The following is a 57,671-nucleotide window of genomic DNA, read 5'->3' on the forward strand; positions in this document are numbered from 1 at the left end:
TCGACCGGGCGTAGAAGGGCGGGCACTCGGCGTCGGGCATGTGCCGGGAGACGCGGACCACCCCTGCCTCCTGGTCGACCTCGGTGGTGATGGGGGTCTCGGCGACCTCGGGCGTGCCGATGTAGCCGCCGTGCAGATAGGTCTCGTGGGAGAGGTCCATCAGGTTGTCGACCAACAGGCCGTAGTCCCCGTCGATGGGCTCCATGCCGCTGACGGTGGTCCAGCCCTCCTCGACCAGGTGCGGGGCGCGCGGAATCGTGCCGGGGTCGGCCTGCCCGGGGTCGCCGATCCAGACCCAGACGAAGGAGTCGAGCTCGGCCACCGGGTAGGAACTCACCCGCGCGGTACGGGGGATGCGCTTCTGGCCGGGGACGTAGACGCAGGTGCCCGTGGTGTCGTAGGTGAAGCCGTGGTAGCCGCAGACCACCTTGTCGCCGTCGAGGCGGCTCTCGGAGAGCGGGAAGCGGCGGTGCACGCAGCGGTCGGCGAGGGCGACGGCCTCGCCCTCCTCGGTGCGGTACAGCGCGATCGGCTCGCCCAGGACGGTGCGGCCCAGCAGGTCGCGGCCGACCTCGGAGGACCAGGCGGCGACGTACCACTGGTTGCGGACGAAGGCGGTGTGCGTGGGCATGGCAGGAATCCCGTCCCTGTACGGCGGAGCGCCGGTGCTCCGCGTGGGGACAGGTTCCTGACTGGCTGCGACCCCGGACAACGGGACTTCCGTCAGGCGGAAGTCCCGGCTCGGCCGGGTACGGGTTGCCAGCCCAGGGCCCGGGAGATGCCCAGGCCGGCCACCCGGACGGCAGGGACCAGCGCAGGTGTCTGCGCGCCCGCGACCGGGACCACGACCGAGACGGCCGCGACCACCTCCCCGCGCGGACCGCGCACCGGCGCGGCCACCGAAAGGGCGTCGTCCGTGACCTGACGGTCACTCACCACGCTGCCGCTGTGGCGTACTTCGGCCAGCACGCGGCGCAACTGGGCGGGGGCCGTGACGGTGAAGGGAGTGAATGCGGCAAGTCTCCCGGCGCAGTAGCGGTCCTGGAGCGCGGCATCTCCGTAGGCGAGCAGGACCAGTCCGACGCCAGTGGCGTGCAGCGGCCAGCGGGCGCCGACCCGGCTGCGGACGCCGACGGCGGAACGGCCGGAGATGCGCTCGGTGTAGACGACCTCCAGGCCGTCGCGCACGGCGAGTTGCACGTTCTCGTGGGTGGTCTCGTACAGGTCCTCCAGGAACGGCATCGCCGCCTGCCGCAGTCCCACTCCGCGCGGGGCCAGCGCGGCGACCTCCCACAGCCGCAGGCCCACGTGGTAGCGGCCGTCCTCGGTGCGTTCGAGCGCGCCCCAGTCGGCGAGCGCCCCGACCAGCCGGTGTGCGGTGGGCAGGGGAAGGTCGGCGCGCCGGGCGATCTGAGTCAGCGTCAGCGCGGGATGCGCCTGCTCGAACGCGCCGAGCACGTCGAGCAGGCGGTCGGCCGCCGAACGGGCGGGGGGAGAGCCGGACATGGGACCAGGATGCCCGGTCCGGGCCGGGGCGTTTCCGCCGCAGGTGCCGCGGGGTCGCGGACAGGACGGATCACGGCAGGTCCCGGCCGTGTCCCGGGGCCCCGGGCCCCTCTGCGACGAGGCGCCGCGGAGCTTATGTCAACACCGTTGACATCAATTCGGCGGCTGGAGTCTGATGGCCGAAGCCATAGGCCAGCCGCACTTCGCACCATCCGAGGAGTCCTCATGGATCCCGTCCACGCGCTCCGGGACGTCAGCCCCACCCCGTTCTGGCTGGACGACCCGGGCCGGGCACAGGCCACACCCGCACTGGTCGCCGACGTCCGCTGCGATCTGCTCGTGGTGGGGGGCGGCTACAGCGGCCTGTGGACCGCGCTGATCGCCAAGGAGCGCGATCCCTCCTGTGACGTCGTTCTCATCGAGGGCGAGGAGATCGGCTGGGCCGCATCCGGGCGCAACGGCGGATTCTGCGAATCCAGCCTCACCCACGGTCTGGGCAACGGCTTCGACCGCTGGCCCGGTGAGCTCGCCGAGCTGGAACGGCTCGGTATCGAGAACCTCCGGGCGATGGAGGACACGATCAAGAAGTACGGCATCGACTGCGACTGGGAACGCACCGGTTCCCTCACCGTGGCGACCGAGCCGTACCAGATCGACGACCTGAACGAACTCGCCGCGCTCGCCGCCCGCTACGGCTCCGGGTACACGGTGCTCGACGCCGACCAGGTCCGGGCCGAGATCAACTCACCGACCTTCCTGGGCGGGATCTGGGACGAGGACGGCACGGCGATGCTGAACCCCGCACGTCTCGCATGGGGTCTCAAGCAGGCCTGTCTGGACCTCGGCGTGCGCATCCACGAGCACACCCGGGCAACGGCCATCGCGGAGGACGGCCCGAGGATCGCGGTACGGACGCCGTACGGACGCATCCTGGCCAACCGGGTCGCCCTCGCGACCAACGTCTTCCCCTCGCTGATCAAGCGGCACCGCCCCTACACCGTCCCCGTGTACGACTACGCGCTGATGACGGAGCCGCTGACCGAGGAACAACTCGCCTCGGTCGGCTGGCACCACCGGCAGGGGCTCTCCGACTCCGCCAATCAGTTCCACTACGTGCGGCTCTCCACCGACAACCGCATCCTGTGGGGCGGTTACGACACCGTGTACCACTACCGGGGGCAGGTGCGTGCCGAGCACGACCAGCGGCCGGAGACCTTCGCCACCCTGGCCCGGCACTTCTTCCGGACCTTCCCCCAGCTGGAAGGGGTGCGCTTCAGCCACGCCTGGGGCGGCGCGATCGACACGTGCAGCCGGTTCTGTGCGTTCTTCGACACCAGCTTCCGGGGCCGGGTCGCCTATGCGGCCGGATTCACCGGCCTCGGCGTGGGCGCGACCCGCTTCGGTGCCGAGGTGATGCTCGACCTCCTGGACGGTGGGAGCACCGAGCGGACCCGGCTGGAAATGGTGCGGCGCAAGCCCCTCCCCTTCCCGCCGGAGCCGGTCCGATGGGCGGGGATCCAGGCCACGAGGTGGTCGCTCGCCCGCGCGGACGAGAACCGCGGGCGCCGCAACCTCTGGCTCAAGAGCCTCGACAGGCTCGGCCTCGGGTTCGGAAGCTGATACCCGGCCGGCCGGCGAGTTCTTCGCCGGCCGGCCGGGCACGGGGCCCGGACCGGCCGGGGTCAGCCGAGGGCGCGGCGGGCGTCCGCGGCGTCGGCGGGGTTCCAGCCGCGTCGCGGGACGGAGTCGAGCAGCAGGCGGGTGTACGGGTGGCGAGGCGTGCCGAGGATCTCGGCCGTACGGCCCGCCTCCACCACCTGCCCCTCCCTGAGGACCATCAGTTCGTCGGTGATGTGCCGGACGACGGCGAGGTCGTGCGTGACGAAGAGGAAGCCGATGCCGACCTCGCGCCGGATGGTGCCCAGCAGTTCGAGGACCTGCGCCTGAATGGACACGTCCAGGGCCGCCACGGCCTCGTCGAGGACGAGGACGCGCGGTTCGGCGGCCAGCGCGCGGGCGATGGCCACGCGCTGGCGCTGCCCGCCGGACAGCTTGCCGGGCAGGGCGGCTGCCTCCCGTTCCCCGAGCCCCACCTGGTCGAGGAGTTCGGCGACGCGCTCCCCCCGGGCCGTCGCCTCCATCGGGAAGTGGAGGCGCAGCACCTCCTCGACGCACCGGCCGACGGGCACCCGGGGGTCGAGGGACAGGTACGGATCCTGGAAGACCATCTGTATCTCGCGTGCGCGGGCGAGCCGTTCGGCCCTGCCCCGGGCGGGTGCCGAGCGGTCGCGTCCGCCGATGTGGACGGTGCCGCCGTCGGGGCGCTCCAGACCGACGAGCATCCGTACCGTCGTGGTCTTTCCGCTGCCGGATTCACCGACGATGCCGAGCGAGGACCCGGGCGGCAGCGTGAAGGACACGTCGTCCACCGCTGTGTGGTCCCCGTACCGTTTGCGCAGCCCCCGCACGACGAGTTCCTCGGTCGCCCCGCTCACAGTCTGATCCCTTCGTCGGCGCGGTGGCACGCGGCGAGTCCGTCGCCGTGGTGCGCAAGTTCGGGTGTCTCCTCGGAACAGCGCGGCTGCGCATGGGCGCAGCGCGCCGCGAAGGCGCACCCCGGTGGGGCCTCGGCGAGGGAGACGGGCCTGCCCGGGATGGGGCGTGGGGCGCCGGCTCCGGCCTCGATGCGGGGTGTGCAGGCGAGGAGCCCCGCGGTGTACGGGTGGCGTGGACGGTCGAACAGCGCGTCGGTGCCGCTGGTCTCGACGATCCGGCCCGCGTACATGACGTACACGCGGTCGCAGATCGCCGAGGCCAGTTCGAGGTCGTGCGTGACGAAGAGCATCCCGGTGCCGCGTGCGGCCTGGAGGCGCGTGAGGATCGCGATGATCTCCGCCTGGGTGGTGACATCGAGGGCCGTGGTCGGCTCGTCGGCGACCAGCAGCGCCGGCTCGCCCGCGAGAGCCGCCGCGATGACCACGCGCTGGAGCATCCCACCGGAGAACTGGTGCGGGTAGCGGCGCAGCGCGCCCCGTGGATCGCGGATGCCCACCGCGTCGAGGAGCTCCTCGGCCCGGCTCTCGGCCACGGCGGCGGGCGTGCCCGCACCGCGCAGCCCCTCGGTGAGGAAGTCGCCCACGCGGCGCAGCGGGTTCACCGACGCCCGGGGGTCCTGGAAGATCATCGAGACCTGCCCGGAGCGCAGTTCGGCCAGTTCGGCGCGCTTCATGGTCAGCACGTCGCGGCCCGCCACCCTCACCTCCCCACTCGTGCGCGCCCCGGCCGGCAGCAGCCCGAGCACACTCCGGCACGCGACCGACTTGCCCGAACCGGACTCGCCGACCAGGCCGACCGTCTCGCCTGCGCCGACCCGCAGGGAGACGCCGTCGAGGATGGGACGGGCCGCCTGCCCACCGGACAGGCGGACGCCGAGCCCGTCGATCTCCAGCGCGGGGGTTTCGTACTCGGTCATGGCGCTCACCGTTCCCGCTTCGCGATTCGGTCGGCGATACCTTCGCCGACGATGCCGAAGGCGACCACGGCGAGCACGATGCACGCGGACGGCGCGAGCGCGGGGAGCATCGCCCCCTGCAGGATCGCCGACTGGCCTTCGTTGATCATGGCTCCCCAGTCGGACTTGGGCGGCTGCACCCCGAACCCGAGGAAGGACAGCGCGGCCAGGTCCATCAGTACGTAGCCGAAGTTCATCGCGGACTGCGCGAGCACGGTCGGCGCGATGTTCGGCAGCAGATGACGCAGGCAGATCGTCCAGCCCGACCAGCCCTGCACGCGGTACGACTCGATGTAGGCGCGGGCCTTCTCCTGGCGGGCGATACCCCGGACGAGGCGCCCGACGTACGGGGTGTACGCCACGGCCATGGCGATCACGGGTGCGGTCATGCCCGCACCGAGGACGGCCACCAGGAGGATGGCCAGCAGCAGTCCGGGGATCGCGAAGGCCAGATCCATCGACCGGGACAGCAGGGAGTCGACCCAGCCCCCGCGCCAGGCGGCGACCAGACCGATGAGCATGCCCAGGACGGTCGAGACGGCGACCACGAGGAGCGGTCCGAGCAGACCGGTCCGCGCGCCGTGGATGAGCCTCGACAGGATGTCCCGGCCCGACTGGTCGGTACCGAGGAGATGGGCACCGCTGGTGCCCGTCAGGCTCGCCGACAGGTCGAGCGCGTCCGGGTCGTACGGCGCCAGCACAGGGGCGAGCAGGGCGATCAGGACGAGCACCACGAGTACGGCGACACCCGCGGTGAACAAGGGGCCCTGGCTGAGAACCCGCAGGCCGCGCAGACCCCGGCGGCGCCGCAGCGCATCGGGGGAGGGCGGCGCGGGAGATACGGCGGTGGTCATCGGGAAGCCTCCCCGTCGAGGGACAGCCGGGGATCGATGACCGGCACGAGCAGGTCGACGATCAGGTTGACAATGACGAACGCCGCCACGCTGAGCAGGGTGATCGCCTGCACGACGGCGAAGTCCTTGGCGGTCACCGCCTGCACCAGCAGGGAGCCGATACCGGAGACGTTGAACGCGGTTTCGACGATCGACGTGCTGATCAGCAGGCCGGCGACCATGGTGCCGCCGACGGTGACGATGGGACCCAGTGCGTTGCGCAGCACGTGCCGGCGGACCACGGCGCCTCCCGCGACACCTCGGGCGCGCGCCACTTCGACGTGCTCACGCCCGAGTTCGTCGAGCATGGCCGACCGGGTGACCCGGGCCAGCAGCCCGGCGAAGGTGATCGCCAGGGCGAAGGCGGGCAGCGTCAGATGGTAGAGGCGGTCACCGATGCCCTCGGGTGTGCCACCGGGCCCGGGAAACCAGCCCAGTTGGACGGAGAAGAGTGACACGAGCGCGATGGCGCTGACGAACGAGGGCGTGGCCGTGGCGACGCCGGTACCGAGCAGCACGGTGCGGTCCACCGCCCCGGGGCGCAGGGCGGCCATGATGCCGCCCGCCACCCCGAGGACGGCGACCAGCAGCGCCGAGTACCCGACGAGCAGCGCGGTGCCCGGCAGACGGGAGACGATGAGGGAGCCGACGTCCTGGTGGAACTGGGTGGAGCGGCCGAAGTCGCCCTGCAGGACGCCGCCGAGCCACTTCGCGTACTGGACGGGCAGCGGGTCGTCCAGGTGGTACTGCGTGCGCAGCGCCGCCACCGCCTCCGGGGTCGCGGGGCGGCCGTGGAGCAGGAAGGACACCGGGTCGCCCGGCGCGAGATGCACCGTGCCGAACACGATGAACGAGGTGACGAGCAGCACCGCCACCAGGCCGAGCAGGCGGCTCATCAGATAACGCGTCATTACTGCGCGGCCCCGATCGTTGCGGCCCACGGGTAGTACAGCTGGGCGATCCCGGTTGCCGCCCCCGATATCCGGTTGCCGAGGAAGACCGAGTAAGGCGCTTCGTACAGCGGGATGATCGGCAGCTCGCGCACGGTGATGCGCTGGAGTTCGGCGGTCAGCTCCGCGCGGCGCGCCGGGTCGGGCTCGGCGTTCGCCTTGTCGAAGAGGGCGTCGAACTCGGCGTTGGACCAGTTGCCGTAGTTGCCGAAGTCGCCGGTGCGCAGGTACTGGTAGAACTCCAGCGGGTCGGGCGTGTTGTCGTACCCGTTGGTGATGACGAGGTCCAGTCCCTTACGGGCGCCGGGGTCGACGAAGATGCTGGTGTACGCGTCCGGGGCAACGGCCTTCAGCCGGACGTCGAGGCCGATCTGCTTGCCCGCCGCCTGGACGGCATTGGCCACGACACTGATCTCCGGGGTCATCGAGCTGGTGACGACGGTGACCTTGTGACCGGTGGCACCGGCCTCGGTGATCAGCTTCTTCGCGGCGGCCACGTCGTACACGGGCTCGGGAAGTTGCTTGAAGTACTCGTCGGCCTTCTTCTTGGGCGTCAGCGCCCAGGCGCCGCGCGCGGCGGGTGCCTTCGAGGGAACGCCGATGCCGCCGGCGGCAGCTTTGATGATGTTCTTGCGGTCGATGGCCATGGAGAGCGCCTGGCGGACCTTGAGGTTGCCGAGCGTGCCCTTGAGGTTGAGCACGGCGAGATCGGAGGCCCCCGTGTTGGGCCCGAAGTACAACTTGCCCTTCGAGCTGGTGCGCAGCTGGTTGAAGGCGGAGGAGGGCACCAGGTAGCCGCCGTCGGCCGTGCCGGACAGGAAGGCGTTGGTGCGGGCGGACGGGTCCTCGGTGAAGGTGAACTTCACGGTGCCGGTCTTGGGAGTCAGCGACCGGTCCCAGTAGGCGTTGTTCTTCTTCAGGGTGATGCTGTCGCCCTGCGCCCAGTGGTCGAGCTTGTAGGGGCCGGTGCAGTCGACGCCTCCCTTGGGACCGCCGTACTCCTTCCCGGCCTTGGCCAGGTAGGCGGCGCTCTCGATGGTGCCGGGGGACGCGGCCATGAGTTCGTTGAGGAGCACGTCGGGCTTGCTGAGCCGGATCGTCACCTCCAGCGGGCCGCTCTTCCTGATGGAGGAGACGTTCTTGAAGGTGGAGCCCCACGGGGAGCCGGTGGCCGGATTCATCTGGCGTTTGAGGGAGGCGACCACGTCGTCCGCCGTCATGGTCGAACCGTCGTGGAACTTCACACCCGGCCGCAGGGTGTACACCCAGGTCTTCGGGTCCGGGTTCGTGTACTTCACGGCCAGCCCGGGTGCGATCTTCATGTCGGGGGTGACCCGGAGCAACTGCTCACACACGTTGGCGAGCACGGTGTTCGGCGGGTAGTCGTAGGCGAGGGCGTAGTCGAGCGTGTACGGCTCGGCGTACAGCGACCAGGTGAAGGAGTCGAGAGACCCCTTCGCCGCCGGGGAGTTCGGCGTGACGGTGTAGGCGGGGGCGGCACTGCCGCCGTTCCGCGACGTCGTCGCGCCGGAGCAGCCGGCGGCGGCCGCGATGACGGCGGAACAGGCGAGCAGCGCGGTGGTTCTGGACATGCGCAAGAAGACCCACCCCTTTACGGGTGTAGTGACGGGCGCTGAGGGATGGGGTGAGTATTGATGCGGGAACGTTCCCGCGCAAGGCTTTGCGGGAACGGTTTTGCTGAGGTCGCGGGGGTGGCAGCATCAGCGCATGACTTCAACTCCCCAACGCGGCGCCAGCACTTCACGGACCGCCCCGCCCCGTGTCCGTCTCGTTGATGTGGCCCGCGAGGCGGGCCTCTCCAAAACCACCGTCTCGGCGGCCCTCAACGGCACCGGACGGCTCTCGCCGGCCGTCCGGGAGAAGGCCAGGGAGACCGCGCGCAGGATGGGGTACCGGCCCAACGCGACCGCCCGGCAACTGCGTGCGGGGCGGGCCCGGTTGATCGGTTACGTCGTGGGGGAGTTCGCCTGGCGCCCGTGGACGTATCTGGAATCGCCGTACTTCGCCCAGCTGACCAGCGCCACGGCGGCTTCCGCACTCAGACACGGATACGCCCTGGTGATGCTGCCCGCGGGATCGCTGCACAGCGAGTGGGCCGACCTGCCTCTCGAAGCGGTGGTGGTTGCCGATCCGGTCGACCACCGGGTGGTGGACGATCTGCTTGCCGCCCGTATCCCCGTCGTCAGCGACGGCTCGGTGGACGGCAGACCGGGAGCCCACTGGGTGGACGTCGACGCCGAGGAGGCGGTCCACGGCACCCTGGAGCATCTGGCGGCGCAGGGCGCGCGGCGGACAGCGCTCGTGATGTCCGGCAGTACCACCCGCTTCCACCGGGAGGTGCTGACCGCCTACCGGGACTGGTGTGCCGCGCGTGGCTGCACGCCCCGGGTGACCGTCACCGACGACGCCGGAAACGGCCCGGCGGTCCGGGCGGTGGAGAGTGCGCTGACGGCCGCCGAGCGGCCCGACGCCCTCTTCGTGGTGGAGGAGGTGAGCCCGCCGCTCGTCCTGGACGCGGCGCGCCGCCACGGCTACGACGTACCCGGTGACCTTCTCGTGGTGTGTGTGAGCGAGGACGACACGGCCGAGCACACGGAACCTCCGATCTCGACGCTGAGCCTTCAGCCCCGGGAGATCGCCGAGGCCGGGATCGAACTCCTCGTCGCCGCCCTGGAGAACGGCGATGAAGCGCCTTCAGGCCGGCTCGTGGCGACCCGCCTGCTGGTCCGGGAGTCCTCGCGGCGGCCGTCCCGGACGGTCGCCGCGTCTCCTCAGGCGGAGTGCACCAGCGTGCCGCCGACGTAGGTGCGCAGGACCTGGGCCTCGGCGATCTCCTCCGGGGGCCGGGTGAAGATGTCGCGGTCCAGCACCACCAGGTCGGCCAGGTGGCCGGGGAGCAGGCTTCCGGTGTCGTCGAGCCCGTTCACGTGCGCCGAGCCGGCGGTGTAGGCGGCGACCGCGGTGGCGAGGTCGAGGCGCTGCTCCGGCAGGAAGACCCGCCCGTCGGTGGCCTCGGGCTCCATCCGGTTCACCGCCACGTGGATTCCGGCGATCGGATCGGGGCTGCTGACGGGCCAGTCGCTGCCCGCTGCCAGGGTGGCTCCGGCGCGCAGGAGGGACCCGAACGGGTACTGCCAGGAGGCTCGTTCGGGGCCGAGGAACGGGATCGTGAGCTCGTCCATCTGAGGTTCGTGCGCGGCCCAGAGCGGCTGGATGTTCGCGATGGCGCCGAGGCGTGCGAAGCGGTCCAGGTCGTCGGGGTGGACCACCTGGAGGTGGGCGAGATGGTGACGGTTGCCTCGTCGCCCATGGGCCTCGACGGCCGCCTGGACCGCGTCCAGGGCCTCGCGCACCGCACGGTCGCCGAGGGCGTGGAAGTGGACCTGGAAGTCGTGGGCGTCGAGTTCGGTGACGTACGAGCGCAGGGCGACGGGGTCGACGAAGCTCAGACCCGAGTTGGCGGTGGCGCACCCGCAGCCGTCGAGGTAGGGGGTGTTCATGGCCGCCGTGAAGTTCTCGGCGATGCCGTCCTGCATGATCTTCACCGCACGGGCCCGGAACCGCCCGTGGCTCAACTGCTCACGCCGGGAAAGAAGTTCGGGGATCTGCTCGGCTCCCCGCTCACGGTCCCACCACAGAGCCCCGGACACCCGGGCGGTGAGCGTGCCCGCACGGGCGGCCGTCAGATAGGCGTCGGACGGGTCGGAGTTGCCGTTGAACGAGCCCAGTAGGGCGTCCTGCCAGCCGGTGATGCCGAGGGAGTGCAGCATTTCCTGGGACCGCAGCAGGCCGGCGAGCCGGTCCTGCGGTGTGCTCGGCGGCACGATCCGGGAGACCAGGGCGGTGGCGCCCTCCTGCAGCATCCCGCTCGGGGTACCGTCCGGCTCCCGTTCGATCCGACCGTCCGCGGGATCGGCGGACTCCCGTGTGAGACCGGCCAGTTCGAGCGCCCGGGTGTTCGCCCAGGCGCCGTGGTGATCGCGGTTGCTCAGCAGGACGGGGCGGTCCGGGACCACGGAGTCGAGGAGCTGCCGAGTGGGCAGTCCGCCGTCGAAGCTCTCCATGGACCAGCCGCCACCCGTGATCCACGGGCGGTCGGGGTGTGCGTCGCCGTAGGCGCGTATGCGGGTGAGGTAGTCCTCGACGCCCACGGTGCCGGTCAGGTCGCACTCGGCCATTTCCATCCCGCCGGACACGGCGTGGATGTGCGAGTCCTGGAACCCCGGAAGCAGCAACTTGCCCTGGAGGTCGACGACTTCGGTGCCCGGTCCGATCAGATCGCGCACCTCGTCATGGCCGACGGCGGTGATGCGCTCGCCGGTGACGGCCAGGCTGCCGGCCCGGGTGCGCGCGGCATCGCCGGTGTGGACGGGGCCATGCGTGAAGATCAGATCGGGCTCGGCCATGAAGCGCTCCGGGGCGAGAGGGAGGGATGTTTCGAACGGTCATGCAACCGAGTTGCCCGCTTACATGTCAATGGCGTTGTCGTAAGGAGTGTCCGGCGTGGAACGTGCGGGACCTGTACGCCGTCGGTGGCACGGCCGCCGGAGCGCGACGGCGGGAGAACGTGTCCGGGAGGGGGCCGTGGTGGGTCCCCCTCCCGGACCCGCCCTTCGGCTCAGGCGTAGAACCTGTACACCGCCTGGGCGACGCAGGCGGGCTTCGCCGAGCCCTCGATCTCCACGGTCAGGTCGACGACGACCTCGACCCCGCCCTTGACCTCGTCCACGGACACGATCCTGCCGTGTGCGCGGACCTTCGAGCCGACCCGCACGGGAGAGGGGAAACGGACCTTGTTCAGGCCGTAGTTGACGGCCATCGAGACGCCCTCGACCTGTAGCAGTTCGCTCCACAGAGGGATCAGGAGCGAGAGCGTGAGGTAGCCGTGGGCGATGGTCCCGCCGAACGGGCCGTCCTTGGCGCGCTCGACGTCGGTGTGGATCCACTGGTGGTCGCCGGTGGCGTCCGCGAAGGTGTCCACGCGCGGCTGGAGGATCTCCAGCCATCCGCTGTGGCCGAGATCGGCTCCGGCCTGGGCCTTGATCTCGTCTGTTCCGTTGACGGTGAGGGACATGCGGTACTCCTGGTGCTGAGGGGGATTCTGCCGATGGCGGGGCGGTGGGATTCTGTCGATGAGGGCGGGGCGGGGCAGGCAGGCTGGGCGGGGCGGGCTGCGCGAGGCAGGCAGGCTGGGCGTGGGGCGGTCAGCCGCCGAATTCGGACCGGATGACGCCCTTGAGCAGCTTTCCGGTGGCGTTGCGCGGCAACGGCGTGCCGTGCAGGAGGTGAAAGGTCCGGGGGATCTTGTAGCGGGCCAGCCGGCCGTTCAGATGGGCGAGGAGTTCGGCCTCCGTCGCGGTGGAGCCCGGCGCGAGGACGACGACGGCCCGGCCCACCTCGCCCCACTTGGGGTCGGGCACACCGAAGACCGCGCATTCGACGATGTCCGGATGTTCGAGAAGCGCGTCCTCGGTCTCGGCGGGGTAGATGTTCTCCCCACCCGAGATGATCATGTCCTTGAGACGGTCGACCAGATGCACATAGCCATGAGCGTCGACGAGTGCCACGTCGCCGGACCGGAACCAGCCGTCCTCGGTGAGGACCGCGCTGCTCTCCGCCGGAAGATTCCAGTAGCCGGGCGTGACGTTCGGACCCGACACGACGACCTCGCCCTTCTCGCCCGGCGCCGTGTCCTCGCCCGCCGCGTTCCGGACGCGGACATCGGTGAAGAAGTGCGGAACTCCGGCCGAGCCGGCATGGTCGACGGAATCGGCGCGGTCCAGGACGAGTACCCCGGGTGAGGCCTCCGTCATTCCGTACCCCTGGACGAACGCCAGTCCGCGCTCCAGGTAGGCGCGCGCGGTGCGGGCGGGGACGGGCGCCCCTCCGCAGAGCAGGGTCCGCAGGCTCGACAGGTCGGCGGTGTCCCAGCCCGGTGCCGCGGCCATCGCGTCGTACATGGTCGGAACCCCGAACAGGCAGCTGACGCGGTGCTGTTCCACCAGCTCCAGGGTGCGGCCCGGGTCGAAGGAGGATTCCAGCAGGACCGTGCCGCCCTTGAGCAGGGTGGGCAGGGCCGTCATGTTGAGGGCCGCCGTGTGGAAGAGGGGCGCGCTGACGAGCGCGACCTCCGCACCGGACAGATCGGTGTCGACGAGGACGTTGACGCTGTTCCAGGTGATGTTCCCATGGGTCAGGACGGCGCCCTTCGCCCTGCCCGTGGTGCCCGAGGTGTACATGATCAGGCAGGGTTCCTCGTGTCCCACCTCCTCATCGATCTCCTCCGCGGGGGCGGCGGTGATCGTCTCCTCGTACACGAGTCCCGGTCCGGCCGTGACCGCGATCAGCGTGGTGACACCGGTCCGGTCCGCGAGCTCCACCACGTCGGCGGCCGACCGGTGGGCGTGGACCAGGACGCGGCTGCCGGAGTCGGCTGTCTGGTGCGCCAGTTCGGGCACGGCGAGACGGGAGTTCAGCGGTACGAAGACCGCCCCGAGTTGCCCCACCGCGAACAGGGTTTCCAGGAAGGCCGGATGGTTCGGGCCGAGGAAGGCCACCCGGTCCCCGCGCCCGACTCCGGCGCCACGCAGGACGTGGGCCAGCCGTGTGCAGCGGTCGTGCAGCTCCCCGTACGTGAGGGCGCGGCCCTCGTGGACGACGGCTGTGCGGCGCGGGGTCTTGCGGCTGCGCCGGGCGGTCCAGGAGCCGATCCCCTGGTTGCGCATGGCTCACTCCTCCGTCAGGCCGAGCAGCCGGACTGCGTTCTCCTTGAGGATCTTCGGACGTACCTCGTCCTTGACCGGCAGCTTCGCGAAGTCGGCGAGCCAGCGGTCGGGGGAGAGCAGCGGGTAGTCCGACCCGAACAGCACCTTGTCCCGCAGCAGGCTGTTGGCGTACTGCACGAGCTGCGGCGGGAAGTACTTGGGTGACCAGCCCGACAGATCGATGTACACCTCCGGCTTGTGTGTGGCCACGGCGAGAGCCTCGTCCTGCCAGGGGAAGGACGGATGGGCCAGGATGATCCGCATTCCGGGGAAGTCGGCGGCGACGTCGTCGACGGCCAGCGGGTTCGAGTATTTCAGCCGGATGCCGCCGCCTCCGGGCGCCCCCGCGCCGATGCCGGTCTGCCCGGTGTGGAAGACGGCGATCGCGCCGGCCTCCTCTATCGCCTCGTACAGCGGGTACGCCATGCGGTCGTTGGGGTGGAACGCCTGGATGCTGGGGTGGAACTTGAATCCCCGTACCCCGTGATCGGCGACCAGCCGCCGGATCTGGCGCACGGCGGCCCTGCCCTTGTACGGATCGACCCCGGCGAACGGAATGATCACGTCCGGGTGTTCCAGGGCCGCTTCGGCGATCTCCTCGTTCGGTACCGGTGCGGTGCCGGTGGCCGACTCGGCGTCGACCGTGAAGACCACACAGGCCATCTTCCGTTCGCGGTAGTACGCGGCGATCTCCGGCAGGGTGGGATGACGGTGCTCGGCCTTGAAGTACGCACCGGCGGCGCTGTCCAGTTCGGCGGAGAGCGAGGTGGTGCCCCGCGTGGACACCTCGGCGTGGACATGCATGTCGATGGCGACGAGCCCGGCCGGGTCCGGCCCGCCGGCGGTGCTCGTGGCCGCGGTGCCGGTCACAGCTGCGGCGCCGGGATGCCGTAGGTCTGCTCGGACCGGGCGAACACGCTCGGCCAGGCCGCCGCGACCGCGTCCGCGCTCCAACCACCTTCCGTGTAGGCCACGGTGACCTCCTGCGGGTGCGACCAGAGGGCGAGTCTGTCCCCGCCGACGCCGATGCACTGTCCGGTGATGCCGGCCGAGGTGTCCGAGGCGAGAAAGGCGACGAGACCGGCCACGTCCTCCGGGGTGCCGAACCCCTCGCCCTTGCGCAGACTGTCGGGGAACGCGGTGCCCTCCTGCTCCAGCGCCTCGATGTACGGGGCGAAGGCCGGGATGGTCTTCGTCATCGCGGTGGCGGCGACCGGTATGACCGCGTTGGCGGTGATCCCGGCGCGCGCCAGTTCCAGTGCCCAGGTACGCACCATGGCGGCGATTCCCGCTTTGGCTGCCGCGTAGTTGGTCTGCCCGAAGTTGCCGCGCTGGCCCGCGGGGGAGCCTGCGACGATCACCCGCCCGCCCTCGCCCTGCTCCCGCATCCGTTCGACAGCGGCACGGACGCAGGTGAACGTGCCCCGCAGATGTACCTGGACGACCGTGTCGAAGTCGTCGTCCGACATCTTCCACAGCACCTTGTCGCGCAGGACGCCCGCGTTGGTGACGATCGTGTCCAGGCGGCCCCAGGTGTCGACGGCCCGGGACACCAGGGCTTCGGCAGCCTCGGTGGAACCGACGGGGACCACCTCCGCCACCGCGCGCCCGCCATCGGCGGTGATCTGTTCCACGGCCGCTGTGGCGGCCTCCTCGTCCACGTCGTTGACGACGACGGCTGCGCCCGAGGCGGCGAGCGAGCGGGCGTACGCCAGGCCCAGACCACGGCCGCTGCCGGTGACTACGGCGACCTTGCCGGAGAGATCCATGCTGCTTCCTTTCGTGAAGGCCGGTGCGTGGGTGCGGGAAGAGGCGACCACAGCGGCGACCGGCGGTCACAAAGCTAGGCAGAATTTCGACTGTGGTCAACAGAGTGCCGAATATCTGGCACGGGCGAACGGTGCGGCGCCTACGCTGTCCCCGTGACCCGACCCCACTCGCCCCAGGAATCGACGGACGCGGCCGAGGGCGTCGCACCCGCCAGGCCGCAGTCGCTGATGATGAGCTTCTTCGGCATCCATGTGCTCGGCCGCGACATCGCGCTCTCCTCGGCGTGCGTCATCGACGCGTTCGCCCGGGTACGGGTGGGCGAGGACGCCGTCCGCTCGACACTGACGCGCATGGTCGGCCGCGGCCTGCTGGAGCGGCACCGGCGAGGACGCCGCATGTACTTCTCGCTCACGGAGCGCGCGGCCACCGTCCTGTCCGACGGGCAGGAGCGCATCTGGCGTGACGGAGCCGTCAACCGGGAGTGGGACGGCACGTGGACCCTGGTCGGTTTCTCGTTGCCGGAGTCCAGGCGCCGTGAACGGCACGACCTGCGCTCACGCCTGGTGTGGGCCGGATTCGGGCCGGTGCAGAGCGGCCTGTGGGTCGCTCCGCGCCGGGTCGACGTCGCCCCGCTGGCGGCGGAACTCGGGCTGGCGGGGCACATCAGGGCCTTCCACGGCGAGGCCGCGCCGCCTACCGAGGCCGGGTCGCTGCTGCACGCCGCCTTCGACGTGGACGCCATCGCCGCCGGCTACCGGTCCTTCGTCGAACGCTGGGACGGCCCCGTTCCGCCGGGCGGCGCGGCGGACGACATGGCGCGTCAGCTCCTGCTGCACACCGACTGGCTGGAACTGGTGCGCGACGCCCCGTATCTGCCCGCGGAACATCTGCCCGAGGGCTGGCCGGCCGCGCGCGCCGAGGAACTCTTCCGCGAGCTGGCACGGCGGTACGAGCCCGGTGCGTCGCGGCTGGCGGACGAGATGCTGGAGCGGATCGACCTGGTCGGCGAATCCGCGGCCGGCGAGGCCGGGACGGAGGAAGCGGCAACCGGCGGGTCCGGCAGCGACTGACCCGGCGGGTGGGCGGGTGTCCGGACTGCGACGACGTGGTTCTCCGGCGACGATTGTTCCGGCGCCGCACGGGCCTTGTCCCTGGCGTGTAACGCCTACTGACCCCGGCCCCCGCAGGATGCACGATGGCTGTAGGCACCGTGCCGCGCACTCCGTACGAAAGTGGGAAGCCATGCTCAGCAGGACAGCCCGTCGCAGCCTCCCGGCCGTCGCGCTCGTTACCGCCGGACTCGCACTGACGGCGTGCGGCGCCACGGACGCGTCGTCATCGTCCTCGCCCGCGAGCTCGCCCTCCGCGGTGAGCGGGAGCGACTCGACGCACACCACGGACCCCACGAACAATGCGAACACCACGGACAGCCAGGGCACTTCGCCCTCGTCCTCGACCAAGGCGTCCGGCACCAGGAACACGTCCGCCGCCGCGTCGGGGAAGTCGCCCGGGGCCTGCGCCACCAGCCGGCTGAGGACCACCGTGGTGAACACCAGCAGCGGCGCCGGACAGACCGGCTTCCAGCTGGACTTCCGGAACACCGGCACGACCCCCTGCACCCTGAGCGGATACCCCGGAGTCTCCTTCGTCAAGATCCACAACACCCAGCTGGGCAAGGCGGCCAGCCGCACGGGCGGCGCGACCCCGATCGTCACGCTGATTCCGAACGCTCACGCCTATGCCGACGTCCGGACGGCCAACGGCCAGAGCGGCTACACCACCGAGGAGTGCGACCTCACCACGGTGCCGACCCTGCGCGTCTACCCGCCGAACCAGACGGAGTCGACGAACATCCCCTGGAACAGGCAGGAGTGCGTCGGCCCCACCATCCAGAACCTGCAGGTCGGCCCGGTACACGGCAACAAGTAGTCCCCACCGGCGCCCTTCGATGTGACCGTGCTCCGGGTGATCAGACCCCCGCTCGACGCGGGGGCCCGATACGTCTGCCGACCGGGGAAGCGCGGGTCAGCGGAGGGGCTCCTCCCAGACCGGCAGCCAGACGTCGTTCGGCGCGCCGCCGACCACACAGGTGTACTGGATCAGGCTGTTGCCCTGTCCGGTGCCGCCCCGGACGTTGAGGCACTTGCCGCTGTCCTTGACCACGATCTGGTAGCCGATGCCCTTGGGTACCAGCTTCCACAGCTCGTTGGCCGCGCTGCCGCAGGTGTACTGGATGACCCTGGCACCGTCCGCGCTGCCGCCGCCCTCCACGTTGAGGCACTTGCCGCTGCTCACGGACTTGAACCGGTAGTAGCCGCCGCCCGCGGCTTCGGGTTCCCACCGCTCGTTGGCCGCTCCCGACCACGGCCACTGGATCACCGGCGCGAGATTCTCCTTGGACGCACCTCTGACATTGGCGACCTGACCCGGCTCACTGGCGAGGCGCAGGGTGACCTGCTGGACGACGACCGAGGCCACGCGCGACTGCGTCGGCGTACCGGCCGACGCCGGGGACGCGGCTCCCGATGCCAGCGAACCGGCGAGTACGGCTGCGGCTGCCGCCGCGCCGATGGCGTAGCGCTTGCTCATGGCCTTCATGTCTTCTCCCACGTTCCGGGCAGCCACGGACGGGCTACCGGCCGAACCGATTTCCGTGATCAACCCAACACCGGTCGGGGCCACAGCGGAATGGCCGCAGACCGGCAGGCGGGAGCATCCGCCGCCCCGCGACGACCTCCCGTACGCCCCGCCTGCTGCGCCGTGGTCACTCCTGCGTGAGGTTTCGATCCGCTCGCGTTGACCTCGGACACCCACGACTTCGGCACGCTCAGCACTGCCGCCGACAGGCGATCGCCGGTCCTGATGTCCGACGAGCGGTCGCGTCGGATGTGAACCACCATGGGAACCGCGCTTCCGGTACGAGCGAGCCTCACCTCACCACATGCGACGCGGCGGAAAGGCGATCTCCCCTGATGACCGAGCACCCGCAAGGCAGAGCCCCTTCGCAGGCCCTCGCACCGGCAGGCCGTGACCCGTCGCTGGCGCCACCCCGGGCCGTCCGCGCCGGATGGTCGGCGCTCGACGTGCGGGCCGTCGACACCGTACGGGTGCTCGCCGCGGACGCGGTGCAGAAGACCGGGAACGGCCACCCCGGCACCGCGATGAGCCTGGCGCCGCTCGCCTATCTGCTCTTCCAGAACGTGATGCGCCACGACCCCTCCGACGACCGCTGGCCGGGCCGCGACCGCTTCGTGCTGTCCTGCGGGCACACCAGCCTCACGCTGTACATCCAGCTCTACCTCGCCGGGTACGGGCTGGAACTCGGTGACCTGGAGAAGCTGCGTACGTGGGGATCGCTCACCCCCGGCCACCCGGAGTTCGGGCACACCCGCGGGGTGGAGGTCACCACCGGACCGCTGGGCCAGGGAGTGGGCAACGCGGTCGGCATGGCCATGGACGCCCGCCGCGAGCGGGGCCTGTTCGACCCCCACGCCGAGCCCGGCACCAGCCCGTTCGACCACCACATCTACGTTCTCGCCTCCGACGGCGACCTGATGGAAGGCGTCTCCTCCGAGGCCAGTTCGCTCGCCGGTCATCAGGAACTCGGCAACCTGGTCATGTTCTACGACCAGAACCACATCTCCATCGAGGACGACACCGACGTCTCCTTCAGCGAGGACGTCGGCACCCGCTACGCCGCCTACGGCTGGCACGTCCAGCACGTCGACTTCACCGCGACCGGCCGTTACGTCGAGGACGTCGACGCACTGCTGACCGCCACCGAGGCCGCTCGGGCGGAGACCTCACGGCCGTCCCTGATCGTCCTGCGCACCATCATCGGCTGGCCCGCGCCCAAGAAGCAGAACACCGGAAAGGCACACGGCGCCGCACTGGGCGACGAGGAAGTCGCCGCCGTCAAAAGGCTGCTGGGCTTCGACCCCGCCGACAGTTTCAGCGTCGAGGACGAGGTCGTCGCCCATACCCGACGGGCCCGGGAACGCGGCCGGACAGCCCACGAGCAATGGCAGCAGGTCTATGCCGCGTGGCGCGCCGAACAACCGGAGCGGGCCGCGCTGTTCGACCGGCTGCAGCGCCGGGAACTCCCCGCGAACTGGACCGCGGCCCTGCCGCGATTCCCGGCCGACGCCAAGGGCATGGCCACCCGCAAGGCATCCGGTGAGGTCCTCACCGCGCTCGCGCCGGTCCTCCCCGAACTGTGGGGCGGCTCCGCCGACCTGGCCGGGAGCAACAACAGTACGATGGAGGGCGAACCGTCGTTCCTGCCGACGGAGCGCCAGACCGCACTGTGGAAGGGCGGCCCCTACGGCCGCACCCTGCACTTCGGTATCCGTGAGCACGCCATGGGCGCCGTCCTCAACGGCATCGCGCTGCAGGGAGTGACCCGCCCGTACGGCGCCACGTTCCTGACCTTCAGCGACTACATGCGCCCGGCCGTGCGGCTGGCCGCGCTGATGAAGCTGCCGGTCGTCTACGTCTGGACCCATGACTCCATCGGCCTGGGCGAGGACGGACCCACCCACCAGCCCGTCGAACACCTCGCGGCGCTGCGGGCCGTCCCCGGTCTGGACGTGGTCCGGCCGGGAGACGCGAACGAGACCGTCGTGTGCTGGCGCACGATCCTGGAGCACGGCGACCGGCCCACCGGACTGGTACTGACCCGCCAGGGCCTGCCGGTCCTCGACCGCGGGCCGGACGCCCACGCCGGTGCCGAAGGCGCGGCCCGTGGCGGCTACGTACTGCGCGAGCCGCGCGCGCCGCACAGCCTCGACGTCATCCTGATCGCCACCGGCTCCGAGGTGCAGATCGCGCTCGACGCGCAGGCGCTGCTCGCCGGTCAGGGCATCGGCGCCCGGGTGGTGTCGATGCCCTGCCAGGAGTGGTTCGCCGCCGAGCCCGAGGCGTACCGGAACGAGGTCCTGCCGCCGGACGTGCGGGCCCGGGTCAGCGTCGAGGCAGCGGTCGGCATGGGCTGGCGGGACTTCGTCGGCGACGCCGGACGCATCGTCGGCCTGGAGCACTTCGGCGCCTCGGCGGACTACCAGCGGCTGTACGAGGAGTTCGGCATCACCCCGCAGGCGGTGTCCGCGGCGGCGCGCGAGAGCATCACCGCCGCGGACACCGCCCGGAGCTGAACGTGTACGACGCGTCCGTGGACGCCGCGCCGAACCCCGGCGGGTACCTCACCGGGCCTGCGGGGTCCGGTCGTCGAGCGGCGCGCCGGGTGCGGTGCCGACGGCGGACGCCGGTGCGGGAACAACCGGCGGCGGGACGGCGGGCCGCTCCCGCCGGAACCGGGACGGCAGCCACCAGTTGACCGGGCCCGCCAGGGCCATCACCGCGGGCACCAGCAGCGGGCGGATGAGCAGCGTGTCGATCAGCAGCGACAGCGCGACGGTGACACCGATCAGCTTGATCACCGTGATCTGGGCCGAGGCCAGGGCCAGCAGCACCGCGATGACGACGGCGGCGGAGGCGGTGAACAGCGGTGCGGCGGCCTGAAGTCCGGCAGCGGTGGCCCGAGCGGTGTCACGGGTCCGGGTGTGTGCCTCGCCGATGCGGGAGAGCAGCAGCACCTCGTAGTCCATGGACAGCCCGAAAGCCAGACAGATCGCCACCATCGGAGTGAGCAGGTCGATGGTGCCGGTGACCGTGAAGTCGCCCACCAGGAACCTGAGATGACCGTCCTGGAAGATCCAGACCATGCCTCCCGCGGTCGCCGTGAGACTGAGCAGATTCATCACCAGCGCCTTCACGGGGAGGAAGAGGCTGCGGGTGAACAGGGCCAGCAGGACCAGTGTGCAGAGGGCGACCAGCCCCGCCGCGTACGGCAGCCGGCCGGCGATGGCGGACTTGATGTCGGCCAGTTCCGCGGCGGGCCCGGCGAGACGTACCGCCGTGGGGGCGCCGGTGGAGCGGATGTCCCGGGTCAGCCGGGTGCTCGCCGGGCCGTACGCCGACGCGGGACCGCTCACCGCGACCCAGGTCCCGGCCGCCGCGCGGTGCCGGGCGGCGAGGTCGGTGCAGGTGACCCGTACCGCCGCCGGGTCGGTGGCGTGGGCCGGACAGCTCAGGACCGGGCGCCCGGCCGCGTAGACCCCGGTGACGGTGCGCACCCCGGTGGCGCCGGGCAGCGCGGACAACTGGCGTGCGTAGGCGTCGAGTTCGCTCAGCCGCCGGGGCGATTCGGGCTGCCAGCGCGGTAGTACGACATCGGTGGAGGAGCCCGTGACCGAGGGCAGCTGCGCGTGCAGGACCCGCGCCGTACCGGCCACGGAGGCGGTGGGAGGGAGCACGCGTTCGTCGCTGAGCCCGAAGACCGCGCGGTGGAACGGCAACGCGAGCGCGGCCAGCACCAGAAGCCCCCCGACACCGACGGCGACCGGGCGGCGCATCGACAGCACGGCCAGCCGGTACCAGCGCCCCTGCTCGGTCGCCCCCCGGAACCGCCGCCGGGCGAACCAGTCGGTGCCGGCCCGGTCCTCACCGAGACAGGACAGCGCGGCGGGAACCAGCAGCAGCGCCGTGACGGCCGCCAGCGCCACGACAGCCAGCCCGGCCCAGGCGAGAGACCGCAGAAAGTACAGCGGGAAGACCAACAGCCCCGCCAGGGCGGCCCCGACGACAGCGGCGGACACCACGACGGTGCGGCCACCGGTCGTCATCATCTGCCGCAGCGCGGCGTCATGGGACGCCCCGGCGGCGCGTTCCTCCCGGTAGCGGGCCACCAGGAAGAGGCTGTAGTCGACGGCCATCGCCAGGCCCACGGCGGTCGTGAGATTCAACGCGAACACCGATACCTCGGTGACCGTGGTCAGCGCGCGCAGCACAGCCAGCGCCCCGGCCACCGCCACCGCGCCGACGGCCAGGGGCAGCAGCGCCGCCCACAGACTGCCGAAGGCCCAGAGCAGCAGGAGCAACACGGCCGGTGCGGCGATGAGTTCGGCCGTACGCAGATCCTTCTCGCTCTGGTCCTCCAGGTCCTTGAGGGCTGCGGCCTGGCCGGTCGCGTCGACCCGGAGCGGACCCCGGACCCCGGTGACCTCCGGCAGCAGCCGGTCCACCGCGGCGCGTGTCCCGCCCGCGCTGCCGCGTAGCCGCACCAGCACGACCGCGGTGTGCCCGTCCGCCGTGCGCAGCGCCCGCACCAGGGCGTCCGCGGCCCGATCCGTCCCGGCCGGCGCCGCCCGGCGGGGACGCACCGAGCCGGTCCAGTAGGAGTCCACCCCGACGACCTGCGGGTCGGTGAGGAGCCGGGAGACGAGGTGTACGCCGTCACGCCGGGCCTCCGGCGCGTCGACCGTGCCCCTGGTGCGCGCCAGCAGGACGAAGCCGGGGGCGCCGCCGCCGAAGGACTCCATGGTTCTCTGTGCGCGGGCGGAAGGTGCGGAATCGGGTACGAACCCGCCGTTGACCAGGCGCCCGCTGACGTCGTGGCCCGCCAGTGCGCACAGCAGTGTCAGGGCCGCCGCGAGCAGCAGCACCACGCTCCGCCGCCGTACGGCGAGGCGCCCCGCCAGGGCGAGCAGGCCGTTCAGACCGCCGGGGGCCGGAGCGGGTGGATGCGGGGCCGATGTGTCGCGCACGCCGATGTCCCTCTCGTTCGTCTACGGAAATTTCCCCCGGATCCGCTGTGAATTCCGCGAAGACCCCGAAGAGGGAAGACACCGGAGGGGAAGGAATTTCACGGGAGGGGATGCACAGAGGGAACGAGGGGGCACCGGATTCCGGCACGGCCGATTTCGGCGGAACCTCTCACGGGTGGGCCGACATGAGGCATCAGAGCCAGGTGCAGTGGCTGAACCTCCCCTCGCGTGAAGGAAATCCGTAAAACGGAGAAGTCCCTCGTTGGTGTGGATGTTCCCTGTTCCGGCGGGTCGGGGGCCGCGGGCCGGGATACGTTTCTGTTCTCCCGTGAACTGAGCCGGTTGCCGGGCGAGTTGAAGTCAGCTTTGAAGTCAGCTTTGAAGTCAGCGAAGAAAAGTGAATGTGCTTCATGTCCGATGTGGTAGGCCCGGCCGAACAGGCAACGGCGTTTCCGTACGGGAGCTCTGGAGGATCCACGGTCGCCATGACCGGCGCCACCGGATTCCTCGCCTCGCATCTTCTGCTGCACATGCTGCCGCGGGGCATCCAGGTGGTGGCGCTGGTCCGCAGACCACCGGAACGGGCACTGGCCTCCCTCGCGCTGGCACTGCGCTCGGCCGGTGCCCCGGACGAGACCGTGCGACGGGTACCCCGCCAGGTACGGGCCGTCCAGGTCACCCTGGACCAGCCCCGACTCGGCCTGTCCCGGGCCGAGTTCCGTACGGTCGCCGACAGCGTGGACGCCGTCTGGCACTGTGCCGCCCTGACCAAACTGCGCGGGGCTGCCGACGACCTCCACCGGACCAATGTGGAGGGCACCCGCCAGATCCTCGCGCTGGCCACCGCGGGTACGCGCCGCCCGTATCTCTTCCACGTCAGCACCGCCTTCGTGGCCGGAGCCCGCCTCGAAGGCCTGGTGCCCGAGAGTGAACTGACGGCGCACAGAGGGTTCCTGACGCCGTACGAGGAGTCCAAGCACCGCGCCGAGACCCTGGTGCACGCCTGGGCGCGCGGCACCGGCCGGGGCGTCCGGATCTTCCGTCCCAGCGTCCTGCTGAGCGACCGCACCGCCCTGCCGCTGGCGCCGCAGCACACCTACGCGGTCCTGGCCGCCAAACTCGCCCTGTTCCTCCGGACCGGCTCCCGGGCGGCGGCCGAGCTGTCCACCGCCGCGGGGGACGCCACCAGCCGCCTGACGGTCCGGCTGCTGGGGGAATCCGACGCCCGCATCAATCTGCTGCAGGTCGACGACGCGGCCCGGGGCATGCTGCGGCTGGCCGAGCAGCCGTCCGGGCCGGGCGTGCACGTCCATCACATCGTGCATCCCACCGAGACCCCGGTCGCCCGGGTGAACGACGCGCTGCAGCGGTCCGTACCGCGCCTGCGCCTCACGCTGGTCCCCGACCGGCCGGAGCCCACCGGTCTGGAGCGGGCCCTGGACCGGTACGGCGCCGAGGCCACCGCCTACCTCGGGCTGCGCCGCAGCTATGAACGCACCAGTCTCCAGGACCTGGAACGGCGTCAACTGGCCGTGCCACCGGCCCCGGTCGACAGTTCCTATCTGGATGCCGCTCTCGCCCCACCCGTCATGGCTCGCTGACGCGGCCACCAATCAGAGGAGGAATCATCAGCGTTTCGATGGAAACCCGGATCACCGCCGTCATCTCCCGGCACTTCGGACTGGATCCGGCAGAGATCACTCCGGCCACCACCTTCGAGGACCTCGACATGGACTCCCTCGCCCTCGCGGAGACCGTCGTCGTCCTGGAGGAGGAACTGGGCTTCGAATTCCCGGACATCGAAGGGGCCTTCTCGCCGAAGGCCACCCTGGCCCAGGCCGCCGAGGCACTGGCCCTGCTGGTACCGACCGCGCCCGCCGGGTCATGACCCGGCGCTCCGTCTCGGTCACCGGCATCGGGATGACGACCCCCGCGGGTGTGGGCGTGTCCGCCGGGTGGTCCGGCCTCTGCCAGGGCCTCTCCACCGCCGCCCCCGACCCGAGGCTGACCGGCATGCCGGTCAGCTTCTCCTGCCGGATCCCCGGATTCGACGCGACCGAAGCGATCGGCCGCCGCATCGTCTGGCGCACCGACCGGTTCGTGCACCTCGCGCTGGTCACCGCGCGGGAAGCTCTCGCGGACTCCGGCATCGACACCGGGACCTGGGACGGCAGCCGGGTCGGTGTCGTCATCGGGGTCGGCTCCAGCAGCCAGGACACGGCCACCCGCGAGTACGAACATCTGGCCCGCGGCGCCTACCGGGCGCTCTCACCGACCGATGTGCCCCGCAGCATGCCCAACATGGCCCCCGCGGAGATCGCCATCGACTGCCGGGCCACCGGGCCCAACTTCGCGGTCAGCACGGCCTGCGCGTCAGGTGCCACCGCCATCGGACTCGCCCACGACCTGATCGTCTCGGGGACCTGCGACATCGTCATCGCCGGGGGCGCGGAGTCGGCCGGATCCTCCCGGCTGGCCGCCGGCGCCTTCTGGCGGATGGGCGCCCTGTCCACCAGGTCCGACGACCCCGCCGGTGCCTCCCGGCCCTTCGACGCCGACCGCGACGGCTTCGTCCTGGGCGAGGGCGCGGGCATCCTCGTCCTGGAAGAGACCCGGCACGCCAGGGCCCGCCGGGCGACCGTCCACGCCCAGCTCGCCGGATACGGCACCACCTGCGACGCCCACCACTGGACCACCCCGCACCCGCAGGGACGCGGCACGGTGCAGGCGCTGGGCACGGCCCTCGCCGGAGCCGGACTCGAACCCTGCGACATCGGCCACGTCAACGCGCACGCCACCTCCACCCCGGCCAACGACATCAGCGAGGCGGAAGCCCTGCGTACGTTCTTCGGCACGCCCCCGCCCGTGACCGCCACCAAGAGCGTCATCGGGCACGCCATCGCGGGCGCCGGAGCGATCGAAGCCGTGGTGAGCGTCCTGAGCCTCACCCGGCAGACCATCCACCCCACCGCCAACCTCGACCGGCTCGACCCCGCGGTGGACCTCGACGTGGTCACCAAAGTGCCGCGCAGCCACCGGATGGACGCCGTGGCGAGTACATCCATCGGCTTCGGCGGCCAGAACACCGCCCTGGTCTTCACCTCCGCATGAACGCTTCGTCGCGTGCCGCCGGCGCGGTGCCCGAGCCGGTACCGCTGGGGTGCCCGGCCCTGTACGAGCGGGGATTCGACGCGGCGGCCGGACGACTGGCGGCACCGGGCGGTCCGGCGCTGCGCCCGGTCACGCTCAACGGGGGACTGCGCGCCTGGGCCGCCACGGAGCCCGCGCTGGCGCGCGGCATCCTCACCGACCCCCGGCTGACCAACGACATCGCCGAGGTGGGCACGCCCGTGCAGGGCTTCCCCGACCGCCGGTACCCGGAGGACTTCTTCGCCCACGCGCCACAGTTGCTGTCCGCCTCCGGGGAGCGCCACCGCAGACTCCGCAGGATCGTCGCGCCCTACTTCAGCGCCGCCGCGGTGGCGTCGATGGCCGCGCGGCTGCGGTGCGGCACGGCCCGGATCATCGAGGACCTCGCCGACCGCGACCGGATCGACATCGTCACCGACTTCGCCCTGCCGCTGGCCGGCGCCGCGGTCGGCGAGATCCTCGACATCCCGGCCGACCGGCGGCTTCCGGCGGTGACCGCCGCTCTCGCCGCCAGCGCGGTGGACCCGGCGGCCGAGGACGCGGGGGCGGCGCACCGCGCCTTCTCCCGTACCGTCCTGAACGTCATCGGTGTCGCCCGGCGTTCCACGGCCGCCACCCCGGCCACCGCCCTGCTCCGGGCCCAGCGGGCCGGAGAGATCTCCAGCGCCGAGTTGGCCGGGATGATCGGGATGCTGCTGATCGGCACGGTCGACTCGCTCACCACCGTCGTCCCGGCCGGCACTCTGATGGCCGTGCGGCGCCCGGACGTCCGCCACGGCCTCAGCCACGACACCGGTCCCACGACGGCACTGACCGAGGAGATCCTGCGGCTCAACCCGCCGTTCCAGCACACCGGATGGAGATTCACCCGTGAGCCGTGCCGTATCGCGGACGTCCCGCTACCGCACGGCGCCGTGGTGGTCACCTCGCTGCTCGCGGCGAATCTCGACCCAGGACTCTGGCCGGACCCGCTGCGCGCCGATCCGCACCGTGCCGCGCCGGGCAGCCATCTCTCCTTCGGGCACGGACCGCACTACTGCCTGGGCGCGGCGCTCGGACGTCAGCTCGTCCACTCCGCACTGACCGGGCTGTTCGGCAGGCTGCCCGGACTGGGGCTCGCGGACACCGCGGGCGAACTCACCTGGCACGGCACGTGTCTGCGCCGGCTGGACAGCCTTCCCACGGACCCCGGCGGCGGACACCGGATGCCACCGGGACGGGTCCCTCACTCCTCGAAGTAGGCGTCCAGGACCGCGTCGAGCTGCGCCGCCCACGTCTTGAGACCGTCCCGGCTGTCCGCCGCGACATCGGCCTGGTAGGTGTGACGGTTGGGCATGTGGACGTAGACGGTGAGCCGCCGCCCGTACTTGGACGTCTCGAACTCGACGGCGCCGATCTCGCTCCACTCGAACTCGGCCTCCTGGTCGTCCAGCCGGAGCAGCACGCCGGTGTGGTTCGCGATGATCGCCGAACGGCGGTCGGAGACCTCGAACGAGGGTCCGTCGACCACGGCGGCCCCGTCGCCGCCCGGCCCGTCGGCGTCGCGTCCATCGGCGTCCGGTCCATCGGCCTCGGGTTCGGAGCCTTCGGACCCGGCGGCCTCCTGTTCCGGTGACGCCTCTTCGGGCGGTGTGTCCCGCGGCACGGAGTCCTCCGGCGCCGCCTCGTCGTCGACCGGCGGCGCCGCTACGGCCGACGGCGAGTCCCGGGGTGCGGGCATGAGGCCGGGGACGTACGCCGGATCGGTCGCGGCGCCGTGCACGGGTGGGCTGTTCGGACCTGTCTGCTGTTCCACGGTGCGCAGTATGGACGATGGACCTGTGCGACGGCCAGCGGATCCGTCCCCGTACCGGGGCCGGGCACCGGGGCGCGCGTCGGTCAGGTGCCGATGCGGTCGCCGATGAGGCGGGCGTAGGCCCGCTCACCGCGGGCATTGGGGTGCAGCGGTGCGGCGGGCGCGGTCGGGACGAAGCCCTCGATCCATTTCACGCCGGGTGCCCCGCAGGCGTCGTGCCCCTTGCCGGGTGTCCGCACGTCGACGTACTCGGCGCCGTGCGCCGCCGACTGCGCGGCGATCACCCGGTTCATCCGGTCGATGCTTCCCTGCAGCCAGTCGGCGTCACCGCCGAGCACCGGGACGACCGGCCAGCAGCCTCCCGGCCGGAGGTACGCGCCGTAGCCGGTGACCAGCACCCTGGCCCGTGGGGAGCGCTCACGGATGGTGTCGAGCACGGCGGCGAGCTCGGGCCCCAGCGCATCGATACGGACGGCCTCCTGGTCCACGCCGTCCTGGACGTACGCGTCCTCGCAGCGGGTCCCGAAGGGGGTGAGCCGGACGCAGTTCCCGGCGACGCCGACCAGCCCGGCGTCGTTGCCGCCGACGGTGAGCGTCACCAGCGTGGTGCCGGTGCTCAGCGCGTCGAACTGCGGCGGGACCGTGCCCGCTTCCGCCCCGAGTACGGAGAGCTGCTGCGGGGCGGTCAGGTCACCGGTCCGGGCGCCGCCGCACGTCACGTCGCGGAATGCGTCGACCTTCAGCCGAGCGGCAAGCAGATGCGCGTAGTTACGGGCCGACCGGCCACAGGCGAGCGGTCCCGTCGCGGGCGGTACGAGCGGACCCGAGGCCATCGAGTCGCCGAGCGCCACATAGACCTGCCGGGCCGGGGCGTCCGCGCTCGCGGACCCGGTATCGGCCACCGCGACCGACCCCACCAGCGCGAGCGCCGCCCCGAACCACCGGCGCACACCGGGTGAAGTCCCCTGACAGTACGAAGAGTTCACTGCTTCTCCCGGCTGCTGTCGGTGCGGTGGTGACTGCCGGGGTGGTCCGTGGCGGCGGCTGCCCGCCGGCCGTGGACTCCGGAGCCCCGCCCGAGCACGCTACCGGTCGCGCCACCCGAGCCGCCGGACCTTTCACGGCCCGCCCCCGAACGGCCCCCGGCACACCGGCCGGGCCGTCAACCGGGCGCCGGTGAACCGGGGTTCCTCCCGCCGGGAACCCGGGGGCGGTACCCCACCGCCGGGCAGGTGCGCGAAACTGGTCGCGTGGCGGCATACCTTCCCACCGAGACCACGAGTCTCGTGGGGCGAAAGAACGAGCTGGACCATCTGCGGAGCGCTTTCGCGAGGTACCGGCTGATCACACTCACCGGGATCGGCGGGGTGGGCAAGACCCGCATCGCGCTGCGCGCGGCGAGCCGCGCGGCACCCGACTGCCCCGACGGGGTGTGGTGGGCGGATCTCTCCCCGCTCTCCGGCGAACGGCCGCTGCTGGCCACCGTCTCCGACGCGGTGGGGCTCTCCGACCACACGGCGCGCAGCCAGGTGGACGCACTCTGCGAGTGGCTCACGGACAAGCAGGGGCTGTTGGTGCTGGACTCCTGCGAACATCTCGTCGACGCCTGCCGAAGCCTGGTGGGGGACGTCCTCACCTCGGCCCCCGGGCTCACTGTGCTGGTCACCAGCCGTCAGGCGCTGGGTGTCGGCGGCGAACACACGGTGGCCGTCGAACCCCTTCCCGTCGAGGGCGACCAGGGGGCGCTCGCCCTGTTCACCGACCGCGCCGCCACCGCCGCACCCGGCCTCTCCCTCGCCGATCCGGGCACGGCGAAGGCCGCCGCCGACATCTGCCGTCGGCTGGAGGGCATCCCGCTCGCCGTGGAACTGGCTGCGGCCCAGCTCCGGGCCCGCTCGGCAGAGCAGGTGGCCGAGCGGCTGAACTCCCGTTTCGACTCGCTCGTCGAGGGCGGACAGGAGCAGGCACCGCGCCATCGGACGCTCAGGACCGCCATCGGGTGGAGCCACGAACTGTGCGAGCCGCTGGAGCGGTTGATGTGGGCGCGGCTGTCCGTCTTCCGCGGCTGGTTCGACGAACACTCCGCGCGCGCCGTCTGCACCGGCGGCCCCCTGTCCGGGAAGACCGTGGACCGGGCCCTGGAGGGGCTCGTCGAGAAGTCCGTACTGACCTGGGACGGCGCCCGGTACCGGATGCTGGACACCATCAGGGAGTACGGCCGGTTGTGGCTGGAGGAACTGGGCGAGAGCGCGGCGCTCTCCGACCTCCACGCGGCGCACTGCCTCGCCGTCGCGCGTGAGGCCGACGCCGGCTGGCTGAGTTCCGAACAGAGCTCCTGGTACCAGCGGATCGCCGATGTCCACACCGATCTGTGCACCGCGATGGACCGGCTGCTGGTCACCGACACCGAGCGGGCCCTCGAACTGATCGGACTCGTCGGCTTCTTCTGGAGTTGCTGCGGCCATCTGCACGAGGTGCGCAGCTACCTGGAGCGGGCCCTCGCGCTGCATCCACGGCCCGGTCCGTACCGCGGCAGGGCGTTGTGGGCGCTGGGCGTCGCCACCCTGCTCCAGGGTGAGCACGACCTCGCCCACGAACTCGGCGTGCAGTGCGACGAGGCCGCACAGCAGCAGAACGACAGGGAGATGTCGTTCGCGGCGGGCTATCTCCTCGGCCTCAGCCATCTGATGTCAGGGCGCCCGCTGGCCGCGCACACCGTGGCCGTACGGCTTCCCGGCCCCGGCCGGGACACCGACGAGACGTCCGCGTCCCGGCGCAAGTGCCGACTGGTCGAGGTGTTCGCCCTCACCGGCCTGGGTCTGCTGACCGAGGCCCGGCAGGAGGCGGAGGCCCTGCGCACGGCGTGCCTGCGGACCGGGGACTGGTGGACCCGCTCCTACACGGACTACCAGCTCTCGCTGATCTCGCTCTTCCAGGACCGGCCCGACGACGCGGCCGACCACGCGCGGGCGATGCTCACGGGCAAACGCCGGATCGGTGACGCGTTCGGGATCGCCCTCGGGCTGGACCTGCTCGCAGCCGCCCTCGCCGCACAGGGCAAGGGCGAACGGGCCGCCCTGGTCTTCGGGACGAGTCAGGCGTACTGGCGGACGGTCGGCCACCCGCAGCGCGGCACCCCGGAGCTCGGCCCGGTGCGCGAGGAGTGCGAACGCAGCGCCCGCGCCGTCATCGGGGACGACGCCTACGCCGAGGCCTTCCAGCGGGGCGCCTCGGTGCGTACCGCGTCCGGACTCGCGCGGGCACTCGACGGTCAACTCGCCCTCCCCTGAGGCGTGTCCGGCAGAGAGAGGCCGGACACGCCCATCGGCCGGAGGCATCCCCGGATCATCGGCGGGCGCGGTCTTGCGGGCGGCCGTACACCTGCCATGATGTTCACACTTTGTGCACAGATGACCTGGGGGGGCCATGGGAACCGTGGGCACCGCGCTGCTCGAACTGCGATCGGCGCAGAAGTCGGCCAAGGGAGTGTCGCTCTACTCCCGCTTCGTGAACCGTCCGGTGGGCCGCTGTCTGGCTGCGGTGTCGCACGGCCTGGGGCTGACTCCCAATCAGGTCACCCTGGTGAGCGCCGCGTTCAGCTTCGCCGCGATAGCCGCGGTCATGGTCGGGGAGCCGTCCTGGGGGCTGGGGTTCGCCGTGTGGCTGGGCCTGTTCCTGGGGTTCGCCTTCGACTCGGCGGACGGGCAGCTCGCCCGGCTGCGCGGCGGTGGCAGCCCGGCGGGGGAGTGGCTGGACCATGTGGTGGACTGCGCGAAGATCACCGCCCTGCACGCCGCCGTCCTGATCGCCTTCTACCGCCACCCGGAACACTTCGGCGCGACGGACGAGAGCTGGCTGCTGGTCCCGCTCGGATTCCAGTGGGCCGCGGTGGTGACCTTCTTCGGCGGCCTGCTCACCGAGAAGCTCAAACCGCGCCCCGTACCCGGCAGCCCCGCCGCCGCGCCGTCCACCCTGCGGGCGGTGGCGCTGCTGCCCGTCGACCACGGCATCTTCTGCCTGGTGTTCCTGCTGCTCGGGGCGGGGACCGGATTCCGCTGGGCCTATACGGTGCTCGCCTGCTTCAGCGTGCTCTTCCTGGCCGCCTTCCTCATGAAGTGGTTCCGGGAACTGAACGCAGTTCCCCGCTGAACGGCGCCTCGGGCTGCGCCAGTACGTCGAGCGCGCGGCGCAGTTGGGTGCTCGACGTGTGCACCGTGTACGGGAAGTAGACGATCTCGACGCCGACGGCGGCGAAGTCCTGCTCCAGCTTCTCGCCCTTCGATGTGCCCCGCCAGTCGTCCCCTTTGAACAGCACGTCGAAGCGGACCTGCTTCCAGGTCTCGACCTTGTCGGGAACGGTCTCCACGAAGGCGGCGTCCACGTACTTGACGCTGCGTACTATCTCCAGCCGCTCCACGAGGGGGATCATCGGACGGCGCCCCTTGGCCCGCTCCGCCATCTCGTCGGACACGACTCCGGCGACCAGGTAGTCGCACCGACTACGCGCGTGACGAAGGATGTTGAGGTGTCCGATGTGGAAGAGATCGTAGGCGCCGGGCGCGTATCCGACCCGGTACGGTTTGCCTGTTGTCATGACTGAACCCCCCTGCGAGCCACACCCCCCGGTGTGGAAGGTATCGACGATAGCGTGCACATTCCGTTCAGGTTGAGTGAACGATGGGGGTGACAATGGGTTCACCTCTGGGGGAAGGGACCGCCGCGTGGTAAAGACGCGACGTATCGACGAGTCGGCCGGACGGCAGCGCCGCCTGCTGCTGGTTTCCACGAACTACGCGCCCGAGCATGCCGGTATCGGCCCGTACGCGACGCAGATTGCCGAACACTGGGCGGGACTCGGTCACGAGACCCATGTACTGACCGGGATGCCGCACTACCCCGCGTGGTCGACGGACCCGGCGTACGCCGGTGCCTGGCGCCGCACCGAGGAGCGCGGCGGCGTCCGGGTGCACCGCAGGCGGCACAGCGTGCCGCCGCGGCAGACCGCTGTGCGGCGCGCGCTGTTCGAGGGCACGATCCTGCTGCACGGTCTCGCGGCGCCACCCGGCATCGGCAGACCGGACGCCGTACTCGCGCAGATGCCCAGCCTCGCCGGAGGGGTGCTCGGGGCGCGGATGGCGGCCCGCTGGAAGGTGCCGTACGTCCCGGTCGTGCAGGACCTGATGGGGGCCGCCGCCGCGCAGAGCGGGATACGCGGCGGTGACCGCGCCGCCGCCCTCGCCGAGCGGGCCGAGTCGTACGCCCTGCGGCGGGCGGCCCTCGTGGGTGTCATCCACGAGACCTTCGTCGACAAGGTACGGGCGATGGGCGTCGACCCCGGCCGGATCAGGCTGGTACCCAACTGGAACCACGTCCCCGGCCCTTCGCGCCCCCGTGAGGAGAGCCGGGTCAGGCTCGGCTGGCGGGCCACCGACACCGTCGTCCTGCACTCCGGGAACATGGGTCTCAAACAGGGACTTGAGGTCCTCGTCGAGGCGGCCAGACGTGATCCGGCGCTGCGGGTCGTGCTGATGGGGGAAGGAAACCAGCGCGAGACGCTGGGCAGGCTCGCGGCCGACGTACCCAATCTGGTCTTCCTGCCACCCGCCGGGGAAGGTGAGTTCCCGGACATTCTGGCGGCGGCCGACATACTGGCCGTCACGCAGCGGGCGTCGGTGCTCGACATGAGCGTCCCGTCCAAGCTGACCTCGTACTTCGCGTCCGGCCGGCCCGTGGTGGCGTCGGTGGCCGCCGCGGGCGGCACCGCGCAGGAAGTACTGCGCTCCGGCGCCGGGGTGCTGGTTTCTCCCGAAGATCCGGACGCCCTGCTGACAGCGGTGCGTAGACTCGCCGGAGATCCGGTGACCGCCGATGCGCTGGGGGCCGAGGGGCCGCGCCACGTCGCGTCCCACCTGTCGAGGGACGAGGGACTGGCGCGGATCGACGCACTGATCGACGAGGCCTTGGGGGGTCCAGTCAGGTGACGGACATGCATGCTTCCGCGGCGCGGGACGACGAACCGGATCTGCTCAGAGACCAGTTCAGGCAACTGCTGCGCTACCGCCGCCTCATCGGCGCGGGCATCGGCATCGGCCTGCTCGGCGGCGCGTGGCTCGGTGTGACCTCGGCGGACAGTTACGCCGCCGCCAGCGACATCCGGCTGCGCGCGCCCACCAACGACCCGTTCAACCCCGCGGTCTCGGTGGACAAGACCATCAACATGGGCACCGAGCGGCAGACCGCGAGCAGCAGCAGCGTCGCCGAGGTGGCCGCGCGGGCGCTGGGGCTGCCCGACAGCCAACTGGCTTCCCTCCAGCACGGTCTTCAGGTCACCAACCCGCCCCAGACCATGGTGCTGCACTTCAGCTACACGGCGACCACGCCCGAAGAGGCCGCCCGCCGTGCCAACGCCGTCACGAAGGCCTACCTCGATCTGCGGAAGAAGCAGTGGGGCGATCTCCGGGACAGCATGATCAAGAAGACCCGCGACCAGCTGGACCCGATGGCGAAGGAGCAGCAGGACCTCGCCAGGACCCTGGCGAACCAGGGCAGTTCGGCCTCGGAGTCCTCGATCGCCCGCAGGGACGACCTGGCCAACAAGGTGTCCACGCTGACCAGCCAGATCGCCAGCCTGAACGCGCTCGACATGACCGCGGGCACCGTCATCGTCAAGGCGGTCCCGCCGACCTCGTCCAACGGCCTGGGGCTGTCCGTCTCGCTCGGCGTCGGCGGCGCCGTCGGTGTGGCGCTCGGACTGCTCGCGGCCTGGGTCCGGCTGGTCTTCGACCCCGCACCGCGCTCGTCCGGCGACGTCGCCCGCGCGGTACGCGCCCCGGTCCTCGGCACCCTTCCACGGGTCACCGCCGGAGGCCCGCTGCTCGCCGTCGACCAGGCGGACTCGCGCCTCGCCGAGGAGTACCGCTCGGTCGCCTTCCGGCTCGCCTACGACCAGCGGTTCGCCGACCGCCGCCGACTGCTCGTGGTGGCGCCCCGCGGCAGCAACAGCGAAGCGGCTGCGGCCGTCGCCTCCAACCTGGCGGCCTCCTTCGCGGAGACCGGCAAGGACGTCCTGCTCATCGAGGCCGATCTGCGGACGCCCTCCCTCACGGGCAGACTGCGGGCGAACGCGGAGAGCCGCCCCGGCTGGAGCCTGCCACCGCAGCCGGGCGAGTCCGGCTGGCCAGGACCGCGCCAACTCCAGGTCGACGCCGGGGAGTCGGGCGCCTTCGACCTGGTACCCGGTGAGCGGGTGCGCAACGTGGCACGCGCACTGACCTCGGCCCGGGTGACCCGGCTGATCGAGGAGGCCGACCTGCCGAACGCGACGGTCGTCGTCCTCGCCCCGCCCGTCCTCGCCTACGCCGACGCGCTGGCCCTGGTCGACCGGGTCGACGGCGTGCTCATCGTCTGCGACCCGCGCGCCGTGCACCGCGCGGAACTCGTCCGGATCAGAGAGCTGATCGCGGGCGCCGGCGGGACGGTGCTCGGCGCGGTCACGCACTCCGCGCTGCGCCACCCGGGACGCGGCGCCGCCAAGTCCGGCCATCGCGGCGGTGGGGGCCGCTCGTCGAACAGATCCACGCCGCAGCGCATGGACCCGGCGAACTCCGTCCCGTACCCGCCGCTTCGGCAGTACCCGCCGGGGGACGGCAGCGACACGATGGCCCTGCGCACCATCCCGGCGAGAGACCGGTGAGACGCTCGGCCGTCGTCGCCGCATCGGTACTGGACCAGGCAGCTTCCAGCCTGACCAACATCCTGGTGCTGGTGATGGCGGCCCGGGTCTCCACGACCGGCGGCTTCGCCGCGTTCTCGATGGTCTACCTGACGTTCACCGTGCTGCTCGGCCTCAACATGTCCTACGTGGGGCAGGCCGTCGTCCTGGAACGGGGCGACAGCGCCGCGCTCGCCTCGGCCTGCCGCTCCGCCGCGGCCTTCACCGCCCTCGCCTCGCTCGTCGCGGGCGCGCTGCTGGCGGCGGGCGGAGCCGTCGTCGGCGGGCGCCTCGGGCACACCTTCCTGGCGCTGGGCCTCGTGCTGCCCTTCGTGCTCCTCCAGGACGGCCTGCGGTACTCCTTCTCCGCGCTGCAGCAGCCGCACCGCGCGCTCGCCGCCGATGCGCTGCGGTTGCTCTGCGTGGTGCCCGCCCTGCTCGTACAGCCCCCGCACGTGAGCCCCGCCCGGCTGGTGGCGGTCTGGGGCCTCTCCGCCGGACCGGCCCTGCTGACCGGCCTGCTGCTGCTCAGACCGCTGGTCACCGGCGCCGCCACACAGGTGCGCCGCTATCTGCGGCGCGGCCACCTCGGCATGCGGTTCGTCGTCGAATTCGCCGTCGGCAATGCCTCCAGCCAGCTGGCCGTCCTGGGACTCGGGCTCTTCGCGAGCCCGCTGGCGGTCGGTGCGCTGCGTGGCGCCACGACCCTCTTCGGCCCGCTCAACGTGCTGTTCAACTCGGTCAACGCCTTCGGCCCGCCCGTCCTCGGCCGCCTCGGCGGCCGGCGGGCGACCGCGCGCGCCGCCGCCTTCCTCGGCTGCGTCCTGGCCGCGACGGCGTTCGGCTGGGCCGCCGTGCTGTACGCCCTGCCCGACCGGATGGGCCACCAACTCCTCGGCGCCACCTGGCAGTCGGCCGTCGGACTGCTCCCCGCCACCGGCAGCCAGTACGCCGTGATGGCCCTGGGCACCTGCGCCCTGGTCACCCTGCGGGTCCTCAGTCCACGTGCCACCCTCTCGCTCCAGGTGGTGTTCTCCCTGGTCTCGGTGGTGCTGATGCTCGGCGGGTACGCGGTCGGCGGCGCCATCGGCGCGGCCTGGGGCCTGGCCGCGGGCTCCGCGCTGAAGGCGGTCGCCGCCTGGGCGCGGGTCGCCGTGCCCGGCCCGGCGGCCGAACCGGCCACGGACGGTCAGCGCAGCACCGCGCCCCTGTCCTGACGGTGGGTGAGGACCATCGCGATACAGAGCATCGCGATGGCCACCCGGCCCGAGGCCTGGAGCAGCGGGCCGCGCAGCAGGATGAACGAATAGCCCGCGACGAGCGGCACCACGAGCGAGATCAGACTGCCGGGCGGTGTGCGCCGGACCGCTCTGCGGGCGTATCTGCGGTCCACCCGCGCGGCGGCGTACCCCATCGCGAGGAGACCGAGGGACATCCCCACCGGCCCGAAGTCGATCCAGAGCTCCGCCCAGACCGGGGAGGAGAGATTGGTGTTGACCGCGCCCATCCACTGCCCCACCAGCACCCCCGTGTCGTGCGGCTTGCCGGGCCACACCGAGCGGGGGACGGCGAACAGGACGGACCCGGCCAGCTGGCGGCCGTAGAGGTGGCCGCCCCCGGACTTCTCGAACGTGATGGTGTTCGCGAACATCCCGATCTGGTCGTAGTCCTTCAGCGCGAGCGGCTCCAGCACCGAAGTCGTCTCCACCGGACGGTAGTTCTGGTCGTCGTAGCGGAAGCGGTCGGCGAACGGGAAGATCACCAGGGCCACCACCACCCCCAGGCTCAGCGCCGAGCGGTACATCGCCGCGCTGACCGGGAAGACGGTGAACAGCAGCGAGAGCAGGACGGTGAGGAACCAGTAACGCGGGTTGGATATGGGGTTGTTGACCACCGTGTTCAGCGCGGCGAGCGCGATCCAGACGGCGATCACCGCCGGGGACCTGCGGGCCCGCCGCGAGGTGACCAGCCAGCGGGTGTACGCCAGCAGGGCGAACAGCGCGGGCACGGTCCCGAACCCGCGCAGAAACGCCTGGCCCGCCTGTGAATCGGCCTGCGAGATGCCCGCTTCCTCGATACCGGCGATGATCTCCTGGCGGCTGCTGAAGAACACCGCGGGGCCACCCAGCTTGAGGATGAACACGGCGCTGCACACGAAGGCCACCACCACCAGCAGGTACAGCCTGCGGCGGTGCACCAGCGCGGGCCGGGTCGCGCCGCGTCCCTTGCCGCCGGGCCGGTGCCTGGCCAGCAGCGCCCCCACGTCGAAGGCCGCGCAGCCGATGAGGACGAGCGCTACCGCCTGGGACACGTCCGAGCGGGGTCCGACCACCGGCGTGGGGACCTTGCCGAGCACGGCCTGGGCGAGCGGCGCCACCCCCATCGCCATGTAGACGAAGAGCCAGAACGACCCCTGGAGCAGCTTGCGGTGACTGGTCAGCACCATCGCGGACAGCCGGGCACCCGCGTACACGGTCAGGACGAGCTGGAGCCGGTACGCGGTGTCATGGACCCCGTCGCCCGGCTGAACGGCGACGATCCCCGGCAGGACCAGGGAGAGCCCCAGCGCGAGCGGCACCGACAGGGCGCGGGAGAGCAGGGTGCGCGGCGACACCGCGGACGCGAAGCGCGGGACCGGAACCGGCAGGGCCCGGACAGGACCCGGCCGGACGTCCTCGTTCGTGTCCGTCGCCATCGTCAGCCCCCGCCCCCTGATGAAGTTTCCCCCGCGGCAGTCTACCGACGCCGGGTCGCCGTCCAGGGGTAACCAGTAGGCTGAGCGGTCAGGCGCCTGGGGAGGCGCCGGTGGGGGTGAAGTGGTGCGTAATCTCCCGGCGTTCACGCTGGCCGGATACGACAAGGGCCGCGGCAGACTGGTGCAGGCCCTGTGGTTCGCCGTGATGAACACCGTCTTCATGGCGTGGTTCTGCCCGGCCCGGCTGCGGGTGGCCCTGCTGCGGGCGTTCGGAGCCACCATCGGCGAGGGGGTGCTGATCCGGCACCGGGTTCGGGTCCTGTGGCCGTGGAAGCTGACGGTCGGTGACCACACCTGGATCGGGGAGGGCGCCTGGCTGCTCAACCTGGAGCCCGTCACACTGGGCGCGCACGTCTGCGTGTCGCAGGAGGCCCTGCTGTGCACGGGCAGCCACGACCACCGCGCCGCCGACTTCCGGTACCGCAACGCCCCGATCGTGGTCGAGGACGGCGCCTGGATCGCCACCCGGGCCACCGTGCTCGCGGGCGTCACGATCGGCGCGCACGCGGTCGCCGGAGCGGGCACGGTCGTCCACCGCGACCTCCCGGACCTCACCCTGCAGACCGCCGAGGGCCGACGCCCGGTGGAGGAGCCCGTATGAGAGTCCTGCACGCGGTCACCCTGCACAGCCCGACCCACGCCTTCGGCGGTCCGGTCCGGGTGGCGCTCAACCTCTCGGCGGGGCTGCGGGCCCGCGGACACGACGCGCGGCTGCTGGCCCTCGGCGACGGATTCGACGGCCCGCTGCCCGGCGAGGTGGAGGGCGTCCCGGCCCGGCTGTTCCGGGCGCGCAGACTGCTGCCGCTCGGCTTCAGCGGAATCACCTCGCCCGCGCTGCTCGCCGCGGCGGGCAGGATCGTCCGTGAAGCCGACCTCGTCCATGTGCATCTCGCCCGGGACCTGGTGACCCTGCCGGTCGCCCTGGCGGCCCTGCGCGCGGGCCGGCCGCTCGTACTCCAGACGCACGGCATGATCGACCCCAGCGACCGGCGGCTGGCGAAGGTACTGGACGCGCTCGCCGTCCGCCGTGTACTCCGCCGGGCCTCGGCCGTGCTGTATCTGACCGGCCACGAACGCAAGGACCTCGAAGCGGTGGCCGGACCGCCCGCCCTGGGCGGCACGGTCCGGCTGGTCAACGGCGTGCCCGCCCAGCAGCCCCGCCCCACGCCGACGGGCCCACCGCGCATTCTGTACGCGGCCCGCCTCCAGGCCCGCAAACGACCCCGGGACTTCGTGGCCGCGGTCCCGGAGATCCTGCGCCACCACCCGGACGCCGAGTTCGTCCTGGCCGGTCCGGACGAGGGGGAACTCGCCTCCGTACGCGCCCTCATCGCCGAACTCGGCGTCGGGGAACGGGTCCACTGCCCCGGGGCCCTGTCGGGCGCCGACATGCTCGCCGAGCTGAGGCGCACCCACGTCTATGTGCTGCCCTCGGTGGACGAGCCGTTCCCGATGTCGGTCCTGGAGGCGCTGTCGGTCGGCACCCCCGCCGTGGTCACGGCCTCCAACGGGCTCGCGCGCGACATCGCGGACGCCTCGGCCGGACGCGTGGTCGACGGAGCGGCCGGGCTGGCACCCGCCGTACGCGAGTTGCTGGACCCGGCCGTCAACGAGAAGGCCTCCGCGGCGGCCAGGAAGCTCGCCGCGGAGGCCTTCTCGATGGAGGCGGTGCTCGACACCCTGCTCGCGGTGTACGGCACGTGCTACGCGGGCAACCAGGCGTAACAGCCGGAGGACGTGAACTCCTCGGCCCCCGCCGGGATCCGGGCCTCGACCGGCCCCTCGGCTCCGGTCGAGGGGCCGGAGGCGAGCAGCTTCCCGCCCTTGCCGGTCGCCCGCCAGGTGCAGTTCGGGTCGGTGGTCAGGGCGCGGTAGCGTCCGGCGGCCGGCTTCTTCCGGGTGCCGTCGGGGAACCCCGCCTCAGCCGCATCGAGCACCGGCAGCTGATCCGGGCAGAGATGGGTGATGGCGGCCTGCGCGTCGGGGATGTCCCCCGCGATCACCGCGCCCACCGCCGCGTCCCGGTCGTGCGCGGCGGTCCTGGACACCCGCTGGCAGGTCTCCTGTCCGGTCTGGAGCACGGCGGCCGGGTCCATGTTCTTCGGTACCCGGCCGCTCAGATAGGCCTTGTCCCGCTTGCTGAACGTGCCCGTGGCGGGCGTCAGTTGAGCATCCGGCAGCGTCGAGGCCCTGGGCAGCGGCGCCGACAGCGACGCGGGCGGCGACGGTGTGTCCGGCTCGGTCTGCGCATCGGGGACGCTCCGCGCCGGGACCGGGCCGGACGAGGCGCCGGCCGCGTTCTTCCCGTTTCCCGACGAGTGGGACGAACCGCACGCGGAGACGGCGAGGAGGGCGGCCAGCACGGCCGCGGCAGCCGCCGGACGCCGGAGGAGTGGACGCATGAAGTGGCTCCTGTGGTACGGGCGGTGCGGGGGCCGGCAGGCCGGACCCCGCACGCGGTCAGTGCGTTGCCGTCATCGGCGCGCATCCGGTGCGCCGAAGGTCAGTACGAGCTGCGGGGTGCCCTCGTTCGCGGCTGCCTCGTGGGACCACAGCCACAGGGGATCCGTACCCGTGCTGGTCAGCGCCAGACTGTACGGACCGCCCAGCGCGGGGGAGAGCGCGGCCGTGTCGAGCGCGGCCGAGTAGAGAGCCGAACCCTCGGTGGCTCCGGTCAGGGTGCCGAGGGTACCGGCACCCAGCGCGGGCCGGTTGTTGTACGTGAGTCCCGTCTCGGTCCAGGCGCCGGTGACCGGGACGACGGACTGGCTGTCCGTGGAACCCGCGCCGGCCTGGGTCGATGTCTTCACCGACAGCCTGGCGCTCTTCAGCACCGTACCGGCCGGGGCCGGGGGCAGCGCGAAGCGCAGGTAGGAGAGGTACGCCGAGGTGCCGCGGACGGCGAGCGAGCTGGACGTGCCGTAATTCGTGCTCGGGGCGCCCGCGTTGGCGTAGGTGTCGTCCGTCGCCGGGAGAGTGGCGACGGTGTCGGCCGGGGCGCTCGCCAGCTGGTGGTGGTGCGTCACCTGCTGCGCGGTGAGCGCCGACGGGTAGATGGCCGTCTCGTCGATCTGCCCGGCGAAGAAATTGCTCGTCGGCTGGTCCGGCCAGCCGCTGAGCTGGTCGCCGCCGACCCGCCAGTACCCGGCGTACTGCTGGTTGCCGGTCACGCCGGACGAGGCCTTGAGGGACCCGTCGACGTAGAGGGCGAGCCCGGACGGGCCCTGGGTGGCGACCACCTGGTGCCAGGCGCCGTTGTTGTAGCTGCCCGGGGTGGAGACGGTCTTCGCGCCGCCCGTGTACACACCGAAGACGAGCTTGCCCGCGTTGGTCAGGTAGACGTTCTTGTCGTAATTGCTGCTGGTCTTCGTGGTGTTGTTGCCGAAACCGACGAGCTTGCCGCCCCGGTCGGTCGTCGTCCGGAACCACGTCTCTATGGAGAAGGCGCCCTCCACCGTGGTGGGGCGGTCGCTGTACACCAGCTGGTCGGTGCCGTCGAAGCCGATCGCCGTGCCCGGCCCGTTGACCGCGGCAGGCGTCTGCCGCAGGGACGGCGCGTCGAGCTGGACACCGCTGTTGTCCGAAGGGGACGAGTCGCCCGTGAACGGGCCGCTCGACTCGTCGTAGCGCCAGTACTGCGTGGCCCCGTCGTCCAGGACGGCGGCCGGGTAGGCCTCGGCCGACGTGGGCACCGTGACCGTCGCGGTGGGGGAGAGCCCACTGGCATTGCCCGCCGCGTCCGTCGCGGTGACCCGGTAGGAGTACGTCTGGCCAGGGCTGACCGTGGTGTCCGTGAACGACATCTGGGGCCGGGACCAGGGCAGCGAGTCGCCGTCCATGGTGTGCACCGGGGTGGAGGAGCCGTTGCGGTAGATCTTGTACGTCAGCCTGCTGTCGTCCGTGTCGGTGCTGGAGCGCCAGCGCACCTGGACCTCACCGGGTCTGATGCTGGAGGCACTGGCCTGCGGCACCCCGGGAACACCGGTGTCGGGGCTCGCCGCGAACCGGGTCAGTCCCTGCGCCGGAGCGGCGTTGACCGTGGTGAACTCGCCCCCGACCCACAGGTACTTGTTCGAGTCGGTCTCCGAAACGGCCAGTGCGCGCGGGCCGATGCCCTCGCCCAGACCGTCATTGGTGTTCGGGAACCAGCCGAGCTTGCCGACCGACGTGGTCGGCTGGGCCAGCAGATGATGGCGCGGACCGTCGGGGAACTCGCCCACGCTGGAGCAGTCGTGGGCGTGCGACGCGCTGTAGAGGACGTTCTGGTACGACAGCACGGCCTGGGTGGCGCCCAGGCAGGTGTCACGCCAGCGCTGGCCGAAATCGCTGAGGTTCAGCGCGATGCGGCCGTCGAAGACGCCGCCGCCCGTTCCCTCGTTGCCGGTGTAGAAGCCGGTCGCGTCGGTGCCGATGCTCTTGACGACCGAGTTGGTCTCGATGAAGTCCGGATACGTCTTCACAGTGGCGCCGGTCGTCGCGTCGACCACGGCGAGGGCGTGCGAATCGGCCCCGTTCACGGTGAAGAAGTCACCGCCCAGGACGACGTCGTGTCCGTCGGGCGTGACCGCGAGGGCCCGGCCCGGCAGATCCGCGTCGGCCCGGAACGGCCGCAGCGCACCGGTCGTGCTGTCGACCGCCGCGAACCGCTTGCGGGTCTCGCCCGCGACGGTCCCGAAGTCGCCGCCCGCGTACACCGTGTCGCCCGTGACGGCCAGGGTGCGTACGGTCGCCGGGAAGCTCGGGCGGAAGTCCGGTTCCGGTGCGCAGGCGGCGATGTCGATCGCCGCGAGGCTGCTCGCCTGGACGCCGTTGACAGCGCCGAAGTAGCCGCCCGCGTACAGGGTCTTCCCGTCGGGCGACACGGCGAGCGCGCGGACCGTCGCCGTGCCGCTGCTGATGGTGAACGACAGCTTGCAGGAGGTGGGTTCGCCGGTCGCGGCGTTCATCGCCACGAAGTTGACGGCGTCCTGTGCCGTTCCGTCCACCCCGTCCGGCGGCCTGACCTGTGAGAACGTACCGCCGACAAAGACGGTCCCGTGCGCCTCGGCGAGTGCCCAGACGATTCCGTTCGTCTGCCAGGTCGGCAGGTCGTCCGCGGTGAACGCCACCGGAGGGGTCACCGCCATGGCCGGTGGTGCGGCGGTCACCCCCCAGCCGGCGGTGGCGGTGAGTACGAGGGCAGCCGACAGCCCCCAGGATCTACGCATGTTCCTACCCCTCAGGCACGGAAGCCCAGGTCTGTGGCCCGGTGCGGGCCGGTTCGCGGTGTGTTCGCACGCCCCGCGGCCGGGGCGTGCCGGTCAGCGGTCGATACGCACGGTGGCGCCGGCCAGCTGGTCCTCGACCTGGCGCATATCGGCGTCCACCATGATCGCGGCGAGTTCCGCCACGAGCACGGCGGGTTTCCAGCCGAGCAGTTCCCGCGCCTTGCCCGGGTCGCCGATCAGCGAGTCGACCTCACTGGGACGCTCGTACTTCGGGTCGTACCTGACGTACGTGTTCCAGTCGAGGCCCGCGTGCGAGAAGGCCGTCTCGACGAACTCCCGTACGGTGGCGGCGACTCCGGTCGCCACCACGAAGTCGGACGGCTCGTCGGACTGGAGCATCCGCCACATGGCGTCCACGTACTCCGGGGCGTACCCCCAGTCGCGTACGGCGTCCAGATTGCCCATGTAGAGCCGGTCCTGGAGCCCGGCCTTGATGCGCGCCACGGCCCGGGTCACCTTGCGCGTCACGAAGGTCTCGCCACGGCGCGGCGACTCGTGGTTGAAGAGGATGCCGTTGACGGCGTACATGCCGTACGCCTCGCGGTAGTTGACGGTCGTCCAGTAGCCGAAGACCTTGGCCGCACCGTACGGGCTGCGCGGGTGGAACGGCGTCCGCTCGTTCTGCGGTGGCGGGGTCGCGCCGAACATCTCGGAGGACGAGGCCTGGTAGTAGCGGGTCTCGATGCCGCTGGCACGGATGGCCTCCAGCAGCCGCAGGGCGCCCAGCCCGGTCACGTCTCCGGTGTACAGCGGCGCGTCGAAGGAGACCCGGACATGGGACTGCGCCCCGAGGTTGTAGACCTCGTCCGGTCTGAGGTCGCGCAGCAGATTCACCAGGGCCACACCGTCGGACAGGTCCGCGTGATGGAGCACGAACGACCGGTTGGCCTGTTGCGGGTCCTGGTAGATGTGGTCGATGCGCTCGGTGTTGAAACTGGAGGACCGTCGGACCAGGCCATGGACGGTGTACCCCTTGGAGAGCAGCAGCTCCGCCAGATAGGAACCGTCCTGACCGGTGACCCCGGTGATCAGTGCGGACTTGCTCATAGGAGATGCCCCTTCCCGGCGGACCGGCCCATGACCGGACCAACCCCCTTGTTTATATGCTGAATTGAGAGAGAAGTCAGAATGTCTGTGCCGCTGATGTGCTTCGTCCTGGCATGATCCGGCTCATGACTGATTCGCTGCTCCTGCCAGAAGGTGCCCGCATATTCGTCGCCGGGCACCGCGGCCTCGTCGGGTCCGCCGTGGCCCGCCGGCTCACCGCGGACGGCTACGAGGTCCTCACCCGCGGCCGTACCGAACTGGATCTGCGCGATGCCGCGCGCACCGCGGACCACCTGAGGAACATCCGGCCCGACGCGGTCGTGCTCGCCGCCGCCAAGGTCGGCGGCATCATGGCGAACAGCACCTACCCGGTCCAGTTCATCGAGGAGAACCTGCAGATCCAGCTGAGCGTGATCGCCGGTGCGCACGCCGCGGGCGTGGGCCGGCTGCTCTTCCTCGGCTCCTCCTGCATCTACCCGAAACTGGCACCGCAGCCGATCACCGAGGACGCCCTGCTGACCGGCCCGCTGGAGCCCACCAACCAGGCCTACGCCCTCGCGAAGATCGCCGGGATCGTGCAGATCCGGTCCTACCGGCAGCAGTACGGGGCCTCGTACATCTCCGCCATGCCGACGAACCTCTACGGCCCCGGTGACAACTTCGACCTGGAGACCTCGCACGTCCTGCCCGCGATGATCCGCCGCTTCCACGAGGCCCGCGCGGAGGGCCGGGAAGAAGTGGTGCTCTGGGGCTCCGGCAACCCGCGCCGGGAGTTCCTCCACGTCGACGACCTCGCCGCCGCCTGTGCGCTGCTGCTGCGCTCGTACGACGGTGACGAGCCGGTGAACGTCGGCTGCGGATCTGACCTGACCATCCGTCAACTCGCCGAGACCGTGGCGGAGGTGACCGGATTCGAGGGGCGGATCGGCTGGGACACGTCCAGGCCCGACGGCACCCCGCGCAAGCTGCTCGACATCGCACGGCTCAGTTCGCTCGGCTGGCGGCCGGGCATCGCGCTGCGGGACGGCATCGCTGCCACGTACGCGGCGTGGCAGCGCGGCTGACTCCGTTCGAGCCGACTCCGTTCGAGTCGACGTCGTACGGGTTGAATTCGTGCGAGTCGAATTCGTACGAGGTGAATCCGTACGGGTTGACTTCGTGCGACGGGGGCGGGGTCCCTCCGGCCTCATCCGCGGGTGCCGGTCAGTACGCACCGCGACCGTCGACGACGGCGCGGAGCGTACGGGCCATGACGTCGACGTCGCTGGTGAACGACCAGTTGTCGACGTACTGGAGATCGAGCTGGACGGCTTCGTCCCAGGAGAGGTCCGAGCGCCCGCTGATCTGCCACAGCCCGGTCATGCCGGGCCGCACGGCCAGCCGCCTGGCCTCCGTCTCGGTGTAGAGCGCGGCCTCCTCGGGCAGCGGCGGGCGCGGGCCGACCAGGGACATGTCACCCAACGCCACGTTGACCAGCTGCGGGAGTTCGTCGAGCGACGCCCGGCGCAGCAGCCGGCCGGCCCGGGTCACCCGCGGATCCCGGCGGATCTTGAACAGCGGGCCGTCGACCTCGTTGGAGGCGGTGAGCTCCGCCTTGCGGGTCTCCGCTCCCAGGTGCATGGTGCGGAACTTCCACATCACGAACGGTGAACCGGCCTGCCCGATCCGCTCCTGCCGGTAGAAGACCGGCCCGGCCGAGCTCAGCCGGACCGCGAGCGCGATCACCAGGAACAGCGGAGAGAGCGCGATGAGCCCCAGCGCGGCGCCCACCCGGTCCGTGACTGATTTCAGCACGGGCTGAACCCCGCGGCGGACCGGTGGCACGACGCGCAGCAGGGCCATTCCGGCTGCCGAGGTGGGCTCCAGACGCTTCACGGAAATCTCCACCAGGCCCGGAGCCAGGGCCAGTTCGACCCCCGCGTCGTGCAACGCCCAGGACATTCGGCGTAATCGGTCGCCGGTCATGCTCGCCCCCGGCGCGACCAGGACGACATCGGCCGCCAGTTCCAGGGCGGCGCCCAGCAGGGGGGCGGTGTCGTCCCGGGGGACGGCGGGTGCGCGGGACGCCAGCCGGCCCGCCGGCCGGGAGCCGCTGTTGATCGCCCCCTCGCCGACCGCCACGATGCCGACCACGACGTACGGATGGTCGGTCCGCCCGGCGAGATGGTCGGCCACGTCGTCGGCGGCGGCCGGTTCGCCGACCACCAGGACCCGGGTCACGACCTGCGCCTTGCGCCGGGCCGCCGCGAGGTGGCGGTAGGTCGCCTTGTGGCACACGAGAGTGAACAGCAGAGCCGGAAGGAGCGCCGCCAGACACAGCAGCGGCCCGTGGTGCAGCTCCGGAGCGCCCGACGCGACGGACAGCACGCCCAGCACGCCGAGCAGGATCAGCCAGTCGTGCAGCACGGGCAGGGCGCCCCGCGACTCGCCCAGGACCCGCTTGCCGTAGCGGTGCCGGAAGGTCTGGACCCCCAGCCAGGCGACGGCCACGGCGGCGGCCGGCCCGAACGCGTACGGCTGATCCTGGGAACGGAAGAACAGTGCCACCGGCAGCGCGGCGCCGATCAGGTCGGCGAACAGCGCGGCCGGCAGGTACCACCGTGCTTTCAGGCGCATCCCGTGCGGGACTGCGCCTGATGAAGTGCTGATGTCGGACGCACGTGATTCAGGCGTTCGGACATGCCACATGTACCCCCCAGGCACGTGTTGACTGACTTCGTTCCCCACGTCGATTCCCCGATCGACGAACAGGCGTCGCAACAGGGACAGTACGACAAACTCCGGGCCGCACAATGCCGTTTACGTAAACGTTGCGACCGATTGGCCCCCCGGGTATCTGTGGAGACCATGTGGAAGACGTGTCGATCTTGTGGCCTCCAGTTCTATGATTGGCCACTCTTCCGGACCGGGCGAACGGCCGTACCGTAGAGCGGGCGGCTCTTGGAAGGAACGACCATGGCGCAAGCGCCGGTACGACCATTGACGCACCGCCGCCCCTGGGCCGGCGGGCGGCGGCTCCTGTTACCGGGCATCGGGCTGGGCCTGCTGCTCATCGGCCTGTTGGCAGGCAGCGGCATGGCCTGGACCCCGTTCACCGAGGGCGGCAGATCCCTATCGGCAGGGGCGGGCGCCACGACGCCGTCCGGCGCTCGGGGGTCGACGCGGGCCGGGGCCGCCACGGCCCTCCCGTTCGACCTGCCGTCGGCCGGTACTCTGCGCCGGAGCCAACACCTGGTGTTCGCGCACTACTTCACGCCCTACCCGCTCTCGCTGGACAACCAGCCGGCCGGGCAGGACTACTACAGCCGCAACTACCTGACGGCGCAGGGGGAGGGCGGCAAGCACGCCGCGTACGGGGGACTGCTGCGCGACCGTCCGCTGCCCGTGCCGCAGCAGAGCGGCGACTGGCAGCTCGCCAACCTCGAACGGGAGGTCCGCACGGCCAGGAACGCGGGAATCGACGGTTTCAGCGTCGACATCCTCGCGCTGTCCGGGCCCAACTGGGACCGCGTCAACCTCCTGCTGAAGGCGGCTGCTTCCGCCGACCCCGGATTCCGGATCGTGCTGATGCCGGACATGACGTCCCTGCACACCGACCCCAGGACCCTGGCGGACGCCCTCGCCGGGCTCGCCGCGTCCCCGGCCGCGTACCGGCTGGGCGACGGCCGTCTCGTGGTCTCGCCCTTCAAGGCCGAGGCCCACAGCCCCGGTTGGTGGTCGCAGCTGACCACTCGGCTCGACCGGCGGTGCGGCATCAGGACGGCGCTCGTCCCGCTGTTCCTGAACTTCACGGCGAACGCCCAGCGCTTCGCGCCGATCAGCTACGGCTTCTCCGAGTGGGGCAACCGCAGTTACACGGCCCAGGCCGGGGCGACGGCGGACACCGCGCTGGCCCACCGTCTGGGGAAGAAGTGGATGCAGCCGGTCTCGGTACAGGACGCCAGGCCCAACCAGGGGGTGTACGACGAGGCGGGCAACACCGCGACGCTGCGGGCCAGTTGGGGTCACGCGATCGACGACGGGGCGGACTGGGTCCAGCTCACCACCTGGAACGACTACTCGGAGAGCAGCCAGTTCGCGCCGTCGCTGCACAACGGCTACGCCTACCTCGACCTCTCCTCGTACTACCTCACCCGATTCAAGACGGGCGGCTGGCCCCGGATCGTCCGCGACACCGTGTATCTGACGTCGCGTGTCCAGTTCGCCGCCGCGACGCCCACTTCCGGCCGCCAGCGGCTGCTGATGAGCCCGCGCGAAGGCTCGGCGGCGCCACGCGACAGGGTGGAGGTGCTCACCTTCCTGACCGCGCCCGCGACGCTGGACACGGTGGTCGGGACCAGCAGGGACCGTCGCCGGGTGCCCGCCGGGGTCCGGCCCACGCTACTGCCGCTGCACCCGGGCCGGAGCTCCGCGACCGTGCGCCGCGGCGGCCATCCGGTGGCCGCGGTGGCCGCTCGCCATCCGGTGGAGCGGCGGTTCGCGGTCCAGGACCTCCAGTACTACGCGGCGACGAGCGGACGCCCGGCCGCACCGTGACCGGCGGCCCGCTCCCCGGTGGCGTTCTCCGGGGAGCGGGCCGCCGGCCGCGCGGTTCCTCAGGGGCGGTCGCGGGTCACGGGTACGAGACGACGGTGGACGGTACCGTCGAGGTCCCCGAGGTGGGTGAACCCGTGTTGTTGATGACGTGGTTGTACTGGCCCATCCCGCCGAGCGAGACGACCAGCAGGTCGTGGAACTTCACCCCGGCCTTGTCGGGAGCGGCGAAGCCGTGGTCCTGCTGGATACCCGGGTCCGCGGTGAAGTTGCAGTAGCTGCCGAGTCCCCAGCCCTCGTGGGTGTTGACCGAGTCGGCGACCTTGTAGGCGGCGTAGCCCTTGGTGTTGCCGTCCTGCACCGCGGCCTGGTTCGGGGCGTCGTACGCCTTCTCGTTCTGGAAGAAGATCGTTCTGCCGTTCTCGCCGTTCCACTGGACGTCGTACTTGTTGAAGTGCTCGACGAAGAGCCCGGTGGCCAGCACACTGTCGCCGTTGACGGTGAGCCCGTAATCGGCTCGGTTCGTGTCCCAGCCGACCCCGTCACCGTGGTCGGCCCGCCAGAGCCAGGTGTGGTCGATGATCGTGTTGTTGCTGTTGATCTCCATGCTGGTGGTGGCCTTGCCCGCGCCCGCTCCGCCGATCCGGACGAAGACGTCCTGGACCGTGGTCGGGTTGGCGGAGTGGTCGGCCGACGAGCCGTCCGGACCGACCTGGAGGAGGACGTCGGAGTTGGTGGTCCCCGCGTCGATGAGTAGACCGGCCAGTTTCACGCCGTCCACGTCGGCGACCTTCATCGCCGTCACCCCGTTGTCCGGGACGATCGTCGCGTACCCGAGGCCCAGCACCACCGTGTCGGCGCGGTTCACGTCGATCGACCGGTCGACGTGGTAGATGCCCGGCGTGAACAGCAGGTCGAGACCCTGGTCGAGCGCCTGGTTGATGGTCTCGGCGGTGGCTCCCGGCTTCACCACGTAGAACTGGGTCAGCGGGATGGATTCACCCTTCGGGGTGCCGTTCTCCCAGGTCGTGCCGCTGGCGTCGGTGCGCTTCTCGGGCGCGAAGACCTTGTACTCGTTCCCGTCCAGGTACAGGAACGGTTTCTCCCGGGAGACCGGTGTGGTGTCCAGGGTGGTGTACGTCGGGTTCGGGAAGCCCTGCGCGGGCGCCCCCTTGACCCCGGAGAACACCATGTTCCAGACCCCGTTGGCCCAGCCGCCGACCGAGCTGTCCCGGGTGTACCACTGCTGCTGGGAGTACGGCCCCACCGTGCCGTCGATCTTGCTGTCGGCGATGTAGCCGCCACTGGCCCAGCCGTATCCGGCGGGCGCCAGATTCAGTCCGCCCCTGACGTGCATCCGCCGGAACGGCGCCGCCTGCGCGACGGCCCAGCGGTCCGTGCCGTTGACCGGCGTGAGCGCGAGGTTCTCCGCCGAGCGCCAGAAGTTCTGGGTCGCGTTCCCGTTGAACCACCCCGCGTCGACGGTCACGTCACCGTTGATGCCGGTGTTGTCGGGTGACAGTCCGAGCCCGGCGATGGAGGTGTAGAAGCCGAGCTGGGCGTTGATGTTGTTGTACGTGCCCGGTTTGAAGAAGAAGGCATCGCGCCCGGTGCCGAACTGGGCCGACTCCTGCTGCTTGAACACGGAGTCCAACTGGCCCTGGATGTCCGGGGTGGACGGATCGAAGACATGCACGTTCGGGCCGAGATCACCGCCGCCCGGCAGATCGGCGGCCTGTGATTTCGAGGGGGCGACCACGAGCAGCGCCGCTGCCAGGGTGGCCGCCGCCACCATCGACAGCCTTGTCCTTCGTCTTGTGGGGGGAGCAAGCATGGGCAATCTCCTGTAGTTGGCGACTCATTGACGAGCCTTCAAGAACTGAAGAGCGGAGGGGGCTTGGGAGCGCTCTCTGACGGCATGGATCGTTCTCCTGGCCAGCCTTCACGTCAAGAGTTGTGAACAAAATGGGCCGGGCGACCCGTGATTCATCAACTCTGTTGCCGAGTACGGCATTTACAGGTCCGACCTGTGACGGAACCACGCCGAATCGTTGACATGTACCAACCGGACGGTGAATTGTGATGCTCGAAATACCAGTGTTCCAAGCATGTTTGCGCAGAAATCGCACATTTAACTGTTCGGTACGAACGGAGAACACTCCTTGCGAATCCTTCGAAGCCGCCCCAGACAGGGCGCGGCCGCCGCGGTGTCCGCGCTGGTGCTCGGCCTCACCACCCTGACCGTCCCGGCGACGCAGGCGCACGCGGCGGCGACGCCGTCGGGTGTCCTCGACAGCGGTACGAAGAGCGTCACCTGGCAGAGCCCGGTCTACGCCAAGGGCACGGTCGACGGGCCCACCAAGTGCGGTACCCCGGCCGAGGACCCGAACAACGCCAAGTGCGCCCGCTTCGACCTGACCGTCAACCCGCCGGCCGGTGAGTGGGACGACAATCCCGAAGGCGGTGTCCCCGTCTCCATCCAGTGGGAGACGCCCACCGACGACTTCGACATGTACATCTACGACGCGGACAACAAGCAGGTCGCGTCGAGCGCGGGCACGGCCGACCCCGAGGCCACGGTCATCCCGAAGGCCTCGGGCACCTACCACGTCGTCGTCGTTCCCTACGACGTCCACGACAACTCCTTCACCGGCAAGGCCTACCTCCCCGAGTCCACCGACGCGGGGAGCCTCACCGGCTTCACCGGTTCGCACGGCACGTACGACATCGCGGCGGGCGACCTCAAGACCCGCGCCTCCTTCTTCACCGACGAGACGATGCGGCTCCAGGCCTCCCCGGACGGCGACCTCGCCGACCCGCCGGGCAGCCACATGATCCAGAACCAGCCCGAGGCCCAGCGGAACACCTCGGCCTTCGACGCCGGTTCCTACTACGGGATCCGCTCGAAGGGCGTGGTGCTGCGCGTCTACAAGAAGCCGCTGAAGTTCGCCCTGTACAAGGCGGACGACCGTACGGTCGTCTGGGCGGAGGCCGACCCGCTGCGCTGGACGACGGGCGGGATGCGGCAGAGCCTGAAGCGCGGTGCCAAGGAGCAGTTCTTCGGTGGCGGCGAGCAGAACGGCAGCTTCTCCCACCGCGACCAGGTGATGAACGTCGGCAACAACACCAACTGGAACGAGGGCGGTTACAACAACTCCCAGCCGTTCTACATCTCTTCGGCCGGATACGGCGTCTTCCGTAACACCATGACGCCCGGCACCTACGACTTCGGCTCGCCGGTCCGCACCGGCCAGCAGGAACGCCGCCTGGACGCCTACTACTTCACCGGTGACACCAAGTCGGTCATCGGCAAGTACACCTCCATGGTGGGCAAGCCGTTCATGCCGCCGGTCTACGGCCTGGAGCCGGGCGACGCCGACTGCTACCTCCACAACGCGAACCGGGGCGAGCGTCACACCCAGGACGCGGTGAAGGTCGCCGACAGCTACGCCGACAACCAGATGCCGCTCGGCTGGATGCTGGTCAACGACGGCTACGGCTGCGGCTACGAGGACCTGTCGCAGACCGGGGCGGGTCTCAACAAGACCCATGCCCAGCTCGGACTCTGGACGCAGAACGGACTGCCCGACCAGGCCGCCGAGGCCAAGGCCGGGGTGCGCGTCCGCAAGCTGGACGTCGCCTGGGTCGGCAACGGCTACGGCATGGCCCTGGACGCCTGCGACCAGGCCAAGGCCGGTATCGAGGACAACAGCGACGCCCGCGGCTTCGTCTGGATGCCGGTCTCCTGGGCCGGAGCCCAGCGCTGCGGCGTGCAGTGGAGCGGTGACCAGAGCCTGTCCTGGGACTACATCCGCTGGCAGATTCCCACCTACGCCGGTGCGACGCTGTCCGGTATGGCGTACAACACCGGGGACGTCGGCTCCATCTACAGCCACGACCCGAAGATGTACGCGCGCGACCTCCAGTGGAAGGCCTTCCTCCCGGCCATCATGACGATGGACGGCTGGGCCAGCGACATCACCACCAAGAAGCCGCACGACCAGCAGCCCTGGCTGGACGGTGAGCCGTACACCTCCATCAACCGGAAGTACCTCCAGTTGAAGGAGCGGCTGCTGCCGTACATGTACACCCTGTCGAAGGACGCGACGAAGACCGGTGTCGGGGCGGTGCGCCCGCTGTCGCTGGAGTACCCCGACGACCCGGCCGCGCTGGGCCCCGACGCCAAGTACGAGTTCATGTCCGGCTCGGACTTCCTGGTCGCGCCCGTCTACAGCGACACCGACGTCCGCAACGGCATCTATCTGCCGAAGGGCACCTGGACCGACTACTGGACGGGCAAGACCTACCAGGGCCCGACCACGGTCAACGGCTACAAGGCACCGCTCGACACCCTCCCGCTGTTCGTCAAGGGCGGCTCGATCGTGCCGATGTGGCCCAAGGGCACGACGTCCTGGGAGACCCGGGACAAGGGCGAGCTCGACTACGCCGTCTACCCGAAGGGCACCACCGACTACACGCTCTACGAGGACGACGGGGTGACCCGCAAGTTCGCGAAGGGCGCGTCGGCCACCCAGCACGTCCAGGTGAAGGCGCCCACCCACGGTAAGGCGGCCACCACCATCAAGGTGGGCGCGAGCGTGGGCAGTTACACCGGCAAGCCGGCCACCCGCTCGTACCACTTCTCGGTGCACGGCACGGACGCGCCGGCGCAGATCGCACTGGACGGCAGCCGGCTGCACGAGCTGGACTCCGCCGAGGCGTTCGAGGCGGCCGGATCCGGCTGGTACACCGACCCGAAGACGGGCGTCACCGAGATCAAGACACCGTCGGTCTCCACCGGCCATGCCTTCTCGCTGACGCTGCGCCGTCGATGAGGTAGTTCCGGACCACCGGCAGGCGCCGGTCAGGGGCCGTTCACCCACGGCCGCTGACCGGCGCCCGTGCGTCCGGGCGGTCCCCCGGGCACAGCATCAGGATTCGCCATGGACACGATCGCCACCTGGGACCCGGCCGCCCTCGCGGCGGCAGCCGTGCTGGCTGAGGACCGCGAGACCGGGCCGCACCGCTGCCCGCGAACGGACGCTCTGCGTTCGTCGGGCTCCCCCTGACGGTTCATGATGGTCCCGACGCACGCGCACCTGCACCGGGCAGGGCGGACGGGGGAGAGGTTCGGATGGGCGAGGGCACGGAACACGACGGCCGCCACCGGGACGACGGAGCGGACGGCACCGGCACCGGCCTGGGCCGCAGGCACTTCCTCGGCGCAGCCGCGGTGGGTGCCACCGGCCTCACAGCAGGGCTGGTCGCCGGATGTGACGCGTCGCCGGGCGGCAGCGCCGGTGCCTCGCCCCGCCCCACCGCGTCCAGCTCCGCCGGTGGAGTCAGGTCCGCCGCCGACGCGGAGCGGGCGCGGCCCGGCAGCCCCGACTGGCGGATCCGCTCGCTGGGACCGCCCGAGGCGGTCCAGGGCTACACGGACAAGGTGAGCGTGCTGCCCGGCGAGGAGTTCGGGCTGCACGTCTCCACCACCGCACCCGGCTTCCGGGTCTCGGCCTACCGGGTCGGCTGGTACGGCGGGGCGCAGGCCCGGCTGGTCTGGCGGTCGGACCGGGTGGCCGGAGCGCACCAGCGGCAACCGCGGACGATCTCCTCCACCCGCAGCGTACGGGCGGACTGGGAGCGCACCGTCGGCGTGCACACCGAAGGCTGGCCGGCGGGTGCGTACCTGCTCCGGCTCGACGCGGAGAACGGGCACCAGCGGTACGTCCCGCTGATCGTCCGCTCGGCGAGCGCCGCGGGCACGACCCTGCTGATGCACGCCCCGGCGACCTGGCAGGCGTACAACACCTGGGGCGGGTACAGCCTTTACCAGGGTGAGAACGGCGCGTACACCTCACGGTCGCTGGCCGTCGGCTTCGACCGGCCGTACGACGCGAACGGCGCCGAGAAGTTCATGGTGTACGAGCGTGCGGCGGTGGTCCTCGCGGAGCGGCTCGGCATCCCGCTCGCCTACACCACGGGACTCGACGTCCACCTCGCCCCGTCGGTGCTCCAGGGAGCCACGACGGCCGTCTCGCTCGGCCACGACGAGTACTGGACCCCGGAACAGCGCCGACACGTCACCCGGGCGCGCGACACCGGCACCAATCTGGTCTTCCTGGGTGCCAACACCTGTTTCCGCCGGATCAGGCTGGAGCACGGGCCGTCCGGCACCGACCGCACCGTGGTCTGCTACAAGACCGCCTACCAGGACGACCCGCACTTCGCGGACCACCACGGCCTGCCGACCCACGACTTCCGCCAACCGCCCGCCGCGGACCCGGAGTCCACCCTGACCGGCGTCTTCTACGAGGGATTTCCCACCGACGCGCCCTATGTCGTCCACAGTGCGGACCACTGGCTCTTCGAGGGGACCGGGGTGAAGCGGGGTGACTCGTTCAAGCACCTGGTGGGCGTGGAGTACGACCGGGTCACGCCGGGCGCGCCCACACCGGCGCCGCTGGAGATCCTGGCCCACTCCCCGCTCGTCTGCAACGGCCGGAGCAGCCACTCGGACTCGGCCTACTACACCGTCCCGAGCGGCGCCGGGGTCTTCGCCTCCGGGACGATGCGGTGGGTCGAGGGTCTGATGGCCGGGACCCGGGACGGCGGGCGTGATCACGGTATGGACGCCCGGACGAGGGCCTTCGTCACCCGCACCACCGAGAACCTGCTCCGGGCCTTCGCCACCGGTCCGGCGGCGAAGGCCCGGCCCGCGCCGAAGGACAACGTACGGAGCGTGTACGCGAGCTGACCGACGCCGGACAACCGCTCCGGCCGTCGCCTGGTCCGGACCGCTGCGGCCTGTCCTCGCTCAGCCCCGGTCCGGCTCGGCCGTCCGGAGGTCCCTCACCATCACCGAGAACCGCTCCTGCCGTTCGGCCTCGGTGAAGCCGATGGCGAGATAGAAGGCCCGCGCCCCCGGGTTGCCGCCGCCGACGCTCAGCTGCAGCCCGCGGACCCCGCGCTCCCGCAAGGCTTCCAGCAGAACGGTGATCAGCCGCCGGCCGAGGCCCGCGCCCTGACCGCGCGGCAGGATGTCGATGTGCAGATGGGCGGGGAACCTGTCGTACAGGGCGTCGCCCGCCGACGGGCCCGGCTGGTGGACCTGGGCCACCCGCTGCCAGTCACGGGTGCCGTCGCCCGGGTCGTGCGCCATGGATTGCGGGTAACGCAGCCGCAGCGGCGGATACCACTCCTCCTCCAGCCACTTCTCGTGCGCGGCGGAGTCGGCCGTCGCGACGACATAGCCCAGGACGCCGTGCTCGTCCGCCGCGATGAAGGTCAGGCCCGGATCGGCGACGGGGTAGGGGCCGGCGAAGACGTGCCCCAGCAGATCGGGGTCGCTGTACAGCGCGGTCGCGTCCCGGCCCGAGTCGCCGGTCTGCAGGCAGACCCGGTACATCCCCGGCAGGTCGAACGGCTGGTAGGGGCGTATCTCGATACTCATCGGACCGGCACACGCCCGGTCGGTTCGGCTGTCATCCGGGCAGCGTATGTGATCGGGTCAGCACGGGACGCGGGAGGTACCCGGGCGCGGAGGGCCCCCGGCGCTCAGCCGCCGGTGGCGCGGCCGAGATAGGTGAGCGGCCCCGGATCCGCCACCGGTATCTCGTGGAAGCCCAACCGGTCGTAGAACGCCCTGGCCGGGGTGTTGGCCGTGACCATCCCCAGGTGCACGGCGGGCACCCCCTGCTCCGCCAGCGCGGCGAGGAAACGCGTCATCAGCGCCCGCCCGAACCCCGAACGCTGGTGACCGGGCAGCAGATCGATGTGCAGATGCGCCGGGTACGCCGACAACTCGGGCAGCAGCATGCGCTCGGGGCGGTGCAGGAGCGCGGTCATCTGATCGGCCGGTGTCCGCAGCGGCCCGGACGGGTCCGGATACCGGTCCGCGACGGTGGGCAGCCACTCCTTGCGGAACCGCTCGACGAACCCGGCCGTGTCCGCGGTGCCGAGGACGTACCCCACGGCGGAGCCCGCGTCATCGACGACGAACGTGAGACCGGGCTCCAACTCCGCGTACGGGGCGGCGAAGACGCTGCCCAGCAACGCGTGGTCGGGGTACAAGTGCCGTGCGTCGCCGCCCTCTTCGCCGGTGCGGACGCAGATCTCGTACAGGGCGGGACGGTCCTGGGCGCGGTAGGGGCGCACGAAAGGCTGAGTCGTCACACAGGCAACCATGAGGGATGTGGGAGCGCTCCCGCAAGCGGTATTCACGGGCCGCGACGACCGGTTGCGTCAGCTCAGTGCCCGGTCAACTCGTACGCCCACAGCCCGTCCAGGTCGGCGCGCCGGGTGAAGCCGGCCCGGGTCAGGACGCGCTGCGAAGGCAGGTTGCCGGGGTCGGTGGTGGCCAGCACCGTGTGCACACCGGGCAGTTCGAGCGACCAG

General features: G+C 71.2%; 47 protein-coding genes (2 of these 47 cut by a window edge). 21 read left to right on the forward strand and 26 right to left on the reverse strand.

Annotated elements, in window-relative coordinates; translation table 11 throughout:
- Positions 1-631, reverse strand: partial view of an aromatic ring-hydroxylating dioxygenase subunit alpha gene (locus tag NBY69_RS22225; protein WP_250302989.1) — the 5' portion only. 383 nt of this gene lie to the left of the window's left edge; only the first 631 of its 1,014 coding nucleotides appear in the window; the start codon lies at positions 629-631; the stop codon falls past the left edge of the window.
- Positions 632-723: 92 nt separating this feature from the next.
- Positions 724-1,506: an IclR family transcriptional regulator gene (locus NBY69_RS22230; protein WP_250302991.1), complete on the reverse strand. Its 783-nt coding sequence runs from the start codon at positions 1,504-1,506 to the stop codon at positions 724-726.
- Between the two features lie 225 nt (positions 1,507-1,731).
- Between NBY69_RS22230 and NBY69_RS22235 the strand changes: the two genes are divergently transcribed.
- Positions 1,732-3,126, forward strand: a complete 1,395-nt coding sequence (locus NBY69_RS22235) for an FAD-binding oxidoreductase (RefSeq protein ID WP_250302993.1) — start codon at positions 1,732-1,734, stop codon at positions 3,124-3,126.
- 62 nt (positions 3,127-3,188) lie between these two features.
- On the opposite strand, the gene NBY69_RS22240 is transcribed toward NBY69_RS22235, so the two are convergent.
- The 5 genes from NBY69_RS22240 to NBY69_RS22260 are packed head-to-tail and all read right to left on the reverse strand — an operon-like array spanning position 3,189 to position 8,452.
- Positions 3,189-4,001, reverse strand: coding sequence for an ABC transporter ATP-binding protein (locus tag NBY69_RS22240; protein WP_250302994.1), 813 nt, complete (start codon positions 3,999-4,001; stop codon positions 3,189-3,191).
- Complete coding sequence (locus NBY69_RS22245) at positions 3,998-4,978, reverse strand: ABC transporter ATP-binding protein (RefSeq protein ID WP_250302997.1); 981 nt, start codon at positions 4,976-4,978, stop codon at positions 3,998-4,000. Before NBY69_RS22245 ends, NBY69_RS22240 begins: the two co-directional genes overlap by 4 nt.
- 5 nt (positions 4,979-4,983) lie before the next feature.
- Positions 4,984-5,871, reverse strand: coding sequence for an ABC transporter permease (locus tag NBY69_RS22250; protein WP_250302999.1), 888 nt, complete (start codon positions 5,869-5,871; stop codon positions 4,984-4,986).
- Positions 5,868-6,821: an ABC transporter permease gene (locus NBY69_RS22255; protein ID WP_250303001.1), complete on the reverse strand. Its 954-nt coding sequence runs from the start codon at positions 6,819-6,821 to the stop codon at positions 5,868-5,870. The genes NBY69_RS22250 and NBY69_RS22255 overlap by 4 nt, the downstream gene beginning before the upstream one ends.
- The gene (locus NBY69_RS22260) at positions 6,821-8,452 is read right to left on the reverse strand and encodes an ABC transporter substrate-binding protein (protein ID WP_250303002.1); all 1,632 of its coding nucleotides are present in this window, start codon (positions 8,450-8,452) and stop codon (positions 6,821-6,823) included. The genes NBY69_RS22255 and NBY69_RS22260 overlap by 1 nt, the downstream gene beginning before the upstream one ends.
- Before the next feature lie 136 nt (positions 8,453-8,588).
- On the opposite strand from NBY69_RS22260, the gene NBY69_RS22265 reads away from it, so the two are divergent.
- Positions 8,589-9,686 (forward strand): LacI family DNA-binding transcriptional regulator, encoded by a 1,098-nt coding sequence (locus NBY69_RS22265; RefSeq protein ID WP_250303004.1) that lies wholly within the window; start codon positions 8,589-8,591, stop codon positions 9,684-9,686.
- Here NBY69_RS22265 and NBY69_RS22270 read toward each other — a convergent pair.
- The 5 genes from NBY69_RS22270 to NBY69_RS22290 all read right to left on the reverse strand — a co-directional run bounded on the left by NBY69_RS22270 (position 9,653) and on the right by NBY69_RS22290 (position 15,414).
- Positions 9,653-11,287, reverse strand: coding sequence for an amidohydrolase (locus tag NBY69_RS22270; protein ID WP_250303006.1), 1,635 nt, complete (start codon positions 11,285-11,287; stop codon positions 9,653-9,655). The genes NBY69_RS22265 and NBY69_RS22270 overlap by 34 nt on opposite strands.
- Before the next feature lie 212 nt (positions 11,288-11,499).
- Positions 11,500-11,955, reverse strand: coding sequence for a MaoC family dehydratase (locus tag NBY69_RS22275; protein ID WP_250303008.1), 456 nt, complete (start codon positions 11,953-11,955; stop codon positions 11,500-11,502).
- Positions 11,956-12,085: 130 nt separating this feature from the next.
- Complete coding sequence (locus NBY69_RS22280; RefSeq protein ID WP_250303010.1) at positions 12,086-13,606, reverse strand: long-chain fatty acid--CoA ligase; 1,521 nt, start codon at positions 13,604-13,606, stop codon at positions 12,086-12,088.
- Between the two features lie 3 nt (positions 13,607-13,609).
- Entirely contained in the window at positions 13,610-14,449 is an 840-nt protein-coding gene (locus tag NBY69_RS22285; RefSeq protein ID WP_250303149.1) for an amidohydrolase family protein, read from the reverse strand.
- A 62-nt stretch (positions 14,450-14,511) separates the two neighbouring features.
- Entirely contained in the window at positions 14,512-15,414 is a 903-nt protein-coding gene (locus NBY69_RS22290; RefSeq protein ID WP_250303012.1) for an SDR family NAD(P)-dependent oxidoreductase, read from the reverse strand.
- 153 nt (positions 15,415-15,567) lie between these two features.
- On the opposite strand from NBY69_RS22290, the gene NBY69_RS22295 reads away from it, so the two are divergent.
- A complete protein-coding gene (locus tag NBY69_RS22295; protein ID WP_250303014.1) occupies positions 15,568-16,485 on the forward strand; it encodes a PaaX family transcriptional regulator C-terminal domain-containing protein in 918 nt (305 codons plus the stop codon).
- Positions 16,486-16,657: 172 nt separating this feature from the next.
- Positions 16,658-17,344, forward strand: a complete 687-nt coding sequence (locus tag NBY69_RS22300; RefSeq protein ID WP_250303016.1) for a DUF4232 domain-containing protein — start codon at positions 16,658-16,660, stop codon at positions 17,342-17,344.
- A gap of 96 nt (positions 17,345-17,440) precedes the next feature.
- Here the strand turns inward: NBY69_RS22300 and NBY69_RS22305 are convergent, their stop codons facing one another.
- Positions 17,441-18,004 carry an RICIN domain-containing protein gene (locus NBY69_RS22305; RefSeq protein WP_250303018.1) on the reverse strand — a complete coding sequence of 188 codons (564 nt, stop codon included), beginning with the start codon at positions 18,002-18,004 and terminating at the stop codon, positions 17,441-17,443.
- A gap of 383 nt (positions 18,005-18,387) precedes the next feature.
- Between NBY69_RS22305 and tkt the strand changes: the two genes are divergently transcribed.
- On the forward strand, positions 18,388-20,568 hold the full coding sequence (gene tkt, locus NBY69_RS22310) for a transketolase (protein ID WP_250303020.1): 2,181 nt from the start codon (positions 18,388-18,390) through the stop codon (positions 20,566-20,568).
- 48 nt (positions 20,569-20,616) lie between these two features.
- Here tkt and NBY69_RS22315 read toward each other — a convergent pair whose 3' ends face one another.
- Positions 20,617-23,019 (reverse strand): MMPL family transporter, encoded by a 2,403-nt coding sequence (locus NBY69_RS22315; RefSeq protein WP_250303021.1) that lies wholly within the window; start codon positions 23,017-23,019, stop codon positions 20,617-20,619.
- A 485-nt stretch (positions 23,020-23,504) separates the two neighbouring features.
- On the opposite strand from NBY69_RS22315, the gene NBY69_RS22320 reads away from it, so the two are divergent.
- The 4 genes from NBY69_RS22320 to NBY69_RS22335 are packed head-to-tail and all read left to right on the forward strand — an operon-like array spanning position 23,505 to position 27,410.
- Positions 23,505-24,620 carry an SDR family oxidoreductase gene (locus tag NBY69_RS22320; protein WP_250303022.1) on the forward strand — a complete coding sequence of 372 codons (1,116 nt, stop codon included), beginning with the start codon at positions 23,505-23,507 and terminating at the stop codon, positions 24,618-24,620.
- 38 nt (positions 24,621-24,658) lie between these two features.
- Entirely contained in the window at positions 24,659-24,907 is a 249-nt protein-coding gene (locus tag NBY69_RS22325; RefSeq protein WP_250303023.1) for an acyl carrier protein, read from the forward strand.
- Positions 24,904-26,130 carry a beta-ketoacyl synthase gene (locus NBY69_RS22330; protein ID WP_250303026.1) on the forward strand — a complete coding sequence of 409 codons (1,227 nt, stop codon included), beginning with the start codon at positions 24,904-24,906 and terminating at the stop codon, positions 26,128-26,130. Before NBY69_RS22325 ends, NBY69_RS22330 begins: the two co-directional genes overlap by 4 nt.
- Complete coding sequence (locus NBY69_RS22335) at positions 26,127-27,410, forward strand: cytochrome P450 (protein WP_250303027.1); 1,284 nt, start codon at positions 26,127-26,129, stop codon at positions 27,408-27,410. Before NBY69_RS22330 ends, NBY69_RS22335 begins: the two co-directional genes overlap by 4 nt.
- Here the strand turns inward: NBY69_RS22335 and NBY69_RS22340 are convergent.
- Positions 27,395-27,964, reverse strand: a complete 570-nt coding sequence (locus NBY69_RS22340; RefSeq protein ID WP_250303029.1) for a hypothetical protein — start codon at positions 27,962-27,964, stop codon at positions 27,395-27,397. The genes NBY69_RS22335 and NBY69_RS22340 overlap by 16 nt on opposite strands.
- Before the next feature lie 83 nt (positions 27,965-28,047).
- The gene (locus NBY69_RS22345) at positions 28,048-28,950 is read right to left on the reverse strand and encodes an SGNH/GDSL hydrolase family protein (protein ID WP_250303032.1); all 903 of its coding nucleotides are present in this window, start codon (positions 28,948-28,950) and stop codon (positions 28,048-28,050) included.
- 264 nt (positions 28,951-29,214) lie between these two features.
- Between NBY69_RS22345 and NBY69_RS22350 the strand changes: the two genes are divergently transcribed.
- Together NBY69_RS22350 and NBY69_RS22355 are read left to right on the forward strand one after the other, a co-directional pair.
- Positions 29,215-31,254 (forward strand): NB-ARC domain-containing protein, encoded by a 2,040-nt coding sequence (locus tag NBY69_RS22350; RefSeq protein ID WP_250303033.1) that lies wholly within the window; start codon positions 29,215-29,217, stop codon positions 31,252-31,254.
- A gap of 136 nt (positions 31,255-31,390) precedes the next feature.
- A complete protein-coding gene (locus tag NBY69_RS22355) occupies positions 31,391-32,113 on the forward strand; it encodes a CDP-alcohol phosphatidyltransferase family protein (RefSeq protein WP_250303036.1) in 723 nt (240 codons plus the stop codon).
- On the opposite strand, the gene NBY69_RS22360 is transcribed toward NBY69_RS22355, so the two are convergent.
- Entirely contained in the window at positions 32,073-32,558 is a 486-nt protein-coding gene (locus NBY69_RS22360; protein ID WP_250303038.1) for an adenylyltransferase/cytidyltransferase family protein, read from the reverse strand. The genes NBY69_RS22355 and NBY69_RS22360 overlap by 41 nt on opposite strands.
- 181 nt (positions 32,559-32,739) lie before the next feature.
- Here NBY69_RS22360 and NBY69_RS22365 point away from each other — a divergent pair, with 181 nt between their 5' ends.
- Genes NBY69_RS22365 through NBY69_RS22375 form a run of 3 tightly spaced genes read left to right on the forward strand, consistent with a single transcriptional unit; the run spans position 32,740 to position 36,892 of the window.
- Positions 32,740-33,945, forward strand: a complete 1,206-nt coding sequence (locus NBY69_RS22365; protein WP_250303150.1) for a glycosyltransferase — start codon at positions 32,740-32,742, stop codon at positions 33,943-33,945.
- Positions 33,946-33,950: 5 nt separating this feature from the next.
- A complete protein-coding gene (locus NBY69_RS22370) occupies positions 33,951-35,657 on the forward strand; it encodes a lipopolysaccharide biosynthesis protein (protein ID WP_250303039.1) in 1,707 nt (568 codons plus the stop codon).
- Positions 35,654-36,892 (forward strand): hypothetical protein, encoded by a 1,239-nt coding sequence (locus NBY69_RS22375; protein WP_250303042.1) that lies wholly within the window; start codon positions 35,654-35,656, stop codon positions 36,890-36,892. The genes NBY69_RS22370 and NBY69_RS22375 overlap by 4 nt, the downstream gene beginning before the upstream one ends.
- On the opposite strand, the gene NBY69_RS22380 is transcribed toward NBY69_RS22375, so the two are convergent.
- The gene (locus NBY69_RS22380) at positions 36,865-38,370 is read right to left on the reverse strand and encodes a hypothetical protein (RefSeq protein ID WP_250303044.1); all 1,506 of its coding nucleotides are present in this window, start codon (positions 38,368-38,370) and stop codon (positions 36,865-36,867) included. The two genes, NBY69_RS22375 and NBY69_RS22380, sit on opposite strands and share 28 nt — an antisense overlap.
- A 124-nt stretch (positions 38,371-38,494) precedes the next feature.
- Here NBY69_RS22380 and NBY69_RS22385 point away from each other — a divergent pair, with 124 nt between their 5' ends.
- Entirely contained in the window at positions 38,495-39,031 is a 537-nt protein-coding gene (locus tag NBY69_RS22385) for a WcaF family extracellular polysaccharide biosynthesis acetyltransferase (protein WP_250303046.1), read from the forward strand.
- Positions 39,028-40,155, forward strand: coding sequence for a glycosyltransferase (locus tag NBY69_RS22390; protein WP_250303047.1), 1,128 nt, complete (start codon positions 39,028-39,030; stop codon positions 40,153-40,155). The genes NBY69_RS22385 and NBY69_RS22390 overlap by 4 nt, the downstream gene beginning before the upstream one ends.
- Here the strand turns inward: NBY69_RS22390 and NBY69_RS22395 are convergent.
- The 3 genes from NBY69_RS22395 to gmd all read right to left on the reverse strand — a co-directional run bounded on the left by NBY69_RS22395 (position 40,134) and on the right by gmd (position 44,744).
- The gene (locus tag NBY69_RS22395) at positions 40,134-40,832 is read right to left on the reverse strand and encodes a hypothetical protein (RefSeq protein ID WP_250303049.1); all 699 of its coding nucleotides are present in this window, start codon (positions 40,830-40,832) and stop codon (positions 40,134-40,136) included. The two genes, NBY69_RS22390 and NBY69_RS22395, sit on opposite strands and share 22 nt — an antisense overlap.
- A gap of 72 nt (positions 40,833-40,904) precedes the next feature.
- Positions 40,905-43,637 (reverse strand): DNRLRE domain-containing protein, encoded by a 2,733-nt coding sequence (locus NBY69_RS22400; protein ID WP_250303050.1) that lies wholly within the window; start codon positions 43,635-43,637, stop codon positions 40,905-40,907.
- Between the two features lie 93 nt (positions 43,638-43,730).
- Positions 43,731-44,744, reverse strand: a complete 1,014-nt coding sequence (gene gmd, locus NBY69_RS22405) for a GDP-mannose 4,6-dehydratase (RefSeq protein ID WP_250303052.1) — start codon at positions 44,742-44,744, stop codon at positions 43,731-43,733.
- Positions 44,745-44,869: 125 nt separating this feature from the next.
- On the opposite strand from gmd, the gene NBY69_RS22410 reads away from it, so the two are divergent.
- Positions 44,870-45,808 (forward strand): GDP-L-fucose synthase, encoded by a 939-nt coding sequence (locus NBY69_RS22410; protein ID WP_250303054.1) that lies wholly within the window; start codon positions 44,870-44,872, stop codon positions 45,806-45,808.
- Between the two features lie 139 nt (positions 45,809-45,947).
- Here NBY69_RS22410 and NBY69_RS22415 read toward each other — a convergent pair whose 3' ends face one another.
- Complete coding sequence (locus NBY69_RS22415) at positions 45,948-47,360, reverse strand: sugar transferase (protein ID WP_250303056.1); 1,413 nt, start codon at positions 47,358-47,360, stop codon at positions 45,948-45,950.
- A gap of 339 nt (positions 47,361-47,699) precedes the next feature.
- Between NBY69_RS22415 and NBY69_RS22420 the strand changes: the two genes are divergently transcribed.
- Positions 47,700-49,280 carry a glycoside hydrolase family 71 protein gene (locus tag NBY69_RS22420; RefSeq protein ID WP_250303058.1) on the forward strand — a complete coding sequence of 527 codons (1,581 nt, stop codon included), beginning with the start codon at positions 47,700-47,702 and terminating at the stop codon, positions 49,278-49,280.
- Between the two features lie 76 nt (positions 49,281-49,356).
- Here NBY69_RS22420 and NBY69_RS22425 read toward each other — a convergent pair whose 3' ends face one another.
- Entirely contained in the window at positions 49,357-51,072 is a 1,716-nt protein-coding gene (locus NBY69_RS22425) for a coagulation factor 5/8 type domain-containing protein (protein WP_250303151.1), read from the reverse strand.
- 367 nt (positions 51,073-51,439) lie between these two features.
- On the opposite strand from NBY69_RS22425, the gene NBY69_RS22430 reads away from it, so the two are divergent.
- The 3 genes from NBY69_RS22430 to NBY69_RS22435 all read left to right on the forward strand — a co-directional run bounded on the left by NBY69_RS22430 (position 51,440) and on the right by NBY69_RS22435 (position 56,031).
- Complete coding sequence (locus NBY69_RS22430; protein WP_250303060.1) at positions 51,440-54,112, forward strand: TIM-barrel domain-containing protein; 2,673 nt, start codon at positions 51,440-51,442, stop codon at positions 54,110-54,112.
- Between the two features lie 108 nt (positions 54,113-54,220).
- Positions 54,221-54,346: a hypothetical protein gene (locus tag NBY69_RS37400; RefSeq protein ID WP_266645761.1), complete on the forward strand. Its 126-nt coding sequence runs from the start codon at positions 54,221-54,223 to the stop codon at positions 54,344-54,346.
- 65 nt (positions 54,347-54,411) lie between these two features.
- Positions 54,412-56,031 carry a N,N-dimethylformamidase beta subunit family domain-containing protein gene (locus NBY69_RS22435; RefSeq protein ID WP_250303062.1) on the forward strand — a complete coding sequence of 540 codons (1,620 nt, stop codon included), beginning with the start codon at positions 54,412-54,414 and terminating at the stop codon, positions 56,029-56,031.
- Positions 56,032-56,091: 60 nt separating this feature from the next.
- On the opposite strand, the gene NBY69_RS22440 is transcribed toward NBY69_RS22435, so the two are convergent.
- From NBY69_RS22440 to NBY69_RS22450, 3 genes are all read right to left on the reverse strand, one after another.
- Positions 56,092-56,727 carry an N-acetyltransferase gene (locus NBY69_RS22440; RefSeq protein ID WP_250303064.1) on the reverse strand — a complete coding sequence of 212 codons (636 nt, stop codon included), beginning with the start codon at positions 56,725-56,727 and terminating at the stop codon, positions 56,092-56,094.
- 104 nt (positions 56,728-56,831) lie between these two features.
- Positions 56,832-57,461 (reverse strand): GNAT family N-acetyltransferase, encoded by a 630-nt coding sequence (locus NBY69_RS22445; protein WP_266645758.1) that lies wholly within the window; start codon positions 57,459-57,461, stop codon positions 56,832-56,834.
- A 62-nt stretch (positions 57,462-57,523) separates the two neighbouring features.
- A protein-coding gene (locus NBY69_RS22450; protein ID WP_250303067.1) for a GNAT family N-acetyltransferase crosses the window boundary here: on the reverse strand, positions 57,524-57,671 show its final stretch. The gene runs 371 nt beyond the window's last position; the window shows 148 of its 519 coding nt (coding positions 372-519); its start codon lies off the right edge, out of view; its stop codon occupies positions 57,524-57,526.

The organism is Streptomyces sp. A 4/2 (genome assembly GCF_940670765.1).
Taxonomy (GTDB): Bacteria; Actinomycetota; Actinomycetes; order Streptomycetales; family Streptomycetaceae; genus Streptomyces.

Excerpts from the sequence above, each read along its gene's own strand:
- NBY69_RS22230 (WP_250302991.1), bottom strand. The coding sequence starts at position 1,506 with ATGTCCGGCTCTCCCCCCGCCCGTTCGGCGGCCGACCGCCTGCTCGAC.
- NBY69_RS22235 (WP_250302993.1), top strand. The coding sequence starts at position 1,732 with ATGGATCCCGTCCACGCGCTCCGGGACGTCAGCCCCACCCCGTTCTGG.
- NBY69_RS22245 (WP_250302997.1), bottom strand. The coding sequence starts at position 4,978 with ATGACCGAGTACGAAACCCCCGCGCTGGAGATCGACGGGCTCGGCGTC.
- NBY69_RS22250 (WP_250302999.1), bottom strand. The coding sequence starts at position 5,871 with ATGACCACCGCCGTATCTCCCGCGCCGCCCTCCCCCGATGCGCTGCGG.
- NBY69_RS22255 (WP_250303001.1), bottom strand. The coding sequence starts at position 6,821 with ATGACGCGTTATCTGATGAGCCGCCTGCTCGGCCTGGTGGCGGTGCTG.
- NBY69_RS22260 (WP_250303002.1), bottom strand. The coding sequence starts at position 8,452 with ATGTCCAGAACCACCGCGCTGCTCGCCTGTTCCGCCGTCATCGCGGCC.
- NBY69_RS22265 (WP_250303004.1), top strand. The coding sequence starts at position 8,589 with ATGACTTCAACTCCCCAACGCGGCGCCAGCACTTCACGGACCGCCCCG.
- NBY69_RS22270 (WP_250303006.1), bottom strand. The coding sequence starts at position 11,287 with ATGGCCGAGCCCGATCTGATCTTCACGCATGGCCCCGTCCACACCGGC.
- NBY69_RS22275 (WP_250303008.1), bottom strand. The coding sequence starts at position 11,955 with ATGTCCCTCACCGTCAACGGAACAGACGAGATCAAGGCCCAGGCCGGA.
- NBY69_RS22280 (WP_250303010.1), bottom strand. The coding sequence starts at position 13,606 with ATGCGCAACCAGGGGATCGGCTCCTGGACCGCCCGGCGCAGCCGCAAG.
- NBY69_RS22285 (WP_250303149.1), bottom strand. The coding sequence starts at position 14,449 with ATGCATGTCCACGCCGAGGTGTCCACGCGGGGCACCACCTCGCTCTCC.
- NBY69_RS22290 (WP_250303012.1), bottom strand. The coding sequence starts at position 15,414 with ATGGATCTCTCCGGCAAGGTCGCCGTAGTCACCGGCAGCGGCCGTGGT.
- NBY69_RS22300 (WP_250303016.1), top strand. The coding sequence starts at position 16,658 with ATGCTCAGCAGGACAGCCCGTCGCAGCCTCCCGGCCGTCGCGCTCGTT.
- NBY69_RS22305 (WP_250303018.1), bottom strand. The coding sequence starts at position 18,004 with ATGAGCAAGCGCTACGCCATCGGCGCGGCGGCAGCCGCAGCCGTACTC.
- tkt (WP_250303020.1), top strand. The coding sequence starts at position 18,388 with ATGACCGAGCACCCGCAAGGCAGAGCCCCTTCGCAGGCCCTCGCACCG.
- NBY69_RS22320 (WP_250303022.1), top strand. The coding sequence starts at position 23,505 with ATGACCGGCGCCACCGGATTCCTCGCCTCGCATCTTCTGCTGCACATG.
- NBY69_RS22325 (WP_250303023.1), top strand. The coding sequence starts at position 24,659 with ATGGAAACCCGGATCACCGCCGTCATCTCCCGGCACTTCGGACTGGAT.
- NBY69_RS22330 (WP_250303026.1), top strand. The coding sequence starts at position 24,904 with ATGACCCGGCGCTCCGTCTCGGTCACCGGCATCGGGATGACGACCCCC.
- NBY69_RS22335 (WP_250303027.1), top strand. The coding sequence starts at position 26,127 with ATGAACGCTTCGTCGCGTGCCGCCGGCGCGGTGCCCGAGCCGGTACCG.
- NBY69_RS22355 (WP_250303036.1), top strand. The coding sequence starts at position 31,391 with ATGGGAACCGTGGGCACCGCGCTGCTCGAACTGCGATCGGCGCAGAAG.
- NBY69_RS22360 (WP_250303038.1), bottom strand. The coding sequence starts at position 32,558 with ATGACAACAGGCAAACCGTACCGGGTCGGATACGCGCCCGGCGCCTAC.
- NBY69_RS22370 (WP_250303039.1), top strand. The coding sequence starts at position 33,951 with ATGCATGCTTCCGCGGCGCGGGACGACGAACCGGATCTGCTCAGAGAC.
- NBY69_RS22380 (WP_250303044.1), bottom strand. The coding sequence starts at position 38,370 with ATGGCGACGGACACGAACGAGGACGTCCGGCCGGGTCCTGTCCGGGCC.
- NBY69_RS22390 (WP_250303047.1), top strand. The coding sequence starts at position 39,028 with ATGAGAGTCCTGCACGCGGTCACCCTGCACAGCCCGACCCACGCCTTC.
- NBY69_RS22395 (WP_250303049.1), bottom strand. The coding sequence starts at position 40,832 with ATGCGTCCACTCCTCCGGCGTCCGGCGGCTGCCGCGGCCGTGCTGGCC.
- NBY69_RS22400 (WP_250303050.1), bottom strand. The coding sequence starts at position 43,637 with ATGCGTAGATCCTGGGGGCTGTCGGCTGCCCTCGTACTCACCGCCACC.
- gmd (WP_250303052.1), bottom strand. The coding sequence starts at position 44,744 with ATGAGCAAGTCCGCACTGATCACCGGGGTCACCGGTCAGGACGGTTCC.
- NBY69_RS22410 (WP_250303054.1), top strand. The coding sequence starts at position 44,870 with ATGACTGATTCGCTGCTCCTGCCAGAAGGTGCCCGCATATTCGTCGCC.
- NBY69_RS22415 (WP_250303056.1), bottom strand. The coding sequence starts at position 47,360 with ATGCGCCTGAAAGCACGGTGGTACCTGCCGGCCGCGCTGTTCGCCGAC.
- NBY69_RS22420 (WP_250303058.1), top strand. The coding sequence starts at position 47,700 with ATGGCGCAAGCGCCGGTACGACCATTGACGCACCGCCGCCCCTGGGCC.
- NBY69_RS22425 (WP_250303151.1), bottom strand. The coding sequence starts at position 51,072 with ATGGTGGCGGCGGCCACCCTGGCAGCGGCGCTGCTCGTGGTCGCCCCC.
- NBY69_RS37400 (WP_266645761.1), top strand. The coding sequence starts at position 54,221 with ATGGACACGATCGCCACCTGGGACCCGGCCGCCCTCGCGGCGGCAGCC.
- NBY69_RS22435 (WP_250303062.1), top strand. The coding sequence starts at position 54,412 with ATGGGCGAGGGCACGGAACACGACGGCCGCCACCGGGACGACGGAGCG.
- NBY69_RS22440 (WP_250303064.1), bottom strand. The coding sequence starts at position 56,727 with ATGAGTATCGAGATACGCCCCTACCAGCCGTTCGACCTGCCGGGGATG.
- NBY69_RS22445 (WP_266645758.1), bottom strand. The coding sequence starts at position 57,461 with ATGGTTGCCTGTGTGACGACTCAGCCTTTCGTGCGCCCCTACCGCGCC.